The sequence below is a fragment of the Herbidospora daliensis genome, from assembly GCF_001570585.1.
Classification (GTDB): Bacteria; Actinomycetota; Actinomycetes; order Streptosporangiales; family Streptosporangiaceae; genus Herbidospora; species Herbidospora daliensis.
This window is the reverse complement of the sequence record NZ_BBXF01000005.1, coordinates 842,774-899,288: the sequence shown is the minus strand read 5'-3', so window position 1 is coordinate 899,288 and position 56,515 is coordinate 842,774. Positions and strand designations below refer to the sequence as shown.

Sequence of the window (56,515 nt, the reverse complement as noted above, 5' to 3'; positions counted from 1 at the left end):
CGTCCGAGTCGGGGGACAAACGTTTTGCCATTAGCCTTGCCGCCATGGGTTTTCGCAGGCACGGCCCGTTCCAGGCCGGAGATCAGGTCCAGCTCACCGATCCGAAGAACAAGCGCCACACCGTGACGCTCAAGGAGGACGGTGTCTTCCACACCCACAAGGGCATGATCGCCCACGCCGACCTGATCGGGCAGCCTGAGGGGTCCGTCGTGCGCTCGTCGGGCGGCATCAACTACCTGGCGTTCCGCCACCTGCTGTCCGACTACACGCTGTCGATGCCGCGCGGCGCGGCGGTGATCTACCCGAAGGACTCGGCGCAGATCGTCGCCATGGCCGACATCTTCCCCGGCGCCAAGGTCGTGGAGGCCGGCGTCGGCTCGGGCGCGCTGTCGTGCTTCCTGCTGCGCGCCATCGGCACGGAGGGCTCGCTGACGTCCTACGAACGGCGCGCCGACTTCGCCGAGGTCGCCACCAAGAACGTGACCAAGTTCTTCGGCGGCGACCTCAAGCAGTGGCGCCTGGTGGTCGGTGACTTCAACGAATCCCTCGACGAGACCGACGTCGACCGGATCATCCTCGACATGCTCGCCCCGTGGGAGTGCGTCGACGCCGCGAGCAAGGCCCTCACCCCCGGCGGCGTGATCTGCTGCTACGTGGCCACCACGACCCAGATGTCAAGGACCGTCGAGACACTTCGCGATCACGGGAGTTTCACGGAGCCCCACGCGTGGGAGACCCTCATTCGCGACTGGCATGTCGAAGGTCTCGCCGTCCGTCCCGACCACCGCATGGTCGGGCACACCGGCTTCCTCGTCACCGCCCGCCGCATGGCGGACGGCGTCACGCCGCCGCCCAGGCGCCGCCGCCCGGCAAAGGGGGCGTATGGGGAGGGTACGGAAGACCAGTGACGATTTAGCGGCAAACCGGCAAACAACGGTGACACCGGGAACAAACACCGTGTTCCATGTGCTCACGCAGATAAACCCACCGAAATGGCACTAACTAGCAAACACTCCACGTAACTAGACGAACACCAGTGGGCTACGTTTTTCAAGGCCGTCAGATTGGTAGGGACTTGAGTAGTCTTTCCTCTACTGGGAAGGAGGTGACGGGGCGTGGCAGCTCGCGATGACGCAGAGGCTCGGGCCGCGCAGCGCGAACGGGAGGTCGCCGACCTCACAACACAGGTCTCCTTCCTTCAGGAGGAGATCACCGCGTTGCGCCGCAAGCTGGCGGAATCCCCCCGCCAGGCGCGGGTGCTGGAGGAGCGTCTCCACGACGTTCAAGCTCAGGTGGTCGCCCTCACAGGCCAGAACGAACGGCTCGTGGCCACCCTCAAGGAGGCCAGGGACCAGATCGTCGCCCTCAAGGAGGAGGTCGACCGGCTGGCGCAACCGCCATCCGGTTTCGGCGTCTTCCTCGAGGCCAGAGAAGACGGCACGATCGAGGTGTTCACCGGCGGGCGCAAGCTCCGGGTGAACGTCAGCCCCGCCGTCGACGTCGAGTCGTTGAAGCGCGGCCAGGAGGTCATGCTCAACGAGGCGCTGAACGTGGTCGAAGCCCTGGGCTTCGAAGACGTGGGCGAGATCGTGATGTTGAAGGAGCTGCTCGAAGACGGGCAGCGCGCGCTCGTGATATCGCACGCCGACGAAGAGCGCGTCGTGAAGCTCGCCGAGTCGCTGCTGCAGCAGCCGATCCGGTCGGGCGACTCACTCCTGCTAGAACCGCGTTCGGGTTATGTCTACGAACGTATTCCCAAGTCGGAGGTCGAGGAGCTCGTCCTCGAAGAGGTGCCCGACATCTCTTACGACGAGATCGGCGGCCTGCGCGGCCAGATCGAGCAGATCAGGGACGCCATCGAGCTTCCCTACCTGCACGCCGACCTGTTCCGGGAGCACAAGCTCCGCCCGCCCAAGGGCGTGCTGCTCTACGGCCCTCCCGGTTGCGGGAAGACGCTCATCGCCAAGGCGGTCGCCAACTCCCTGGCCAAGCAGGTCGCGGAGAAGACCGGCCAGTCGGGCAAGAGCTTCTTCCTCAACATCAAGGGCCCGGAGCTCCTGAACAAGTACGTCGGCGAGACCGAGCGGCACATCCGCCTGGTCTTCCAGCGGGCGCGCGAGAAGGCGTCCGAGGGCACCCCGGTGATCGTGTTCTTCGACGAGATGGACTCGATCTTCCGCACGCGTGGCTCGGGTGTGTCGTCCGACGTCGAGAACACCATCGTCCCTCAGCTGCTGTCGGAGATCGACGGCGTCGAGGGCCTGGAGAACGTCATCGTCATCGGCGCCTCCAACCGCGAAGACATGATCGACCCGGCGATCCTGCGGCCCGGCCGCCTCGACGTGAAGATCAAGATCGAGCGGCCCGACGCCGAGGCGGCGAAGGACATCTTCTCCAAGTACCTGATCTCCGACCTCCCGCTCCACCCCGACGACCTCGCGGAGCACGGCAGCAGCCGTGAGTCCACGATCGCCGAGATGATCCAGCGGGTCGTCGAGCGCATGTACAACGAGATCGAGGAGAACCGCTTCCTCGAGGTGACCTACGCCAACGGTGACAAGGAAGTCCTCTACTTCAAGGACTTCAACTCCGGCGCGATGATCCAGAACATCGTCGACCGGGGCAAGAAGATGGCGATCAAGCAGTTCCTGGAGACGGGCCAGAAGGGCCTGCGCATCCAGCACCTGATGGCCGCCTGCGTCGACGAGTTCCGGGAGAACGAAGACCTCCCCAACACCACCAACCCCGACGACTGGGCCCGCATCTCCGGCAAGAAGGGCGAGCGGATCGTCTACATCCGCACCCTCGTGCAGGGCAAGCAGGGCACCGAGGCCGGCCGGTCGATAGACACGGTCGCCAACACGGGGCAGTACCTGTAGGAATCGCGAAAACGGCACGTTCTCCCGATACGGGAGACGTGCCGTTTTTCGTTTGTGACGCCTTGATTGTCGCCGGGACGTTGTAGCGTTGCCGGTTGTGCGGTATTGGTGCGGAAATAAACGTGGCGGACTGAAGTGACGCGCGGGGCGTGGAACGGGGACCGGCCCCGACGACCCGACCCAGGACCCGGCGGCGCGTGGCCGGGCACCCCCCAACCGGGCGACGCCCGCGTCTGGCCCCACGCGCCCGAACCCCCCGCCACGGCCCCTGCCGACACGCCTTTCTTGGACGGACGCGCCGCTTCCCAGCCCGCTCCGCACGCACAGGAGACGGCCTGGCCGAACGAGCCTGAGGGCGGGCCTCCGCCGACGGACGGTCTCGCCTGGCCGACGGGTCCGGGAGCCGGGCCTGCGGGGTCACTCGCACCCGAGCCGACGCAAGGCTCGGCCTGGCCGACCGGCTCTACGGGGACAGGTGCGCCTCAGCTGACTCAGGGCCAGTCCTGGCCTCCCGGTCCAGGTTCTCCCGGGATGGAGGCGGCTCATTCGACGCTGGGCGTCGTTTGGCCGAGCGGATCTGCGGCCGGTTCCGGTGATGCTCGCGTGTGGCCCGCCGGGGCTGATACGGGTCGCCAGGGGGCGGGGTGGCCTGACGGCTCTGCCGCGTCTCCGGCGGATCCGCGCGCGGCGCGGTCCGGGCCTGGCACGTGGGATGGGGGAGCGGAGGCGCCGGTGACTGGGCAGTGGCTGGGGTTAGGGGCCGACACGTCCACGGTGGAACGGGAGGCGCCGGCCGGGCGGGGTGGTGGCCGGCGTGGCCGCGGCGGGGCGCCGCCCGTCGTGTCCGCGGCCGAGCCGCGGACGGGGCTCGCGCCGCCCGTGCGGCAGCCGCGGCTGGTGGAGCTCGACCTGCTGCGGTTCCTGGCCGCGTTCGCGGTCATGGCGTTCCACTACATGGCGGCCTCGCGGTCGCTGTGGGACGCCTCGCCGGTCGTGCTGTTCGAGCCGGTCAAGTACTTCGCCACGCTCGGCATCCTCGGCGTCGAGCTGTTCTTCCTCATCAGCGGGTTCGTCATCCTGATGAGCGCGTGGGGGCACAGCCTGCGCAGGTTCGCCGTTTCACGGTTCGCGCGGCTCTTCCCCGCCTACTGGTTCACCGTGATCGCCCTGTACGTGCTCTACACGTACACGAGCGTCGAGTACTTCAAACCCAACCTCGACACCGTCGGCTACGCGATCAACCTCACGATGCTGCAGGAGGCGTTCGGGGTCATCCCGGCCGGGGGAGTGTTCTGGTCCCTCTGGGTGGAGCTGAAGTTCTACTTCCTGATCTCCATCGTGGTGATCATGGGCGTCAACCTGCGGCGGGCCCTGGGGTTCATGTGGGTGTGGCTGGCCGCCGCGATCTTCGCCGAGTGGCTGCAGCACGACCTGGTCACCGAGATCGTGATGCCCCGGCAGGCGCCCTACTTCATCGCCGGCATGGCGTTCTACCTGATCTACCGGGAAGGCTCCACCGTCACCCGGTGGGGGTTCGTTCTGGTCGGCTACGCCTGCTCCCTGTACGCGGCCCTGGAGCGCATGCAGAGCCGCATCGACCTCGTGGGGATCAAGAACTTCCCGGCGCCGCCGCCGGCCGTCATCGCCTGGATCACGGTCATCTACGTGCTCATGGCGGCCGTCGCCCTCGGGTGGCTGCGATGGGTGCGGTGGCGGGCGCTGACGACGGTCGGCGCGCTCACCTACCCCCTCTACCTGGTACATCAGAACGTCTCGGCGGTACTTATCCCGGAATTCCGGGAATCTATAAATCCGTGGGTGCTCGCCGGAGGCACGATGCTGGCATCGATTCTTCTGTCGTATGCTGTATACCGGCTTGTTGATCGCCCAGGTCAGCGGTTGCTGCGCCGTCTGATGGGCAGGAGCCCAGTGGAACAACGCCAGGCATCGGTGCCGTAACTGTCTGGTGGCCGGGCATAGTGAAGGGGCTAGGCTCGGGATATAAACGGCGGAACGACAGGCCATGGGGTGCGCATGACAGTCCGGCGGGTGATGGGCATCGAGACCGAGTACGGAATTTCCGTGCCCGGTCAACCAGGTGCGAATGCGATGGTGACCTCCTCGCAGGTCGTCAACGCATACCTGGCGGCCTCGGCCGCGCGCGCCCGCCGCGCCCGGTGGGACTTCGAGGAGGAGAACCCGCTCCGCGACGCCCGGGGTTTCGACCTCGCCCGTGAGGCGGCCGACTCCAGTCAGCTCACCGACGAAGACCTGGGCCTCGCCAACGTCATCCTCACCAACGGCGCCCGGCTCTACGTCGACCACGCCCACCCCGAATACTCCACGCCCGAGTGCACCAACCCCCGGGCCGCGGTCATCTGGGACAAGGCGGGCGAGCGGGTCATGCACGACGCGGCGGTCCGCGCCTCGGGCATGCCGGGCAACGCGCCCATCCAGCTCTACAAGAACAACACCGACTCCAAGGGCGCCAGCTACGGCTGCCACGAGAACTACCTGATGCGCCGGGCGACCCCGTTCGCCGACATCGTGCGCCACCTGACCCCGTTCTTCGTCTCCCGCCAGGTCTTCGCGGGGGCGGGCAAGGTCGGCATCGGGCAGGACTCGCGCGGCGACGGCTACCAGATCTCGCAGCGGGCCGACTTCTTCGAGGTCGAGGTCGGCCTCGAGACGACCCTCAAGCGCCCGATCATCAACACCCGCGACGAGCCCCACGCCGACCCGGAGAAGTACCGCCGGCTCCACGTGATCATCGGCGACGCGAACATGTCCGAGATCTCGACCTACCTGAAGCTCGGCACCACCTCGCTCGTCCTGGCCATGATCGAAGACGGCTTCCTGACGGTCGACCTGTCGGTCGAGTCGCCGGTCGCCGCGCTGCGCGCCATCTCCCACGACCCGTCGTGCAAGCACATCGTGACGCTGCGGTCGGGCCGCAAGATGACGGCCGTCCAGCTGCAGATGGAATACCTGGAGCAGGCCCGCAAGTACGTCGAGGACCGCTACGGCTCCAACGCCGACGAGATGACCAAAGACGTGCTCAACCGGTGGGAGTCGGTGCTGACCCGGCTCGCCGAAGACCCGATGCAGCTCTCGCGGGAGCTCGACTGGGTGGCCAAGCTCGAACTCCTCGAGGGCTACCGCACCCGCGACAAGCTTCCCTGGTCCCACCCCCGGCTCCAGCTCGTCGACCTCCAGTACGCCGACATCCGCCCCGAGCGCGGGCTCTACAACCGCCTCGTCGAACGGGGCCGCATGCAGCGCCTGGTTACGGAAGACGACGTGGAGCGTGCTATCGAAACGCCGCCCAACGACACCCGGGCCTACTTCCGGGGCCGCTGTCTGCGGCAGTACAGCGAGTCGGTGGCCGCGGCGTCGTGGGATTCGGTGATATTCGACATCCCGGGCCGCGAGTCCCTGCAGCGGGTCCCGACCCTCGAGCCGCTGCGTGGCACCAAGGCCCACGTGGGCGACCTCCTCGACCGCTGCCGCACGGCGGCCGAACTGGTCGCCGCCCTGACGGGCGACTCGTGACCTGAGGGGTCCGTGGCCAGACCACGCCCGACGTCGTCGAAAGCCCGGAGCCGAACGGCTCCGGGCTTTTCGCATCCCATTGATCTACTTTGTAAAGGGGTCGGGATCGTGTCGTCTTGACGGGTTTTGGCATATCGGGGTACGTTCGCCGGGAATTGTGGCGGCGTGAGGGAAACCGGTGAGAGTCCGGTACGGTCGCGCCACTGTGATCCATCGTCGATGGAGAGTCAGGTCACCACCCGCCACGTTGATCTACGACAGGGACGCGCAATCCCGGAGGAGGATCGTGGCGTGAGCCAGATGTCCAGCTCCCCAGTCATTCCCGTTCGCACCTTACTGCCCTGGTCGGTGGCGGTGCCCGTACTGTTGATCGTCGCCTATCTCGTGACGATGGACTCGGCGGGGGTGCTCGCCTCCAGTGGTGACTTCCTGCATGAGCTCATGCACGACGGTCGTCATCTGCTCGGCGTCCCCTGCCACTGATGATCAAGGACTTCTTCCTCCGGGGCCTCGGCGCCGGAGCCGTCGCCGGGCTGCTCGCGGGACTCTTCGGGTTCCTCGTCGGGGAGCCCTTCATCGACCAGGCCATCGCGATCGAGGAGGCCGCCGCCGGGGCGGGGCACTCGCACGCCGACGAACTGGTCAGCCGTGGCGGACAGGCCTTCGGGCTGTTCCTCGCCACCACCCTCTACGGGATCGTCATCGGCGGCCTGTTCGCGCTCGCCTACGCCTTCGTCAAGGGCCGGTTCGGGCCCGCGAACGGGCAGACGCTGGCCGTCACGCTGGCGGCCGGGGGGTTCCTGGCCGTCGTGCTCGTCCCGTTCCTCAAGTATCCGGGCAACCCGCCGGCCGTCGGCGACCCCGACACCATCGGGCAGCGGACCGTGCTCTACCTGGTGATGCTCGTCATCGGGCTGCTCGCCCTCGGCGCCGGGGCGGTGATCCACCGGCGCTTCGGTTGGGTCGCGGCCGTCCCGGCGTTCCTGGTGATCGTCGGCGTCGCCTACGCGGTGCTGCCGGCCATCCAGGAGGTGCCGGCGGAGTTCCCCGCGGTGTTGTTGTGGAACTTCCGGGTGTCGTCGCTGGGTATGCAGGCCGTGCTCTGGGGTGTGCTCGGATCGGTGTTCGCCCTGCTGTCCGCGCGGCAGCGCGTGCGGGTCTGACCGTGAGCGGGGACGGCGGTCACGCGACCGGCCGCCGGTCTCGCCCCGGCAGCGGTGTCACGGCGGTGCGGGTGACGTTGACGGCGCATCCGCTCACCGCGAGCCAGCGTGACGGTGTTTTCCCGCGTGCGGACGAACCGGCCGAAGCCGCGTCGTTCGACGTGGTGACCGGCGCCACGCGGATCGTGCGGGGGCCGGAGGCCCGGTGCGATCTGCTGCCCGGCGCCGAGATCGTGCCCGAGTTGCGGGATCTCGACATGGGGTCCTGGACGGGCCGCTCGCTGGCCGGGATCGAGCCCGCCGAACTGGGCCGGTGGGTCGGGGATGCGGCCGCCGCGCCGCACGGGGGCGAGTCCGTGGAGGAGCTTCTGGCCCGGATCGCAGGCTGGCTCGGGCGGCTCGACCGGGGACCGGTGTTCGCCGTCACGCATCCGGCCGTCGTGCGGGCCGCCGTCTGCGTGGCCACAGGGGCCGACTATCGCCGGGTCGACGTGCCGCCGCTCGGGCGGGCCTCGCTCACCGGGACGGGCGGCCGGTGGAATCTGCGGTTGCAGTGAAAGGAAATCGGGAGTGACCTATCCGTTCAGCGCGGTTGTCGGGATGGACGACCTCAAACTGGCGCTCATCCTCAACGCCGTGTCGCCACGGGTGGGCGGGGTGCTCGTCCGGGGGGAGAAGGGCACCGCGAAGTCGACGATCGTGCGGGCGCTGGCCGAGCTGCTGCCCGCCGTCGACGTCGTGCCGGGGTGCCGGTTCGCCTGCGACCCGGAGGCGCCGTACAGCCAATGCCCGGACGGACCGCACGACGGCGGGAGAGAGACGCGCCGGGCCCGGCTCGTCGAGCTGCCCGTCGGCGCGTCGGAAGATCGGCTCGCTGGGTCGCTCGACCTGGAGAAGGCCCTCGCGCACGGGGTCGCGGCCTTCGAGCCGGGGCTGCTGGCGGCGGCGCACCGCGGGGTGCTCTACGTCGACGAGGTCAACCTGCTGCACGACCACCTGGTCGACCTGCTGCTCGACGCCGCCGCGCTGGGCACCTGCTACGTCGAGCGTGAAGGCGTGTCGGTGCGGCACGCCGCGCGGTTCCTGCTGGCCGGGACGATGAACCCCGAAGAGGGCGAACTGCGCCCGCAGCTGCTCGACCGGTTCGGGCTGACGGTCGAGGTCCGGGCGTCGCGCGATCCGGGGGAGCGGGCCGAGGTGATCCGCCGCCGGATGGCCTACGAGCGCGACGCCGACGGGTTCGCCGCCGACTGGGCTGCCCGTGAGGGCGAGCTGGCGGCGCGCATCGCCGAGGCGCGCACCCGGGTGGAGTCGGTACGTCTGCCCGACGCCGCCCTCAAGCAGATCGCGACCGTGTGCGCGGGCTTCGAGGTCGACGGCATGCGCGCCGACCTGGTCACCGCCCACGCGGCGGTCGCCCACGCGGCCTGGGCCGGCCGCGACAGGGTCACCACGAGGGACGTCCGCGAGGCGGCCCGCCTCGCCCTGCCCCACCGCCGCAGGCGCGACCCCTTCGACGCCCCCGGCCTCGACGAGAACAAACTCGACGAACTGCTCGACCAGTTCCCGGACGATCCCGACGACACCGACCCGCCCCAGGGCCCGGATGATCAGCAGCCTCAGAACGACGCCCAACCTGAGGAATCAGGCCAGAACCCCCAGAACAACGCCGGCCAGGCCGAATCGAACGAGCAGGCGGACCGACGCCGAGCCGATCAAAGCCAGTCAGACCTAGGCGAGTCAGATCAAAACCAGGAGGCCCAGGCGCAGAACGGACAGGCCCCCGCCGAGCAGTTTCAGGTGGCCGGCGCCCCCTACAAGGCCCGCCTCTTCTCCGTCCCCGGCGTCGGCGGCGGCGCGCCCGGCCGTCGGTCCCGGGGCCGGTCGGCCAAGGGGCGCACCGTCGGCTCCCGCACCCCCGCGGCCAAGGCCACCCAGGTCCACCTCATGGCCACCCTCCGCGCCGCCGCCCGGCGAGGCTGGCGGCGGGGCCCGGTCAAGGTCGCCGATCTGAGGGAGGCGGTGCGCGAGGGCAGGGAGGGCAACCTCGTCCTGTTCGTCGTCGACGCCAGCGGTTCGATGGGCGCGCGCAAGCGCATGGGCGAGGTCAAGACCGCCGTGCTGAGCCTGCTGCTGGACGCCTACCAGCGCCGCGACAAGATCGGCATGATCACCTTCCGGGGTGAGAAAGCCGAGCTCGTGCTCCCGCCCACGTCCTCGGTCGAGGCGGGCGCGGCCCGGATGCGGCTGCTCAAGACGGGCGGCCGCACCCCCATCGCCGCCGGGCTCGTCAAGGCCGCCGAGGTGCTCGCGGTCGAGCGGCTCAGGGATCCGGCGCGACGGCCGCTCGTGGTCGTCGTCACCGACGGCCGGGCCACCTCCGGCGACGCCGACCGCGCCGCCGGGCTGCTCAAGGACACCGCCTGCGTCGTCGTCGACTGCGAGTCGGGGCCGGTCCGCCTGGGGCTGGCCGCCCGGCTGGCGGTGCGGCTGACGGCGCCGGTCGTGGACCTGTCCGATGTCGCCCACGTCATGAAAGCCGCGTGAGATGCCGCAAGGTCAGCCGGAGAACGTCCCGAACGACGGCCTCACCACCCGCCAGCGCCGCACCCGGCCGCTGGTCGTCGTGCACACCGGGCCGGGCAAGGGGAAGTCGACGGCCGCGTTCGGCCTCGCGCTGCGGGCCTGGAACCAGGGATGGCCGATCGGGGTGTTCCAGTTCGTCAAGTCCGCGAAGTGGCGGGTGGGCGAGGAGGCCGCGCTGAAGGCGCTGGGCGAGATCGGGCCGCCGGTCGCCTGGCACAAGATGGGCGACGGCTGGTCGTGGATCCGCAAGTCCGACGACGACCACGCCGCCAACGCCCGTGAGGGCTGGGCGCAGATCAAGCGGGACCTCGCCGCCGAGACGTACCGGATGCTGGTCCTCGACGAGTTCACGTACCCCATCAAATGGGGGTGGATCCCCGTCGAGGACGTCATCGAGACCCTGCGTGGGCGGCCGGGCTCGCAGCACGTCGTCATCACCGGCCGCGACGCCCACCCCGACCTGGTCGCCTTCGCCGACCTCGTCACCGAGATGACCAAGGTCCGGCATCCGATGGACGCCGGGCAGAAGGGACAGAGGGGCATCGAATGGTAGCCCGGCTGGTCATCGCGGCGCCGTCGTCGGGAGCGGGCAAGACGACGATCGCGACCGGCCTGATGGCCGCCCTGGTGCGGGCCGGCCTGGCCGTCTCGCCGCACAAGGCGGGGCCCGACTACATCGACCCGGGCTACCACGCCCTGGCGACCGGACGCCCCGGCCGCAACCTCGACCCGTTCCTCACCAGCGAGGACCTCGTCGCGCCGCTGTTCCTGCACGGCGCGCGCGACGCCGACATCGCGGTCGTCGAGGGCGTCATGGGCCTGTTCGACGGCCTCCCGGACGGCTACGCCTCCACCGCCCACGTGGCCCGGCTGATCGACGCCCCGGTGGTCCTGGTCGTCGACGCCACCGGGCAGGGCCAGTCGGTCGCGGCGCTGGTGCACGGCTTCGCCGGGTTCGACACGCGGGTGCGGATCGGCGGCGTCATCCTCAACCGGGTGGGCTCCGACCGCCACGAGGAGGTGTGCCGGGCCGCGCTCGACCACAGCGGCGTGCCGGTCCTCGGCGTCGTCCGCCGCACGCCCGGCATCGAGACGCCCTCGCGCCACCTCGGCCTGATCCCGGTCGCCGAACGCCGCCGCGAGGCCGTGGAGGCGGTGGCCCGCCTCGGCGACCTGGTCACCGAGAGCTGCGACCTGCGGGCCCTGGTCGCGCTGGCCCACACCGCCCCGCAGTTGCCCGCCGAACCCTGGACGCCCGGCGTGGTCCCCGCCCCGCACACCCGGGTCGCCGTCGCGGGCGGGCCCGCGTTCACCTTCGGCTACGCCGAACAGGCCGAGCTGCTCGAAGCGGCCGGCGCGGAGGTGATCTCCTTCGACCCGCTGCGCGACGAACGGCTGCCCGACGGCACGAAGGGCCTGATCCTCCCCGGCGGCTTCCCCGAGATGCACGTCCACGAGCTCGCCGCCAACGAGCCGCTCAAGAAGGAGATCGCCGCCTTCGGCGGGCCGATCCTGGCCGAGTGCGGCGGGCTGCTCTACCTGGCCACGGAGCTCGACGGCCACCCCATGGTCGGCCGCATCGACGCCAAGTCGCAGATGTCGCCCCGGCTCACCCTCGGCTACCGCGACGCCGTCGTCACCGCCGACACCGTCATCGGCCGGACCGGGGAGCGGGTCAGAGGCCACGAGTTCCACCGGACCGTCACCGATCTGCCGGGTGAGCGGGTCTACCGCTGGCGCGGCGGCGCCGACGGGTACGCTGCCGGGCGGATCCTGGCGTCCTACCTGCACCTTCACTGGGCGGGCACGCCGGAGGCAGCGACCCGTTTCGTCAAGGAGTGCGGATGAGCTTCGAGGAGTTCTGGACCGAGCGGCACCTGTGCACGCTCACGACCCTGCGGGCCGACGGCACGCCCCACGTGGTGCCCGTCGGGGTGACCCTCGACGGCGACGTCGCCCGGGTCATCACCTACTCGACCTCGCAGAAGGTGCGCAACGTCCAAAACGGCGGCGGCCGCGTGGCGGTCTGCCAGGTCGACGGCGCACGCTGGTCGACCCTGGAGGGCGTCGCGACCGTCAACGACGACCCCGAGGCGGTCGCGCTGGCGGTGCGGCTCTACGCGGCCCGCTACCGCGAGCCGAAGCCCAACCCGCTGCGGGTCGTCATCGAGATCAAGATCACTCGTGAACTGGGGAACGTGCGGCGTGACTGACGTGGTGGTCGTCGGCATCGGGGCCGACGGCTGGCCGGGCCTGGGCGAGGCCGCCCGCGAGGCCGTGGTGAAGGCGGAGGTCGTCGCCGGGTCGGCGCGCCAGCTGGCCCTGCTGCCCGGCGTGCCGGGGGAGCTGCGGCCCTGGCCGTCCCCGCTGCTCCCGGCGCTGCGGGAACTGCTCGACGGCGGCCGGAGCGTCTGCGTGCTGGCCAGCGGCGACCCCATGCACCACGGCATCGGCGCGACCATCGCCCGCCTCGGCGTGCCCGGGGTGCGGGTGATCCCGCACCCGTCGTCGGTGTCGCTGGCGTGCGCGCGGCTCGGCTGGCCGGTCGAGTCGGTGACGGTCGTCAGCATGGTCGGCCGCCCGCTCGCCGCGGTCTTCGCGCCCGGCCGCCGCTTCATCGTGCTCAGCGAGGGGAGCGGCTCTCCCGCCGTCGTGGCCAGGGCCCTCGAAGCCGGGGGGTACGACCAGAGCGCCCTCACCGTCCTCGAACAGCTCGGCGGGCCGGGGGAGCGCGTCGGACCCCTGCGCGACGACGTCGACCCGCTGAACGTGGTGGCGGTGGAGTGCCGGTCGGCCGACCCGCTGCCGATCGTGCCCGGCCTGCCCGACGACGCCTACGACCACGACGGCCAGCTCACCAAACGTGAGGTCAGAGCCGTCGTGCTGGCCTTCCTCCAGCCGAACGGCCTGCTCTGGGACGTCGGCGGCGGCGCGGGCAGCATCGCGATCGAGTGGATGCGCGCCGACCGCGCCTGCCGCGCGGTGAGCGTCGAACGCGACCCGGTCAGGGCGGCCCGCATCGCGGGGAACGCCGCGAGGCTGGGCGTACCGGGACTGAAGGTCGTGACCGGAGCGGCCCCGCAGGCGCTCGCGGGCCTCGACGCACCCGACGCCGTCTTCATCGGCGGCGGCCTCACCGGCGAGGGGGTCCCGGAGACGTGCTGGGAGGCCCTCCGGCCGGGCGGGCGCCTGGTCGCGACGGCCGTCACCGTCGAGTCGGAGGCGGTCCTGGCCGCCTGGCACCGCGCGCACGGCGGCGACCTGACCCGCCTGTCCGTCAGCCGGGCCGCGCCGGTCGGCGGCTTCACCGGCTGGCGGCCCGCCATGCCCGTGACGATCTGGTCAGCGAGAAAGGACCTCACGTGATCCGCTTCGTCGGCGCCGGCCCCGGCGCGGCCGACCTCATCACCGTGCGCGGGCAGCGGGTGATCGAGACGTCGCCGGTCTGCCTGTACGCCGGCTCGCTCGTCCCCGCCGAACTCCTGGCCCGCTGCCCCGACGGCGCGCGGATCGTGGACACGGCGAACCTCAACCTCGACCAGATCCTCGCCGAGATGACCGCCGCCCACGAGCAGGGTCTCGACGTGGCCCGCCTGCACTCGGGCGACCCGTCGGTCTTCAGCGCGATGGCCGAGCAGATGCGGCGGCTCGACGCGGCCGGGGTGCCCTACGAGGTGGTTCCGGGGGTCCCCGCCTTCGCCGCCGCCGCGGCGTCGCTCAGACGCGAGCTGACGGTCCCCGGCGTGGCCCAGACGATCATCCTCACCCGCACCTCCGAACGCGCCACCCCGATGCCCGAGGGGGAGGACCTGACCACGCTGGGCCGCTCGACGGCGACGATGGTCCTGCACCTGGCCGTGCAGCGCATCGAACCGGTGACGGCGGAACTCGCGGAGACCTACGGCCCTGACTGCCCGGTAGCCGTGGTCGCCTACGCCTCCCGATCAGACGAAGTCATCATCCGGGGGACGCTGGGCGATATCTCGGACATGGTGCGTGCGGCGGGTGTGCGGCGGACGGCGGTCATCATCGTCGGCCGCGTCCTGACGGCGGCCCAGTTCCCCGACAGCCACCTCTACTCGGTGGCCCGCGCCCGCTGAGCCCGCCCTACGCCACCCCGCCGACCCAGTCGACCGCCTCGGTCACCGTCTCGACGTAGGGGACCTCCGGCGGGACCAGCGGACGGCGGACCATCACGACCGGGACGCCCAGCTCGCGGGCGGCCCGCAGTTTGGCGCGGGTCAGCTCGCCGCCGCTGTCCTTGCTCACCAGGGTGTCGATGTGGTGCTCCCGCATCAGGGCCAGCTCGCCTTCGAGGGTGTACGGCCCCCGCGAGAGCACGACCTCCATCGACACCGGGTCGTCGGGCGGATCGACCGAGCGGGCCAGGAACCACACGCCGGGAACGCCGTCGAAGACGGCCAGGCTGCGCCGCCCGGTGGTCAGGAACACCCGCGTGCCGGGCAGCGACCGGGCGGCCTCCTCCAGCGAGGAGACCCACCGCCAGTCGTCGCCGCGCTCCTGCGTCCAGCCCGGCCGCCGCAGGCCGAGCAGCGGGATGCCCGTCATGCCCGCCGCCTCGGCCGCCGCCTCGGACATCTTCGCGGCGAACGGATGGGTCGCGTCGACGACCACGTCGACCGGGTGCTCCCAGAGCCAGCGGGCCAGCCCGAGCGAGCCGCCGAACCCGCCGATCACGACCGCCCCCACCGGCAGGCGGGGCGACTTCACCCGGCCCGCCAGCGAGGTCACCACGACGTTCTCGGGATGCAGCCGGGCCGCCAGCTCTCGGGCCTCGGCGGTGCCGCCCAGGATGAAGACGCGTTTCATGCCGGGTAGCGGCGCGGGGTGAACACCACGCCGCCCGCCACGCGGGTGGTCGAGGAACCGATGATCAGCAGGCAGCGCATGTCCACCTCCGCCGGGTCGAGGTCGCCGAGGGTCGTCACCACGATTGTCTCCTGCGGGGTGCCCACCGCGCGCCCGACGACCACCGGCGTCTGCGCCGGGCGGTGTTCGAGCAGCAGGTCGCGGGCCACCCCGACCTGCCAGGTCCGGGTCTTGGACGCCGGATTGTAGATCGCCAGCACCAGGTCGGCCTCGGCCGCGGCGGTGATCCGCCGGGCGACCACGTCCCACGGCTTGAGCTGGTCGGACAGCGAGATCACGCAGTAGTCGTGGCCGAGCGGCGCGCCTACCCGGGCGGCCACCGCGTGCGCGGCCGTCAGCCCCGGCACGACCCTGACCGGCACGCCCGCGAACCGCTCCTGCGCGGCCGCTTCGAGCACCGCCGAGGCCATCGCGAACACGCCCGGGTCGCCCGACGACACCACCGCGACCCGCGACCCGGCCAGCGCCAGCGACAGGGCGTGCTCGGCCCGTTCGGCCTCGACCCGGTTGTCGGTGGCGTGCCGCTTCTGGCGCGGGTTCGGCGGCACGCGGTCGAGGTAGGGGCCGTAGCCGACCAGTTCGTCGGCGGTGGCCAGGGCGTCCTGCGCCTCGGGGGTCAGCCAGGGGCGTCCGGCGGGGCCGAGGCCGACCACGGCCACCTCGCCGGGCCCGTCGTGGCGCGGGTGCTCCGGCAGCGGGAGCGGGGCGCCGACCGGGGAGGGCAGGAGCGCCAGGGAGAAGTAGGGCACCGAGTCGGGGTCGACGTCGCGCAGCGGCGCGAGGCGCTGGGCGCCGGTGGTGGCGCGTTCGACGTACCAGGCGTCGTCGAGGCGGCCGGCCTCCTCCAGGGCGGCGCGGACCTTGGCGAACGTCCGGCCCAGCTTCATGATCGCGACCGGGCCGTCGCCGATCCGGGCGGCCAGTTCCTCGGCCGGCAGGGTGCCGGGCAGCACGGTCAGCGTCTCGTCGCGCTCGACCAGGGGGCGGCCCAGCGCCGCCGCCGCGCCGCTGATCGAGGTGACGCCCGGCACGACCTCGGTCGGGTAACTCCCGGCCAGGCGCTTGTGCATGTGCATGTACGAGCCGTAGAAGAGCGGGTCGCCCTCGCAGAGCACCACCACGTCGCGGCCCGCGTCGAGGTGGGCGGCCAGGCGGGCGGCGCAGGAGGCGTAGAACTCGTCGAGGGCGCCCTGGTAGCCGCCCGGGTGGTCGGTCGTCTCCGTCGTCACCGGGTAGACGAGCGCCTCCTCGATCTGGCCCTCGCGCAGGTAGGGGGCGGCGACCGAGCGGGCGATGCTGCGGCCGTGCCGGGCGCTGTGGTAGGCGATCACCCCCGCCTCGCCGAGCAGCCGGGCCGCCTTCACGGTCACCAGTTCGGGGTCGCCGGGGCCGAGGCCCACGCCATAGAGCGTTCCGGTCATCATTCCTCGTCACTGGCGATGGCGTTCAGGGCCGCCGCCGTCATCGCGCTGCCGCCTCGGCGGCCGCGTACCACCAGAAACTCCAGGTCGGACGCGGCCAGCGCGTCCTTCGACTCGGCCGCGCCGATGAAGCCCACCGGGACGCCGATCACCGCCGCCGGCCGGGGCGCCCCCTCGGCGACCATCTCCAGCAGCCGGAACAGCGCCGTCGGCGCGTTCCCGACCGCGACCACCGCGCCGCCCATGCGCTCGCGCCACAACTCCAGCGCCGCCGCGCTGCGGGTGGTCCCGAGCTGCGCCGCCAGCGCCGGGACCCGCGGGTCGGCGAGGGTGCACAGCACCTCGTTCCCGGACGGCAACCGCTTCCGCGTCACCCCCGCCGCGACCATCGTGGCGTCGCAGAGGATGGGCGCGCCCGCGTCGAGGGCCTTCCTGGCCGCCGCGACGACCCCGGGGGACCAAGCCAGGTCGCCGGGCAGGTCGGTCATGCCGCAGGCGTGGATCATGCGGACCGCGACCCGCGCCACGTCGGGCGGCAGGGCCGACAGGTCGGCCTCGGCGCGGATGGTGGCGAAGGACTGGCGGTAGATCTCCGCGCCGTCCTTGATGTAGGTCACGATGCACTCCGCTGGTAGCCGGAAGGGGTGGCGATCAGGTCGACGACCTCGCCCCGGGGCCGTCCGCACCGCCGCGCGCAGCCGGACCAGTGGACGGGGGAGCCGATGGGGCGCGCGTCCGCCTGGACGTCGCTCAGCGACTTCGCGCAGCCGGGGGAGCCGGTGCAGGCGGTGACCTGCAGCCAGGGGCTCTCGGGGTCGGTGATCAGCCCCTCGGGCAGCCGCGTGCCCTTCGGGACCAGCACGGTGCGCCACGGGGTGATCCGCAGCCACGCCGCCTCCGCCAGCACCCTCGCCTGCGCGGCGGTCAGCCGGCCCAGGGGGACCAGCGCGCCGGTCGCGTCGCCGAAATCGCCGACGTAGCCGCTGGTGCGGGGCTTGGGGAGGTCGGCCGGAACACCCGGGAAGGCGCCTTCGGGGATGCGCCAGGCGCCGTCGGAGAGGCTCAGGAAGGTCTGTGCCACGTGGACCGCTTCGTGGATCGCCTCGGCGGGCGGGAGCCGTAACTCGAGGTCGGTGGTGCCCGCGACGACGGCGAAGCGGTCGCCGCGGGCGATCAGCAGCACGTCGGCGCCGAGACCCGCCACGTCTCCCGACCCGTCGTCGACCGCGAACAGGAACCGCCCGGACAGGCCGGCCAGTTCGGGGGCCGCGCAGATCGCCTCGTCCAGGGCCCGGACCACGCCGCGGAACGCGGCGGAACCGTCCAGCGGCGAGGCGACAATGTTGCGCACCCGCTCGTGCGACGGCGAGGGCAGCAGCCCGGCCGCCGCGACCGCCGCCGCGAACCCGGCCGGCTCCTTGACCCCTCTGACCTGGACGTTCGCCCGCGACGTCAGCTCCAGCACACCTCCGCCGGCCTCGGCGAGCACGCCCAGCTGGGCCCCCGTCAGGTCGCCCCCGGGCAGCCGGACCCGGGCCAGCGGCCCGTCGGCGGCGGGGTGGACCTGCAACGCGCCGGGGCAGACGTCGCGCGAGGATTGTCCGGTAATGGCCACGTCGAGGATGGTAAAGCCCACCGTGGGTCTTGCAAGCCGGGGGAGTCCCGTAGTCTCATCGGGCGACGGCACAAACGAGGAAGCCGGTGTGAATCCGGCGCGGTCCCGCCACTGTCACCGGGGAGCGAACCCCACCGACGGCCACTGTCACAGGGAAGGCCGGGGTGAGCCCTGATCCGGGAGCCAGGAGACTCGGCCGTCACCTGGACAAACGACCCGGGGCGCGGACCCCGAGGGAGGGCTTCGCCATGATCGTTTTGCTGTCCACGTCGGACACCGACCTGCTGAGCGCCCGCGCGAGCGGCGCGCCCTACCGGCTGGCGAACCCCTCCCGGACCCCCGACCCGGCCGCGTTACTCGACGACGCCGACGTGATCGTGGTCCGCCTCCTGGGTGGCCGCCGCGCCTACGAGGAGGGCCTCGACGCCCTGCTGGCCAGCGGGAAGCCGGTCGTGGTGCTGGGCGGAGAGCAGGCCCCCGACGCCGAACTGATGGAACTCTCCACGGTCCCGAGCGGCGTCTGCGCCGAGGCGCACGCCTACCTCGCCCACGGCGGCCCGGCCAACCTCACCGAGCTGCACCACTTCCTCAGCGACACCCTGCTCCTGACGGGCCACGGCTTCGCACCCCCGGCGGCGCTCCCCTCGTGGGGCCTCGGCGAAGCGGCGGGAGGGGCCGTGACCACGCCGACACCGTCCGAGTCGCCGGAAACCGTGAGCGCCGGCGGGGCAGGCGAGGGCCATCCGGACAGCGCTCCGCGCGGTCCGGAAATTTCGGGACATGCGACGCCGGTCGTCGGGATCCTCTATTACCGGGCCCACCACGTCGCCGGCAACACCGCTTTCATCCAGACGTTGTCCGAAGCCATTCTGGACAAAGGCGCAAGCCCGCTCCCCGTCTACTGCGCCTCGCTGCGGACCGCCGAGCCCGGCCTGATCGACACCCTGCGCGCGTGCGACGCCCTGATCGTGACCGTCCTGGCCGCCGGCGGCACCCGGCCCGCCACCGCGCAGGCGGGCGGCGAGGACGAGGCGTGGGACGTCGGCGCGCTCGCCGACCTCGACATCCCGATCCTCCAGGGGCTCTGCCTCACCACCGACCGGGCCACCTGGGAGGACGCCGACGACGGCCTGTCCCCGCTCGACGCCGCCTCCCAGATCGCCATCCCCGAGTTCGACGGCCGCATCATCACGGTCCCCTTCTCGTTCAAGGAGATCGACCCCGACGGGCTCACCGTCTACGCCGCCGACCCCGAACGCGCCGCCCGCGTGGCCGGGATCGCGGTCCGGCACGCCCGCCTGCGCCACATCCCCGTCGCCGAGCGCCGCGTGGCGATCATGTTGTCGGCCTACCCGACCAAGCACTCCCGCATCGGCAACGCCGTCGGCCTCGACACCCCGCGCAGCGTGGTCCGGCTGCTGAAGGCCATGGGCGAGGCCGGATACGCCGTCGGCGACTTCCCCGGCGTGGCCGCCCAGGACGGCGACGCCCTGATCCACGCCCTGATCGCGGCCGGCGGCCAGGACCCCGACTGGCTCACCGACGAGCAGCTCGCCGGCAACCCGGTCCGCATCCACAAGGACGACTACCGCGCCCACTTCGACACCCTCCCCGCCGACCTGCGCGAGGCGATGGAACACCACTGGGGCCCGGCCCCCGGCGAGCTGTTCGTCGACGGCGACGACATCGTCCTGGCCGCCCTCCAGGACGGCAACCTGGTCGTCATGGTCCAGCCGCCGCGCGGCTTCGGCGAGAACCCCATCGCCATCTACCACGACCCCGACCTGCCGCCGAGCCACCACTTCCTGGCCGCATACCACTGGCTCTCGACCCGGTACGACGCCGTCGTCCACGTCGGCAAACACGGCAACCTCGAATGGCTGCCCGGCAAGTCGGCCGGCCTGTCGGCCGCCTGCGGCCCCGACGCCGCCCTCGGCGACCTCCCGCTGATCTACCCGTTCCTGGTGAACGACCCGGGCGAGGGCACCCAGGCCAAACGCCGCGCCCACGCCACCCTGGTCGACCACCTGGTGCCGCCGATGGCCCGCGCCGACACCTACGGCGACATGGCCCGCCTGGAGCAGCTCCTCGACGAGCACGCCTCCATCGCGGCCATGGACCCGGCCAAGCTGCCCGCCGTCCGCGCCCAGATCTGGACGCTCATCCAGGCCGCCCGCCTCGACCACGACCTGGGCCTGGACGACCGCCCCCACGACGCCGAGTTCGACGACTTCCTGCTGCACGTCGACGGCTGGCTCTGCGAGGTCAAGGACGTCCAGATCCGCGACGGCCTGCACGTCCTGGGCCAGGCCCCCACCGGCGAGGCCCGCGTCGACCTGGTGCTGGCGATCCTGCGCGCCCGCCAGATGTGGGCCGGCGACCAGGCCCTCCCCGGCCTGCGCGAGGCCCTCGGCCTGACCGAGCACGGCGACGCCCGCGCCGACGTCGACGAGGTGGAGGCCAGGGCCCGCGAGCTGGTCGCGGCCATGGAGGCGGCCGGCTGGGACCCCGCCGCGGTGACCGAAGAGGGCGCGGTCGGCGAGATCCTGCGGTTCGCCGCCACCGAGATCGTGCCCCGCCTCGACGGCACCGCCGACGAGCTCACCAACGTCCTGCACGCCCTCGACGGCGGCTACATCCCGGCCGGGCCCAGCGGTTCGCCGCTGCGCGGCCTGGTGAACGTGCTGCCGACCGGCCGCAACTTCTACTCCGTCGACCCCAAGGCGGTGCCCAGCCGCCTGGCCTGGGAGACCGGCCAAGCGATGGCCGAGTCGCTGGTCGAGCGCTACCGGGCCGACACGGGGGAGTGGCCCCGCTCGGTCGGCCTGTCGATCTGGGGCACCAGCGCCATGCGCACCTCGGGCGACGACGTCGCCGAGGTCCTCGCCCTGCTGGGCGTGCGCCCGGTCTGGGACGACGCCTCCCGCCGCGTCACCGGCCTGGAGATCGTGCCCGCCGCCGAACTGGGCCGCCCCCGGGTGGACGTCACCGTCCGCATCAGCGGCTTCTTCCGCGACGCCTTCCCCCACGTGGTGGCCCTGATGGACGACGCGGTCAAGCTCGTCGCCGAGCTGGCGGAGGACGGCAACTACGTACGCGACCACGTCGCGGCCGACGGCTCGACCCTGCGCATCTTCGGCTCGGCTCCGGGCGCGTACGGGGCCGGGCTGCTGCCGCTGATCGACAGCCGGAACTGGCGCGACGACCGCGACCTCGCCGAGGTCTACGCCGTGTGGGGCGGCTTCGCCTACGGCCGGGGCGTCGACGGGGTGCCGGCGCGGGAGGCGATGGAGGCGGCGTACAAGAGGATCAACATCGCGGCCAAGAACGTCGACACCCGCGAGCACGACATCGCCGACTCCGACGACTACTTCCAGTACCACGGCGGCATGATCGCCACCGTGCGCGCCCTGACCGGACGCGACCCGAAGGCCTACATCGGCGACTCGACCCGCCCCGACGCGGTGCGCACCCGCAGCCTCACCGAGGAGACCAGCCGCATCTTCCGCGCCCGGGTGGTCAACCCGCGCTGGCTGGCCGCCATGCGCCGCCACGGCTACAAGGGCGCCTTCGAACTGGCCGCCACCGTCGACTACCTGTTCGGCTACGACGCCACCACGGGCGTGGTCGCCGACTGGATGTACGACAAGATCGCCGCCACCTACGTGCTGGACGAGGAGAACCGCAAGTTCCTCAGCGAGTCGAACCCCTGGGCCCTGCACGGCATCGCCGAACGGCTGCTCGAAGCGGCCGGGCGCGGCATGTGGGCCGAGCCCGACCCCGAGATCATGGCCGCCCTCCAGCAGGCGTTCCTGGACACCGAGGGCGACCTGGAAGCTACATCGTGAAGGCGTCGGGCGGCAGGTAGTCGGCCCGCCGCCCCGGCGTCGCCGCCGCGATGCCCTCACGGTGTAACAGGCCCGCCAGCAGCAACGACACCTCTTTGCCGGGCAGCCGGTCGCGGGCCTGCCGGCGCAGCAGCCCGTTGAGGACGGGCACCAGCGCGCCCGCCTTCGAGGGCGGATCGGGGTCGCGGGTGGTGGCCAGGCCGAGCACCGACATGGCCGTGCCGAGGAACGGCGGCCGCCCCTCGACCGCGGTGTAGATCGTCGCGCCCAGCGACCACAGGTCGGCCGCCGGGGTGGCCGGGCCGCCGCTCATCCGCTCGGGCGCGATGAAGTCGACCGTACGGGTGACCGGCACGGTCGTCGGGGCCGCCGCCTCGTGCTCGAGGGCGGCGATGCCGAAGTCGGTCAGCACCACCCGGTCGCCGGTCAGCAGCACGTTGGCCGGCTTGATGTCGCCGTGGACGACCCCGGCGTCGTGGGCGTGCCGCACGCCGGCCAGGAGCTGGTAGCCGATCCACGCCGACCAGTGGACCGGCAGCGAGCCCAGGTGCTCGATGGTCTGTTTGAGGGTCAGCCCTTCGAGGAATTCGGTCACGATGTAGAGGCGGCCGTTCTCCTCCAGCAGGTCGTGGACCGTGATGATGGCCGGGTGGCTGAGCCGGGCGGCCGACCGGGCCTCGTTGAGCGCCTTGCGCCGGGCCAGCTCCATGTCGGGCCGGTCGGTGCGGTAGGGCGGCTGGACTTCCTTGATCGCGACGTCGCGCTTCAGCAGCAGGTCGTGGGCCTGCCACATGATGCCCGAGCCGTCGCGGCGGATCGGGATGGTGAGCTGGTAGCGGGCCCCCAGCAGCCGCTGCTTCGGGCGCTCGGGTCTCACGGGCGGACCGGGCGTGCCCGACGTGGAGCTCCCATGGTGAGCCTGCGCCGTGTGCTTACCGATCTGAACCGACCACCTGTCTGACCCGAATCCGAGCTCCCCATGCGCTCTATATTCTGGTGGGCCGACGGCGGTTTCGCTCCCTATCCGGGAGATCTAGAGCAACCCGATTCCCAGGATGATCGTACCCGCGGCCAGCGAGACCCCGCCCAGACCCGTGAGCCAGATCAGCCGGTTGGGGCGCGTGTCGCTCGGCCGTACGACCGACAGGAAGAACCCCAGCGGCATCAGGACCGGCGCGGCCACGATGAGCCACTGCGCCAGCGACCGGAATCCGGGGGAGAGGTCGGCCTGGTCGAGATAGATCAGAGCGACCAGGGAGAAGAGCACGAGCACCCCGGCGTGGGCGTGTCCGGCACGCCACAGTCCCCGTCTGACTGGATTGTCCAGATATCCGGGTATACGTCCGAGTATGTGAGCGAGCAGACTGGCCCCACCGAAGGCGACGCCGGGCACGGTGATCAGCAGGATCCCGGCGGTGGTAAGGGTGGAGGGAGACATTCGAGCGCACCCCGTTTCGATTGGATAGCGGTACTGTCCGATGATTATTGGATAGTCGGGCTATCCGGTCAACCCGTTTGAAGATCGCATGGCGATTCAGGCGAGTTGTCGGTCGGTTCGGGGAAGATATGAAGCAGACACGTCCCCCGAGTGGAGGTATCACCGATGGCGAGCAGGGACACCGGCGGTCAGAAGCAGACGGGCCGGCAGGAGACCGAGACCGAGCAGGTCGAGGAGCAGTCGGGCAGCGACGTCCAGGAGCGCCACGAGAAGCTCAGCGACGACGTCGACTCGATCCTCGACGAGATCGACGAGGTCCTCGAGGAGAACGCCGAGGAGTTCGTCCGGTCCTACGTGCAGAAGGGCGGCGAGTAAAGGGGCCAACGCCCACCTCGCCACGCCCCTCGTCGCGGTCGCGGAACCCTCCGCCGGCCGCGACGAGTCGTTTCCGCCGAAAATTACCGATCATGAACCCGGTTCGCGGTCAGCTGATCGGGAAGAGTGCAACCAGCGCTGTCACATGAGTAGGGTCGGCGTAAACAACACGACCTAGGAGGGAGTCGCGTGGCATCTCAGCAGGCCTGGATGAACAACCTCTTCACCAATACGGGTTCCTCGTCCTTCACGGAGTTCCTGCGTGGCTACGCCCCGGACATGCTCCCGGGCAACCGCGACGCGCTGCCCGCCCCCGTCGGCGAGCAGATCCCCCACGCGACCACGATCGTGGCGATCACCTGCGCGGGCGGCGTGGTGATGGCCGGCGACCGGCGCGCCACCTCGGGCAACATGATCTCCAACCGCGACATGGAGAAGGTCTTCCGGACCGACGAGTACTCCTGCATGGGCATCGCCGGCACCGCCTCGACCGGCATCGAGATGGCCCGCCTCTACCAGGTCGAGCTCGAGCACTACGAGAAGCTCGAAGGCCGGTCGCTCTCGACCGAGGGCAAGGCCAACCGCCTGGCGACCATGGTGCGCGGCAACCTCGGCGCGGCCATGCAGGGCCTGGTCGTCGTCCCGATCTTCGCGGCCTACGACGAGCGGATCGGCGGCGGCCGCATCTTCGGGTACGACGTCGGCGGCGGCCCCTACGAACACCAGCTCTACCACTCGATCGGCTCCGGTTCGATCTTCGCGCGCGGCTCGCTGAAGAAGCTCTACCGCGAGAACGCCGCGCCCGACGAGGCCGTGCTGACCGTCCTTCAGGCGCTCTACGACGCCGCCGACGACGACTCGGCGACGGGCGGTCCCGACGTGACCCGCAAGATCTGGCCGGTCGTGGCGGTCATCACCGACGAGGGCTTCCGCCGTCTCCCCGACGAGGAGGTCACCGCCGCCGTCGAGACGCTGCTGGCCGGCCGGATGATCGATCCCGACGGGCCGACCGCCCCGCTGCGCTAGAAAGGAACCCCACAGGTGTCCATGCCGTTCCCTTACGCGTCGCCTGAACAGATCATGCGCGACCGCGCGGAATACGCGCGGAAGGGCATCGCCCGAGGCCGCAGCGTGGTCGTGGTCCAGTACGCCGACGGCATCCTGCTGGTGGCCCCGAACCCGTCCAAGGCGCTGCACAAGATCAGCGAGATCTACGACCGCATCGGCTTCGCCGCCGTCGGCCGCTACAACGAGTTCGAGACCCTCCGCCAGGCCGGCATCCGCTACGCCGACGTCAACGGCTACAACTACAACCGCAAGGACGTCACCGCCCGCGCGCTCGCCAACGTCTACGCCAGCCAGCTCGGCATGATCTTCACCGACTCGATCAAGGCCCTCGAGGTCGAGATCGTCGTCGCCGAGGTCGGCGAGTCGGCCGACCAAGACCAGATCTACCGCCTCACCTTCGACGGCTCGGTCTTCGACGAGCAGGGCATGGCCGTCATCGGCGGCCAGTCCGACACGGTCGCGACCCGCCTGAAGGAGCGCTACCGTCCGGGCGCGCCCTTGGCCGAGGCCCTCGACGCCGCCCTGACCGCGCTGACCGAACCGGGCGGCGAACGCCCCTCGGCCGCCCAGCTCGAGGTGGCGGTCCTCGACCGCAACCGCGAACACCGCAAGTTCCTGCGCCTCAGCGGCCCCCGCCTGGAGCGCCTCCTCACGCCCGCCACACCCGCCGCCCCCGAGACCCCGGCCGCCCCCGCAGCCGAAGGCGGCCCGAAGCCCCCGCCCACGGCCCCCGAGGGCGACATCGACACGGGCTCCGAACCACCGCTGTAGCCCCACCCGAAGACCCGTGAACGGGCCCGCCCCGCCGTATATCGGCGGGGCGCCCCCGTTTCCGGGCACGCCGCCACCGCGAATGAGGAGCTCGCCCGCATGGAAGCGGCCGGACCGATGACCGACGAGGAACTCGCCGCGATCGAGGACCTGGTCGACGCCACGACCCCCGGCCCCTGGTATGTGCGGCTACTCGACGATGACTGGGCCATGAACCTGGTCGCGGTCAGCACCACCCCCGACACCCAGCTCGGTGAACGCTGGCCTGACTTCGACCACCACGAGATCGTGGCCGGCACCCTCATCCAGCAACCCCGCTACGTCGACGTCGCCGACGGCCGCTGGGACGAGAACGCCCGCTTCATCGCCGAGGCCCGGCAGCACGTCCCCCGCCTGATCGCCGAAGTCCGGCGCCTGCGCCGCCTCCTCGCCGAAGCAGGTGACGACCACACAGAGTCCGAAGCAGGTCCCGATCCCGTGCATTTCGCAGCAGGTCACGGCCCAGCGGAGTCCGAAGCAGATCACGACCACGCCTAGTTCGAGGCTGGTCACGACCACGCGGAGTCCGAAGCAGATCACAGACCCGCGGAGCCCAAGGCGGATCACGGCTCCGCAGAACCCAAGGCAGATCACGGCTCCGCAGAGCTCGCCGCGTCACCAGTTTGCGGTCGGACTCCTGAATAGGTGAAGCCGCAGGTGTTGTCGCTGGCCCCGTGTGTGGCCCGACCCGGTCGGGTGGCCGGCCAGGCGGAGCCGTAACGGAAAAGGTTCTTCACCACGGACGGTGCCGAGGATTTTTCGGGTTCCACCATAAACACCAACTTGCGCGGACTTAACACGGGTTTCGCTAGGCTCGTCCCGCTATGACGATCACATTCCGGCGGGCCCTGCTGGCCCTGGCCGTCCTCCCGCTTGCCGCCTGTTCCGCTCCGGCCGAGACGGCGGCCCCCGCTCCCACGGTCACCGCGACGGTCACCGAGACCGTCACGCCCCCGGCGCCGCAGCCGAGCGAGACGGTCGCCGAGCCCACGGAGAGCGCCGCGCCGACCCAGACGCCCCAGGTGAGCGCCGACGTCGACAAGGAGGACCCGATCTCGGGGAGGGTCCCGAAGATCAAGTCGGCCAAGTTCCAGTACGACGAGGGCCACGACTTCAACCAGATGTCCCCGAGCGCCGACGGCGTGCTGCGCGGGCGGATCGTCTCGCTTGAGGGCGACGAGGCGCGTTACGTCCCGGTCCGGTACGCGAGCGGGGACTTCGTCGGGCCCGAGGGCGGCATGACCTACGCCGCCCCGATCGCCTCCGACGTGGTGTTCCTCAGCGCGGTCGGCTGCAAGGGGAACGACCAGACGATCAACTCCGCCGCCCTCGGCACCGAGAAGTGCCCGCGCGAGCGGCTGCTGGAGCTCGCCGCCCAGGGAGAGCCCACCTCGCTCATCACCGTGAAGAGTGGCCAGATCGTGAAGGTCGTCGAGATCTATTACTGAGGTTCGCGGGGAATGTAGACGACCATGAGTTTCCTACCGCACACGACGGATCTGGGAATAGGGTGAGGTGATGGATCGTCGCATCTTCGGGCTGGAGAACGAGTACGGCGTCACCTGCACGTTCCGGGGTCAGCGCAGGCTGTCCCCCGACGAGGTGGCCCGCTACCTGTTCCGGCGAGTGGTGTCCTGGGGCCGATCGAGCAACGTCTTCCTCCGCAACGGCGCCCGTCTCTACCTCGACGTCGGCAGCCATCCTGAGTACGCCACCCCTGAATGCGACAACGTCGTGGAGCTGGTCACCCATGACAAGGCGGGCGAGCGCATTCTCGAAGGGCTGCTCGTCGACGCCGAGAAGCGCCTCCGCGAGGAGGGCATCGCCGGCGACATCTACCTCTTCAAGAACAACACCGACTCGGCCGGCAACTCCTACGGCTGCCACGAGAACTACCTCGTCGGCCGGCACGGCGAGTTCGGCCGCCTGGCCGACGTCCTGATCCCCTACCTGGTCACCCGGCAGATCATCTGCGGGGCCGGCAAGGTGCTGCAGACCCCGCGCGGCGCCGTCTACTGCGTCTCCCAGCGCGCCGAGCACATCTGGGAGGGCGTGTCGTCGGCGACGACGCGCAGCCGTCCCATCATCAACACCCGCGACGAACCCCACGCCGACGCCGAGCGTTTCCGCCGGCTCCACGTCATCGTGGGCGACTCCAACATGAGCGAGACCACCATGCTGCTCAAGGTCGGCGCCACCGACCTGGTGCTGCGCATGATCGAGGCGGGCGTGGTGATGCGCGACCTGTCGCTGGAGAACCCGATCAGGGCGATCCGCGAGGTCTCCCACGACATGACCGGCCGCCGCCGGGTGCGGCTGGCCAACGGCCGCGAGGCGTCCTCGCTGGAGATCCAGCAGGAGTACCTCGGCAAGGCGAAGGACTTCGTCGACCGCCGCGGCGGCGACGAGATCAGCAAGCGGGTGCTGGAACTCTGGGAGCGCACCCTGCGCGCCGTGGAGACCGGCGACCTCGACCTGGTCTCGCGGGAGATCGACTGGGTCACGAAATACCAGCTGATTGAACGTTACAGAAAGAAGTACGACCTCCCGCTCTCCTCGCCGCGGGTGGCCCAGCTCGATCTGGCCTACCACGACGTGCACCGCAAGCGCGGGCTGTTCTACCTGCTGCAGAAGCGGGGGTCGGTCGAGCGGGTCGCGTCCGACATCAAGATCTTCGAGGCGAAGTCGGTCCCGCCGCAGACCACGCGGGCCCGGTTGCGCGGCGAGTTCATCCGCAAGGCCCAGGAGAAGCGGCGCGACTTCACCGTCGACTGGGTGCACCTGAAGCTCAACGACCAGGCGCAGCGGACCGTTCTCTGCAAAGACCCATTCCGAAGTGTTGACGAACGGGTCGACAAGCTGATCGCGGGAATGTGATCTCCTTACGACGGGCAGACGGCGGGTTCGGGTAGTGTGACCCGAACCCGCTGTCATATTCCTGAGGACTTTCACATGCGCCGCCGCACGGCCATCGCCGCCGCCGCACTTCCTTTGCTGCTGTCCGCCGTCGCGTGCGGCACCGCACAGAAGACGGCCACCGGAGCCAGCCCTTCCGCCGCCGCCACGAGCGCCGCGCCCAGCGCGGCCGCCTCGTCGGGCGCCGCCGCGGCCGCCCCGGTCGGCCCCGCCGCCGACCCGAAAGACATCAAGGTCTCCGGTGACCTGGGCAAGAAGCCCAGCGTGACCTTCCCGAAGGGGGGTCCGGCGCTGGTCTCGTCCACCCGGGTCATCTCCGAGGGCAGCGGCGCCGCCGCCGCCGACGGCGACACGCTCGTCGCCAAGGTGAGCGTCTGGACCTGGGACGGCAAGGAGAACAAGGCCACCGGCTCCGCCTACGACACCGGCCAGGCCGAGTTCGTGCCGATCAGCCAGCAGCAGATGCCCAAGGCGCTCTACGACGGCCTGCTGGGCAGCAAGCCCGGCGGTCGCGTGCTCGTCGTGGTCGGCAAGGACTCGATCGACCCGGCCGTGGTCGAGCAGGCCAAGAGCCAGGGCACCGACTTCACCACCAGCTCGCAGGTGCTGGTCATCGACGTCGTGTCGGCGACCGCCAAGGCCGCCGAGGGCAAGGCGAACGACCCCGGCATCGAGGGTGTCAAGCTTGTCAACCCCGGTGGCGACACCGCCCCGACGCTGACCACCACGACCTCCGCGCAGCCGCCGAAGGACCTGACGGTCAAGACCGTCATCCAGGGTGACGGCCCGAAGGTCGCCGAGAACCAGACGGTGATGGTCCACTACACCGGCAAGATCTGGGGCACCGACAAGCAGTTCGACAGCTCCTGGGAGCGCAAGCAGCCGACCTCGTTCGCGCTCAACCAGGTCGTGCCCGGCTGGAAGCAGGGCCTGACCGGCGTCAACGTCGGCAGCCGCGTGCTGATCACCATCCCGCCGGCCCTCGGCTACGGCGAGGCCGGCCAGCCCGACGCCGGCATCAAGGGCACCGACACCCTGGTGTTCGTCGTCGACGTGCTCGGCGCCCTGTAAGAACCATGGACGATCTCGCGGCGGTCGCGGCCCTCAACGACCCCGTCCGCCGTGAGCTCTACCGATTCGTCACCTCGAAAGGCCGCCCGGTCGGGCGCAACGAGGCCGCGGAAGCGGCCGGCGTCGCGCGCCCCCTGGCGGCCTTTCATCTTGACAAGCTTGTCGAGGCGGGCCTGCTGGAGGCCGATTTCGCCCGGCTGACCGAGAAGAAGGGTCCCGGCAGCGGCCGTCCCGCGAAGGTCTACCGCCGGGCGCCAGGGGAGCACGTCGTCAGCGTGCCGCCGCGCGACTACCGGACTCTGGCCCTGGTGCTGGCCGAGGTGGTCGACCTGCTGGGCGGCGACGAGGTGGCCGAGAAGGCCGCCCACCGCATCGGCGCGCGTCTGGGGGCCGAGAGCGCCGCCGCGACGCTGCCCGAACTGCTCGCCGAACGCGGCTACGAGCCCTACGACGACGCGGGCCTGCTGCGGCTGCGCAACTGCCCGTTCCACGTGCTCGCCCAGGAGCAGCCGCTGCTGGTGTGCTCGATGAACCTCTCCCTCTGCCGGGGGCTGCTCGAAGGCCGGGGGGAGCCCGGCGCGCCCCGGCTCGATCCCCGTCCGGGGGAGTGCTGCGTCGTCTTCCCCCAAGAGAACTCTAAAACAAATCAAAGTTGACATAGAGGCCCCCGCTTTGCGACGGTGAGGCCATGCATCTGGCCCAGTTCAACGTCGCCCACATGCGCGCGCCCGTCGACGACCCCCTGCTGGCCGAGTTCGTCGCCGCCCTCGAACCCGTGAACACCCAGGCCGACGCCGCCCCCGGCTTCGTCTGGCGCGCCATCGCCAACGAGGACGACCCCGAAGAGACCATCACCCACGAGTTCGGCGACCACCTGCTGATCAACTACTCGATCTGGGAGTCGCGCGACGCGTTGTGGAACTTCGTCTACCGCTCGCCCCACCTGGCGATCCTCCAGCGCCGCCGCGAGTGGTTCCATCGCGTGGCCGAGCCCTACACGGTGATGTGGTGGGTCGAGGAGGGCGAGATCCCCTCGCTCAAGGAGGCGTGGAACCGGCTGACCCTGCTCCGCCAGAAGGGCCCGACCCCCGACGCCTTCACCTTCAAAGAGTTCTACGAACCCAACGGTGCTCGGGGGTAGCTCGGGTCGCGGTCATCCTCCCGCGCCGTCCAGGGGTGCAAACGCCGGTCCGTTACGGCTCCGCCCGCTCGGCACCGACCGCCGCCTCCGCCCCGCGCCGCAACCGGCGCCGACCGGCCGCGCCCGGTCCGCCCCGCCACGGCACATCTGAGGCCCAAGAGCCGCTCAGGGCCGCCGATCGGTGCGGATGTCGCATCACCCGGAAAACCCGGCGATCGGGAACAGGGGCCCTGATCGCCGGGCTGGCGGTCAGGCGGGCTTCCGGCCAGTCGGGCTTCCGGTCAGGCGGGCAGGAGGGTGGCGGCGTGGCGGCCGGCGGCCGCCGAGGTGAGGAAGTAGGCCAGGTCTTCGTCGAGTTTGCGGCCCATGGTCGACAGACCTACGGGGGAGGCCTTCAGGGCGTCGTACAGGCCCTCGGTTTGGACTTTCACCAGGTTGTGGCGGTCGCCCAGGACGGCGGCCTGGCGCTCGACCCGGGCGCCGAAGTCGCCGCCGAGTTCGGGCACGACGACGTCGGCGCGGGTGAGGGCGACGCGGCCGTAGGCGGTGAGGCTGTGGTGGGAGACGCCGATGTGGCGCTCTCTGAGGTCGCCCTCGCTGACGCGCAGGGCGGCCACCGGGCGGCCGTTCAGCACGCCGGCGGCGTTGACCGCCTCGCCCGAGGAGACGCCCGAGAAGCCCCACTTGGTGCCGGTGCCGAGGTTGCCGGGGCCCTGGGCCACGACCGTCAGGTCGGCGTCCAGGATGTGGCGGGCGGCCAGCAGGCCGGTGTGGGTGGTGACCGCCTCCAGGTCGCCGCCGAACGACTGGCCGACCGTGACAACGCCTGTCAACCAGCCGATCTCGCGGAGCTTCGCGCACGCCATCGAGAACCACGCCGGGAGCGCGCCGCCGTCGAGCATCACGTAGGCCACCCGGGCCGCCGGGCGCTCCAGATAGAGGCCGCAGAGGATCGCGGGCAGGGCCGAGTGCAGGTCGGCGACCACGACGGGCATACCGTCGAGGGAGTCGGCCTCGCGCAGAACCTCGTGGTGGGGGGAGTCCTGCTCGTCGGCGCCCAGAACCGTGGCCTGCAGGGGGGTGTACCGGGCCTTGACGAGATGCCCCGGCCCCGAGGGATCTTGTGGCAAACGGTCAGGAATCGCCACCACCATGGCGTAACCTCCCGTACCGAGGCCCATGGCGAGCGCGGTCGTGTTCAGCAGCACCGTGTCGCCGGGCTCGGGGCGGCCCACCAGCGGCGGATAGGCCAGCGCCCGGCATCGGGAGCCGTCGTCGACGGCGACCTCGATCTCGAGCGCGCCGGGCCATTCGCGCCTGATCTCACGGACCTCGCCCCTGCGCCATCTGATCACCGGAAAAGGGTAGCGTTCGAGTCAGGAAGGAGGGCCGATGTCGCGGCGGAAGACGGAACGGTTGCTTAATCTGGTGATCTGCCTGCTGTCGACCCGGCGTCCGCTGAGTGCGGAGCAGATCCGCTTCGCGGTCCCGGGATACGACCCGGTCAACGACGAGGCCTTCCAGCGGATGTTCGAGCGGGACAAGAACGAGCTCCGCGAGATCGGCATCCCGATCGAGGTCCAGAAGGACCCGTGGGAGGACGACCCGGGTTATCGCATCGTCAAGCAGTCCTACGAACTGCCCGAGATCACGCTGGAGCCCGACGAGGCGGCCGTGCTCGGGCTGGCCGCGCAGGTCTGGCAGCGGGCCAGCCTCGCCGAGGCGGCCGGCGGCGCGATGCTCAAGCTCAAGGCCGGCGGCGTCGAGACCGACCTGGCCGAGGGGCCGCTGGAGCTGCGGGTCGACACCCGCGACGCGGCCTTCACCCCGCTCTGGGAGGCGGTCCGCGACCGCCGGGCGGTGACCTTCAGCTACCGCTCCGCGGGCAGCGAGACGGTCCTCAAGCGCGTGGTCGAGCCGTGGGGCGTGCTCTCGCGCCGCGGCCGCTGGTACGTCGTCGGCCACGACCGCACCCGCGACGGCACCCGCGTCTTCCGGCTCAGCCGGATCGTCGGCGACGTCACGCCCACCGGGCGGCCGGGCAGCGTCGAGGTGCCCGAGGGCGCCGACCTGCGGGCGCTGGTGGCGTACGCCGGAGACGACCCGGGCCCCGAGCGCACCGCCACGGTGCGCGTGCGCCCCGGCACCTGCCAGGGCCTGCGCCACCTGGCCCGCGAGGTGCGGCCCGGCGCCGAATGGGACGAGGCCGACATCGTCTTCACCGACCCCGAGCGGCTCGCGGGCTGGCTGGCCAGCCTGGGGCCCGACGCGGTGGTCGACGGCCCGCCCGACGCCCGCGAGGCCGTGCTCCGCCGTCTGAAGGGTGCCCTCCATTGAACGACCGGCTGCCCCGGCTGCTGGCCCTCGTGCCCTACCTGATGTCCCACCCGGGCGCCTCGGTGCCCGAGGTCGCCAAGGTGTTCGGGCTCAACGAGAAGCAGCTCATCGACGACCTCCAGCTGGTCTGGATGTGCGGCCTGCCCGGCCACACCCCCGGTGACCTCATCGACGTCTCCTGGGACGGCGGCGAGATCCTCATCGACAACGCCGACACGATCGCCCGGCCGCTGAAGCTGGGCGTCGACGAGGCCAGCGCGCTGCTGGTGGCCCTGCGCATGCTCGGCGAGCTGCCCGAGTTCGCCGGGGGAGAGGTCCTGGGCCGGGTGGTGGCCAAGCTGGAGCAGGCCGCCGGCGACGGCGCGGCCGCCGTCAGCACCCAGGTCACCGTCGAGGTCGAGGCCGCCCCGGGCGCGCTGGCGACCGTCACCGACGCCGCCCGCCGCAACCGCCGCCTGTCGCTCGTCTACTACACCCCCGGCCGCGACGAGGTCACCCCGCGCGAGGTCGACCCGCTGCGGGTCGTCCTGGTCGACGGCCGCCACTACCTCGAGGGCTGGTGCTACCGGGCCGAGGCGATGCGCATGTTCCGCGTCGACCGGATCCAGGACGTCGCCGTCCTCGACGTGCCCGCCGACCCGCCCGCCGAGGCCGAGCCGATGGACGTCACGCAGGGCGTCTTCCGCCCCTCCGAGACCGACGAGCTGGTCGAGCTCGAGGTCACTCCCTCGGGGCGCTGGATCTCCGAGTACTACCCGGTCGAGGAGGTCGAGGAGCTCGGCGAGGGCCGCCAGCGGGTGGCCCTGCGCGCCCGCGACCAGGGCTGGCTGGTGCGACTGGCGTTGCGGCTGGGGGATTCGGGCCGGGTCGTCCGCCCCGAGAGCCTGGCCGAGCGGGTCGCCGAGACCGCCAAGCAGACCCTGGCCAACTACGAGGTCGGCGTCTGACGTGCTCTGGTTACTCGTCGGGCTGGGGGTCGCCGGGCTGCTGCTGGTGGGGGTTCTGGCCATTCGGGTCTTCGTTGCGGCCCGGGGACTGGGGGCCGAAATCGAGCGGGCCAAGAGTCGAATGGACCCGATTCGTCCCCCTGAAGGGTGATGAGCACTGCGATCGCAGCGTACGATCGGGCAAGGACGTGCATCACCCGCCCCTTAAGGACGTGTCATGGGAAGCCTGGGACCCACTGAGCTCATCATCATCGGGCTCATCATCATCCTGCTGTTCGGCGCCAAGAAGCTCCCCGACACGGCTCGTGCCCTGGGCCAGTCGCTGCGCCTGTTCAAGAAGGAGACGCAGAAGCTCCGCGAGGAGGACGACGACAAGTCCACCGTGGTGCAGGCGCAGGCCGAGACCGTGACGCCGCAGCCCGCCCCGGCGCCGCCGGCGCAGATCCCGCCCGCGACCGCGACGCCGTCGGTCGAAGACCGGCTGCGCCAGCTCGAGGAGGAGAACGCGAAGCTCCGCGCCACCTCGCAGCCGGCCGCTCAGCCGTCCGACAAGAAGAACTGACCCCCGCCGCACCTTCTTTCGAGACAGGATCATGGGATGGCCCTGTTGAAGAGGTCGTCGACGCCGAAGCCCTCGGCCGCGGCGGACGATCCCGATGGGCGCATGTCGCTCATGGACCACCTTCGCGAGCTGCGCAACCGCCTGTTCAAGATGATCATCGGCGTGGTGCTCGCGACGATCCTCGGTCTGGTCTTCTTCGACCCGATCTGGGATTTCATGACCGGGCCCTTCTGCCGGCTCCCCGACGCCTACCGGCTCGGCGGCGGCAAGGAGTGCAGCCTGGTGGTCGGCAGTGTCACCGGCGGTCTGTTCATCAACCTGAAGGTCGCCTTCATCTTCGGCATCGTGGTGGCCTCGCCGTTGTGGATCTACCAGCTCTGGGCGTTCGTGACGCCGGGCCTCTACCGCAACGAGAAGCGCTACAGCTACACCTTCCTCGGCCTGGCGTTCCCGCTGTTCCTGGCCGGCGCGACGCTCGCCTACCTGACGATGGACAAGGGCCTGTCGCTGCTGCTGGGCTTCGTGCCCGAGAACGCGGTGCCGCTCATCGACGTCAACGACTACCTGACGTTCCTGATGATGATGCTGCTGATCTTCGGCGTGTCGTTCCTGCTGCCGCTGCTGCTGGTCTTCCTGAACCTGATCGGCGTGGTGCGTTACGAGACCGTGGCCAAGCACCAGCGCATGGTGGTCTTCGGGTTCTTCGTGTTCGCCGCCGTCGCGACCCCCAGCCAAGACCCGTTCACGATGCTGGCGCTCGCGCTGCCGATGATCGGCCTGTTCTTCGTGGCCGAGGCGTTCATGTACTTCCACGACAAACGCGCCGACGCCGCCGCGGCCCTCAAGGCCCGGCAGATCGAAGAGGAGCTCGACGGAACGCCGTCCGAGTGAACCGGCCCGTCGTCCTGGTGAACCCGGCCGCCCGAGGCGGCCGGGGGGCCCGCCGTCTGGGCCCGGTGCTGGCGCGGCTGCCCGATCCCGAGGTGATCACGGGCGCGTCGGCGGGCGACACCCTTGAGCGGGCCCGCGCCGCCGTGCGCAGGCGTCCGCCGGTGGTGGTCGCGTGCGGGGGTGACGGCCTGGTCCACCTGGCCGTGCAGGCGGTGGCGGGCACGGGCGTGCCGCTCGCGATCATCCCCATGGGCACCGGCAACGACATCGCCGCCGACCTCGGCATCCCGCGCGACCCGTTACGGGCCGCCGAGCTGGTCACCGGGGGAGTGCCCCGCGTCATCGACGCCGCCACCGTGGGCGACCGCTGGTTCGCCGGGGTGCTGGCCTGCGGCTTCGACTCGCGCGTCAACGAACGCGCCAACGCGATGACGGGCCCGGCCCGCTACGTCACCGCCGTGCTCCGCGAGCTGCGGGAGTTCCGGCCGATCCCGTTCCGCGTCACCCTCGACCACCACCCCGCCCGCGAGGTCGAGGCGATGCTGGTGGCCGTGGGGAACACCCGGTCGTACGGGAACGGCATGAAGATCTGCCCGACCGCCCGGCCCGACGACGGGCTGCTCGACGTGGTGATCCTCAAGGCGCTGCCGACGGCCGCCTTCCTGCGCGCTTTTCCCCGCGTCTTCCTGGGCACCCACGCGAAACACCCGGCCGTGGAGATCCATCGTGCCGGTTCCGTGACCCTGGAGGCACCCGGCGTGATCGCCTACGCAGACGGCGAACGCGCCGGACCGACCCCGTTGACCTGCACGGCCCGTGCCGGTGCGCTGACGGTGATGACACGGCCGTAACAGGAATATCGGTAGGGTTGACGGCATGAGCACGCCTGCGGAACGCTACGCCGCCTTCCGTGACCAGCAGACCGAGTCGGGCCCTGCGCTCACCTCGTTCCGCGGGTTGTACGACTTCGAGCTCGACGAGTTCCAGCTCGACGCCTGCCAGGCGCTGGAGGCCGGAGACGGCGTGCTGGTGGCGGCCCCGACAGGGTCGGGAAAGACCGTGGTCGGCGAGTTCGCCGTCCACCTGGCCCTGGAGCAGGGCCGCAAGTGCTTCTACACGACGCCCATCAAGGCGCTGTCGAACCAGAAGTTCAACGACCTGGTGCGGCGCTACGGCGCGGCCAACGTGGGTCTGCTGACCGGTGACAACAGCGTCAACGGCGACGCCCCGATCGTCATCATGACGACCGAGGTGCTGCGCAACATGCTCTACGCGGGCTCCCAGACCCTCAGCGGCCTCGGCTACGTGGTCATGGACGAGGTCCACTACCTCGCCGACCGCTTCCGCGGCGCGGTCTGGGAAGAGGTGATCATCCACCTGCCCGAGTCGGTGCGCGTGGTCGCGCTGTCGGCCACGGTCTCCAACGCCGAGGAGTTCGGCGAGTGGCTGGGCGCGGTCAGGGGCGACACGACGGTGATCGTCGACGAGCACCGCCCGGTGCCGCTGTGGCAGCACATGCTGGTCGGCAACCGCCTCTTCGACCTGTTCGCCAACGAAGACGGCGCGACCCGCATCAACGCCAACCTGATGCGCATCTCCCGCGACGAGCAGCGCCTCAACCAGGTGCGCGGCAAACGCGGCTACAACCGCCCCCGGCGCACCCCCCACGACCGCGCCCAGGTCATCGAGCGCCTCGACGCCGAGGGCCTGCTGCCGGCCATCACGTTCATCTTCTCCCGCGCGGGCTGCGACGCCGCCGTCAAGCAGTGCCTGTACGCCGGCCTGCGGCTGACCACCGACGAGGAGCGCCACGAGATCCGCCAGCTGGTCGACGAGCGCACCGCCCACCTGCCCGACGAAGACCTCGCGGTGCTCGGCTACCTCGACTTCCGCGACTGCCTGGAGCGCGGCCTGGCCGCCCACCACGCGGGCATGCTCCCGGCCTTCAAGGAGGTCGTCGAGGAGCTGTTCACCAAGGGCCTGGTCAAGGCGGTCTTCGCGACCGAGACGCTGGCCCTGGGCATCAACATGCCGGCCCGCTCGGTCGTCATCGAGAAGCTCGACAAGTGGAACGGCGAGACCCACGCCGACCTGACCCCGGGCGAGTACACCCAGCTCACCGGCCGGGCCGGCCGCCGCGGCATCGACGTCGAGGGCCACGCGGTGGTCGTCTACCAGCCGGGCATGGACCCGATCGGCGTCGCGGGCCTGGCCAGCACCCGCACCTACCCGCTGCGCTCCAGCTTCCGGCCCTCCTACAACATGGCCGTGAACCTGGTGGGCCAGGTCGGCCGCGAGCGGGCGCGGGCCCTGCTCGAAGACTCCTTCGCCCAGTTCCAGGCCGACCGCGCGGTGGTCGGGCTGGCGCGTCAGCTGCGCAAGCACGAAGACGCGCTCCAGGGCTACAAGGACGCGATGACCTGCCACCTGGGCGACTTCCCCGAATACGCCGCGCTGCGCCGGGCGTTGTCCGACCGCGAGGCCGAGTTGTCCAAGCAGCGCGGCGCGGCCCGGCGGGCCCAGGCGGTGCAGAGCCTGGAGGTGCTGAAGGTCGGCGACGTCATCCGCGTCCCCGGCGGGCGGCGGGCCGGGCTCGCCGTCGTGCTCGACCCGGGGGTGAGCGTGCGCGGCGAGGGCCCGTCGCTGCTGGTGCTGACGGTCGGCAAGCAGGTCAAGAAGCTGACCCCGGCCGACTTCCCGGTGCCGGTCGAGCCGGTCGAGCACATCCGGGTGCCGCGCAACTTCAACGCCCGCAGCCCCAAGGAGCGGGCCAACCTGGTCGCCACCATGCACGCCAAGCTCGGCGACGTCGACCTGGGCAAGCCGGTGCGGGCCCGCGACCACGCCGGTGAGGACGAGGAGATCCTGCGGCTGCGCCGCGAGCTGCGCCAGCACCCCTGCCACGGTTGCGACGAGCGCGAAGACCACGCCCGCTGGGCCGAGCGCTACTACAAGCTGCTGCGCGAGACCGAGGGCCTGCGCCGCCGCGTCGAGGGGCGTTCCCACGTCATCGCCCGCACCTTCGACCGGGTCTGCGGCATCCTCGACCAGCTGGGCTACCTCGAGGGCGAGACCGTCACCGACGAGGGCCGCCGCCTGGCCAAGCTCTACACCGAGCTCGACCTGCTGACCGCCGAGTGCCTGCGCGGCGGCATCTGGGAGAAGCTCGACGCCGCCGAACTGGCCGCCTGCGTCTCGTCCCTGGTGTACGAATCACGCCAGACCGACGACAACCGCAGCCCCCGTGTCCCGGCCGGGGCCGCGAAGGAGGCGCTGGCGTCGATGGTGAAGTTGTGGGCCGACCTGGAGGCCGTCGAGCAGGACCACGACCTGTCGTTCACCCGCGAGCCCGACATGAGTTTCGCGTGGGCGGCCTGGCGCTGGGCCAAGGGCCACACCCTCGACGCGGTGCTGACCGACAACGACCTGGCGGCGGGCGACTTCGTACGGTGGATCAAGCAGCTGCTCGACCTGCTGGGCCAGCTGCGCGACGCCGCGCCCAAGGGCAGCAAGGTGCGCGAGACCTCGACGAAGGCGATCGACGCCATGCGGCGCGGGGTGGTGGCCTACTCGTCGCTGACGTAGGGCCGGGGGCGAACTGACCGGCCGGTCAGGCGCGGGTAGTGGTTCGTTCGCCCACCGTATCCCCGTGGGGAGATTCCGGGTGTTACCCGGCGGAAATCCGCTATGTAACACCCCACGCCCCCCGGAGGTCCGGATGTTCGCTCTGCTCGCCGCTGTCCTGTTCCTCGTCGCCCTCGTCTTCGCGATCGGCGGCTACGCCGTCGGCGCGGTCCTGACCGTGACCACGCTGACCATCGCCGGCGCCGTGTTCCTGGCTCTGCACCTGGGCGGCTACGGCACCACGTGGAGTCTCAGGAAGTGACCTGACTTTGTAAAGGGCCGCTCCGCGTTCATCGCGGAGCGGCCCTTCGCGCTTTCTCGAATTCGGTTACAATCACGCCGACGGCAATTGAGCACATTAGCGATACGGCATCTCCGGACGATTGAGGAGCGTAATCCCCGATGAGCGCAACGGCCCCATCCGCATTGCTGCGCGTGTCCGGTCTGCATAAATCCTATTCCCGGCTCCCGGTGCTGAACGACGTCGGCTTCGACCTCCGGGCCGGTGAGGCGGTGGCGGTCGTCGGGGCGAACGGGTCGGGGAAGACCACCCTGCTGCGGTGCGTCGCCGGGGTCGAGGACGCCGACGAGGGGCTGGTCGAGTTCGACGGGGTCCCGCTGCGCGAGTCCGACCCGGCGGTCCGGGCCGCGATGGCCTCCCTGCTCGACGACGTCGACTACTTCCCCGACATGTCGGTCGTCGACCACCTGGCCCTCTACGCCTGGGCCCACGGCTCCGAAGACCCCGGCGGCCTGGTGGCGGCCACCCTGCGCGACCTCGACCTCGAAGGGGCTGCCGACCAGCTCCCGATCACCCTGTCGAGCGGCCAGCGCCATCGGCTCGGGCTGGCGTCGTGCCTGGTCAGGCCGCGTCGGCTGCTGCTGCTCGACGAACCCGAGCAGCGGCTCGACGTGACCGGCCGGGCCTGGCTGGCCGACCGGCTGCAGAAGGAGAAGGCGGCAGGCGTGGCCGTGCTGTTCACCTCCCACGACCACGAACTGATCGACGCGGTGGCCGACCGGACGATCGAGGTGGCCGGATGACGGTCCTCCAGGTCCAGGCGCCGCCCCGGGCCGCCGAGCTCCGCCACCGCCGGCGGGCCCGAAGGCCGCGTCGCCCGCTGGGCTTCCTGCTCTCGATGCTCCTGGAGCGCCTCATCTACCTGGGCATCCTCGGCGGGCTGGTGGTCGAGGTCACCGAGGCCGGGGTGGCGCGCATCGACGGCGGCGGCGTGCCCGACCTGGTGCGCGCCTCGGTCGTGCAGCTCACGGCGGCGGTGCTGGCCGTGGTGTGCCTGGTGCTGCTGGCCAAGGGGCTGCTCGCGTTCGGCCCGCTCTACGCCGGTTCTGCGGCGCGCACGTGGCTGCTCAGCACGCCCGTCGACCGCGGCGCCCTGCTGCGCGGGCACCTGGCGGCGGCGCTGGCCGTGGGGGCGGTGACAGGCGCGCTCGTCGGGTTCGTCTTCCTCGCGGTGACCCGCCTGTCGGTGCCGGTCGTGGCGTGGGTGGCCTGCTGGGTGGCGGCCGGAGTGGTGCTGACCTGCGTGTGCGTGCGGGTCCAGGCCGGTGACCGGCCGGTCGCCGGCGTCCAGCGCCGGCTGAGCGTGGCCGCCTACGCGCTGGTGGCCGTGGCGGTCGCGGTGCTGGTGCTGCGGCCCGGCCTGACGCTGACCGGGCTGGAGTCGGCCGGGTCGCCGCCGTTCACGGTGGCCGCGGTGGTCGCGCTGGCGGCGGCGGTGGCGGCGGCCGAGTGGGCCCGGCGCGGCCTCGGCGCGATGACGCGGGGGAAGGTGTCGTCGGGCGCCGAACTGGCCACCGCGACCCACGTGTCGGTGTTGTCCCTCGACGTGACGATGTTCTGGTCGATCGTGCTCGAACGGCGGGCGCGGTCGGTGGCGCGGGTGCGTCCGGCGGCGATAAGCGGAAATCTTTTCACCGCGTCGGTGAAAAGCGACCTGGCGCGAATCCGGCGCATGCCGACGGGATTCTTCATATGGGCGGCGCTGATTTCCGTGCCTTATGGCGCCTATGTCGTCGGGCTGGAGGCTTTTCTGCCCGCCCTTCACACGGTGACGGCATTCGCGGCCGTCGACAGATTGGCGGCCGGATTGCGGGTCATATCGCGTTCTCCGTCGATCCGGCGGGCGATGGGCGGCTCCGATCTGATGCTGACGCTCGCGTTCCTGGCGGTCCCGGCGGCCGGGGCGGTGGTCTGGTCGGCCGTCACCTGGGCGCTGGTGCCCGGCCTGTCCCTCCTCACGGCGGCCGTGTCGGCCGTCGGCGCGCTGGCGGTGACCTACCGGGTGGCGACCCGCCCGCCGCTCGACTACGCCAGCCCGCTCGTGGACGTCGGGCTGTTCGGCCCGACGCCCCTGGGGCTGATCCTCCAGCTGGTGCGCGGCCCGGCGCTGCTGGCGGGGCTGGCCCTCCTGCAGACCGTGATCGCCGGGTAGCTAGCAGCAGGCGTAGGAGCAGGAGAGCACCTCGGTGCAGGTGGTGAACGTGAGCAGCACGATCGGCACGCCGCCGGCGCGTTTGCGCATGTTCTGGGCGAGCAGCACGAGCCGCTGGCGTTCGGTGGAGTAGCCGCCGATCTCGCCGTTGAAGAACGACATCATGCGGTCGACGGTCTTCTCCAGGTCGGCCTCCTCGCCCTTGACGAAGGCCGCGCCCGAGCCGACGAAGTCGTCGATGCCGGGCACCGTCGACCACGACCGTTCGAGCTCCACGAGCAGGGCGTTCAGGTCGTACTGCGGCCTGGGCGGCGGCTCAGCGTCCACGGGGGGCCTCCTCGGGTGAAGACGGGCGGGTCAGGTGCAGCGGTGAGACGAGCGCGGGGTCGTCGCGGCGCAGCGCGGCCAGCGCGACCCCGGCGGCGCCGAGCATGAGGCCGTAGCCCCGGGGCCAGGCCAGGTCGTCGTGGTGGGCGTCCAGGGCGCGGCGGGTCAGGTCGCGGGCCAGGTCGCCGTCGCCGTCATCGGCGAGATCGGCGGGGGCGAGGGAGAGGATCTCGGCGATGCCGGCCGACCCGTGGCACACGCACATGTCGTAGACGAGCGCGGGGTGGGTGACGGCGGCGCGGCGGGCGGCCGCGAAACCGGTCGCGGCCTCGTGCGGGGCCAGCCTCGTGCGGGTGAGGGCGATGCCGGGTGCGCCGTAGCACCAGTCGTAGCGGTTGACGTCGGGTTCGAGGGTCAGGTCGCCGTCGGGCCCGCGCTCGTGGGCGGTGCGGGCGTCGCGCCAGTTGCCGTCGTGGAACCAGGTGCGCTCGTAGGCGACCGCCCTCTTGGCCGCGGCCAGGAAGGCGGGCTCGCCGGTCGCCTCGGCCAGGTCGGCCAGGGCGAGCGCGCAGCCGGCCGCCCCGTGGGCGTAGCCGACGAAGCCGGGGGTCCACGACAACGTGCCGCCGGTGTCGTCGCCCTGGCCGATCAGGGTGGCGCCCAGGTCGGCGGCCAGGCGCAGGCCGGTCGGGTTGCCGAGGCGATGGGCGGCCAGGACCGCCAGCAGGGCGCCGGCCGTCCCGTCGATGACGTCGGCGGGGCCCGTGCCGCCGATCGCGTCGCGGGCGGCGGCGTCCACCAGGGCGAAGCCGCGCTCGACCAGGTCGGCGTCGCCGAGCGCGCGTCCGGCCAGCGCCACGGCGAGGCCGGCGCCCGAGACGCCGCTGTAGAGGCCGGGGCCCGGCAGGTCGGCGGCGGCCGCCAGCGCGTGCCGGGCCGCCTTCGCGGCGAGGCCGGTGAACGCGGGGTCGGGCAGCTGGGCCAGGAACAGGGCCATGCCGGCGGTGCCGTCGTAGACGTCGGCGCCCATCGGCACCCACCCGGCCCGGCCGCCGATGTCGGGGTGGGGCTTGAGCCAGGTGCAGCGGTCGCCGTGCGTCAGCGCGTCGGCGGCCATGCGCCGGGCGAGCCGTTCGGCCTCGCCCGTCAGCCCGCCCGGGGCGACCGGCCCGGCCGAGGGGGTCGCGCCGGTGAGGTCGTCGAGGAGGGCGGCCACCTCGGCGGTCGCGTGGGGGACCGCGAGGGAGCGGCCGGTCTTCGCGAACGCCTCGGCGACGTAGGCGAGCTGGAGGTCCCGGTCGGCGCTCCCTTCGGCGTGGGCGCGCATGAGGCCCTCGGCGATGCGCTCGCAGACGAACATGCCGTAGCTCTCGCCGCCGCCCGGGTCCTCGGCGACGCCGAGCCCCAGACCGGCCCTGCGGGTCAGCGCCGGGACGTACGGCCGCATCATCGGCAGCGACCGCCGGTGGAGGTCGCGCAGGCCCGGCCACACGCGGGCGAGGTCCTCGTGGCCGATGTAGAGCACGGCGCTGTCGGCGCGTTCGGGCCAGTCGGCGTCGGCGTGCACGACCTTGAAGTGGTAGGGCAGGTCGCCGACCAGCCGGGTGAGGGGGTCGATGAGGCCGACCGCCCCGGCGGCCGCCAGGTTCCAGTAGACGCGCACCAGCCGCTGGCCGTCGGCGCCGGGCTGGCCGTGGGGGCTGCGGAAGAGCACGAACCCGGGCGACTTGGTCACCGAGACGCCGGGGATGTGCACCTCGACGTGCTCGGCCGGGCCGGGGAGGCTGAGCCTGACCCGGACGCCCTCCAGGTCGATCAGCGGTTCGGCGCCGGTCGTGACCAGGGGGAGCCGCCGGGAGGTGGGGGCGACGCGGGAGCCGGCGTACACGGCGGCGTTGACGAACCGGGCCGACCGGGTCGAGGGGAGGCCCTCCATGATGGATTCGCGGAAGGCGGCCACCTCGCGGCGCGGCCGGCCGAACAGGTAGCAGCCCCGGTAGAGCAGGCGGCTGACGAAGGAGCCCGCCGCCTCCCGCATCATGGCCTCGTCGGGCAGCGGCCGGATCGTGTCGACGACCTCGCCGAACCAGGCCAGGTCGTAGGTCGGCGAGACGGTCGCGGCGGCCAGCGCGGCGGCGACGGTCTCCCGGTTGTCATCCATCGCTGATCGCCAATCCGAAGAAGGTCCGGGCGGCGACGCCGGGGGTGGTGTGGAAGTTCGCCGCCATCTGCAGGAGCTGCCGTGAGGTCGCCAGCGGCACGCTGCGCTGGTGGGTCTGCTCGACGGCGAACTGCACCAGCCGCGCGCCGCACCAGCGCATCAGGTCGTCGAGGCCGGCCTTGGCGAGGTCGAGCTCGCCCGCGTAGGTGACGACGTAGCTGCCGAGGAAGGCGTGCGCGAACTCGCGGATCTCGCGCAGCCCCTCGGCCGCCGCCGCGTTCGCGGTGGCCTGCGCCTCCATCGGCACCCACGCGTCGGGGTCGGTGAGCCACCACACGATGCGTTCGGTGAGCAGGCCGGCGACGTCCCAGCGGCGGTCGCAGGGGCCGCCCATCTCCCAGTCGATGAAGACGGGCTCGCCCGAGGGCCGGATGAGGATGTTGTCGCCGCGCAGGTCGCCGTGGCCCATCGCGTCGGCGCGCCACTGGGCGTGCACGCCGTCGAGCAGCTCCGACAGCGCCGGGTTGGCCTGGACGGTCCTGACCACCTCCAGCGACGCCGGGCTGTGGAACTCGATGGAGTCGAGGGTGGGGTGGCCGCAGCGGAGGATGGGCGGGGCCTCCAGCGCCGGGAGGCCGCCGTCGCCCGCGACGGTGTGCAGCCGGGCCAGCGCCGCGCCGATCCCGACCGCCGTCATCTGCCGCCGGGCCGGGTCGTCGATGTGGGCGTCGCGGGGCGCCCGCCCGTCGACGAACTCGGTCACCAGCAGGCCGGCGCGGTCGTCGAAGGCGGAGAAACGCGGCAGGTAGGGCGCGAACGTGGAGCCGCGCAGCACGCGGTAGACCGCCGCCTCGCGGTCGAGGGTCTCCTGGGTCTCGGCGGAGGTGCCCTGTTTGACCACCCAGCCGGCGTCGCCCAGCCGGACGATCAGGCACCGGCAGCGGCGCGACTCGTCGACGACGGCCAGCCGGGGATCCAGGGTTTGGCCGGGGCTCAGCACGCCGTGCCCGGCGAGGGCGCGGACGGCCGCCACCTCGTCGAGCACGGGCCGGCCGGCGGTGAAGACGGACTTCTCGGCGGTGAGCCGATCGGCCCGGACGACGACGTCGGCGGGGTCGGCGTTCAAAGTATCTCCGATCGGGTCAGCAGCATCCCATGGAGCAACTGAACGCGGCGGTGCAGCCCGCGATGCTCACCGTGATCGTGACGAAGCCGCAGCGCTCCTCGGCGGTCTGCGCGAGCTCGATGATGCGTTTGCGGTGGTCGGCGTTGCCGTAGCCGTCGCCGTGCAGGACGCGCGTCATCGCCTCGATCGCGTCGTCGAGCTCCAGGTCGCCTTTGATGAATCCGAGCGCGGCGGCCCGGTAATCGGCGGCTCCGTCGATGCTCTTCAGTTCGAGATTGATCTGCTCAAGAATGTCGTAGCCCTCGGGCACCGCATTTCCCTTTTATCATTGGGCATGCTCGGGAATCCGCCCAGGAAATCCCAGGCGGATTCCGGCGTACCGATCACTGTTTTGAGCCTGTCATCTACGTACACTCGCAGAATTGCGCCGCCGACATGAAAGGGCGGTCTTTCTTCTGTACGACTCGCGGCGCCGGGCCGAGGAGAAGGGCCCGTGAACGCGGTGGAAGGGCGGAGTTCGCACAGGTGGAGCGGTGGAGCGGGTGGAGCGGTCGCGCCGGGCTTCTCAGCAGCAGAAACCCGAGCAGCTGAAGGCGGCCGTGCAGGCGGTGAGGGTGGCGATGACCGACGCCCAGCCGCACTTCGCCTCGATGGTCTGGCCGAGCTGGATCATGCGTTCGCGGTCGGCCTCGTCGCGGCAGATCTCGCCGCGCAGGAACGGGGCCATGGCCTCGAGCGCCTGCTCCACGTCGACGTCGCCCTTGAGGAATCCGTTGGTCGCGGCGCTGAACTCCGCGAATCCCGAAATTCCCATGAGGGCGTCGTTGACGTCCTTCATGACCTGCGGATCGGCTGTTCTCTCCTCTACTGCGGGTAGTGTCGCTGTAACAGATGTCATACCTGACTCACCTTCCTATTAGGGGTGGGCTAGAGGCAGAAGACCACATCTGTCCAGAACATGTCAACGGAGAAGTAAGTCCGTTTCTGCCAGTTTCCGTGTTATTAATAAAACGTCGGGGGCCGCGAAACACCCGTGACGGCTGCCCGGAAACGATCATCGTCGACGCGCCGAGGTCGCCCGTGGACACACCCAATCTGACCAGGGACCAGGCCCGCCATCGTGCCGGGCTGATCGCCGTGGAGTCCTGTCACGTCGCGCTCGACCTGACCGGCGACGACGACTTCACCTCCGTCACCACGGTCCGCTTCGCCGGCCGGCGGCCCGGCGAGGCGTCGTGGATCGACCTGGTGGCCCGGTCGGCCGACGAGGCCGTCCTGAACGGACGCCCGCTCGACCTGAGCCGGTACGACCCCGCCGAGGGCATCGTGCTGCCGGGCACGGCCGCGCACAACGAGCTGACCGTGCGGGCCCGCTGCGCCTACAGCGGGTCGGGCCGGGGACTGCACCGTTTCACCGACCCCGCCGACGGCGCGGTCTACCTCTACACGCACTTCCAGCCGGCCGACGCCAAACGGGTCTTCGCCTGCTTCGACCAGCCCGACCTCAAGACGCCCTACACGCTGACCGTGACCGCGCCCGCGTCGTGGACGGTCCGCGCCACCACCCCCGTCCGGCACGTCGAGACCCTCGGCGACGGCGCCCGCCGCCACCACTTCGCCGAGACCCCGCCGCTGCCCGCCTACCTGGTGGCCGTCGTGGCGGGCCCGTGGGCCGAATGGCGCGCCGACGACGACATCCCGCTGGCGCTCTACTGCCGGGCCTCCCTGGCCCCCCACATGGACGCCGAGCGCCTGTTCGCCCAGACGCGGCGCGGACTGGCCTACTACCGAGACACCTTCGGCGTGCCCTTCCCCTTCGCCAAGTACGACCAGTGCTTCGTCCCGGAGTTCACCGCCGGCGCCATGGAGAACGCCGCCTGCGTCACCTACCAGGAGGACATGCTCTTCCAGGGCCACGTAGCCGAGCACGACCTGCGGGCCCGCGAGGAGACCGTGCTGCACGAGCTGGCCCACATGTGGTTCGGCGACCTCGTCACCATGACGTGGTGGGACGACCTGTGGCTGAACGAGGCGTTCGCGACGTACATGAGCGTGCTGGCCCAGGCCGAGACGGGCGGGCACCCGCACGCCTGGACCGCCTTCGCCAACCTCCAGAAGGCGTGGGCCTACCAGCAGGACCAGCTGCCCACCACCCACCCGGTCGCGGCCGACGTGCCCGACGTCGAGGCGGCGGCCGTGCACTTCGACGGCATCACCTACGCCAAGGGAGCCGCCCTGCTGCGGCAGCTCGTCGCCCGCGTGGGCAGGGACGACTTCTTCGCCGGGCTGCGCGGCTACTTCGCCGCCCACGCGTGGGGCAACGCGACGCTGCGCGACCTGCTGGCGGCGCTGGAGAAGGCGTCCGGACGCGACCTGTCCGCCTGGAGCGGGCAGTGGCTGGAGACCACCGGCCTGGCCACCCTGCGCCCGGTCTGGTCGGCCGACGAGGACGGGCGGTTCACCGCGTTCGCCGTCGAGCAGACGGCCGGCCTGCTGCGCGACCACCGCGTCGCCGTCGGGGTCTACGACGACGACGGCCACGGGCGGCTGGTGCGGATCCACCGGCAGGAGCTCGACGTCGGCGGGGCCCGCACGGAGGCCCCCGAGCTGGTCGGCCACCCCAGCGGCGTGCTCGTGCTGGTCAACGACGACGACCTCGGCTACTGCAAGATCCGCCTCGACCCCGCGTCCCGGGCCGCCGTCCTGGACCGGATCGGCGACCTGGCCGACCCGCTGCCGAGGGCGCTGGCCTGGTCGGCGGTGTGGGAGATGACCCGCGACGCCGAGTTCCGGGCCCGCGACTACGTGGCCCTCGTCCACCGGGGGCTGGCCGCCGAGACCGACACCGGCGTGTCGCGGCGGCTGCTCCAGCAGGCGCACGCCGCCCTCGACACCTACGCCGACCCGGAGTGGTCGCCCGTCGGCTGGCGCGCGCACGCCGCCTGGCTGATCGGGCAGGCCGACGCCGCCGAGCCCGGCTCCGACCGCCACCATGTGGTGGTGAACGCGCTGCTGGTCGGCGTCCTGGACGAACCCCAGCTCGCGCACGTCCGCGACTGGCTGGAGCAGCCCGTCGACCCGCTGACGCGCTGGCGGATCGTGCAGGCGCTGGTGGCCCACGGCGTCGCCGGAGACGCCGAGATCGAGGCGGAACTCGCCCGGGGCCCGGCCTTCCTCGGCCCTTCGCAGGCCGAACGGGCCCGCGCGCTGCGGCCCGGCCACAAGGAGGAGGCGTGGCGGCGGGCCATGCACGACGAGAGCCTGCCCGGCGCGACCGTCGAAGCCGTGATCGGCGGCTTCGCCCACCCGGCCCAGAAGCACCTGCTGCGCCCGTACGCCGCCCGCTACCTGGCGGAGATCGCCGGCGTGTGGCGGCGGCGGGGCGAGGGCGCCCACGGCCCGGCGATGGTGCTGTTCCCCTCGTGGGCCGTAAACCAGCCCACGATCGACGCCGTCGGCGAGTGGCTCACCCAGGCCGCCCCGCCGCCTGCGCTGGCCAGGCTCGTGGCGGAGGGGCGGGCCCGGCTGGCACGGGCGCTGGCCGCCCGTGCCGCCGACCGTTCGTCATGACCCGCCGAGCCAGCGGCGCAGCGCCTCCTCCAGCCCGGCCGTGTCGCCGGGATCCTCGGCGGCCCAGGCGACGTAGCCGTCGGGACGGACCAGCATCGGCCGGTCGGACTCCACGTGCACCAGGCGGTCGGCCCGAGCGGCCCCGGCTCCGGCCGGGCCGGTGACGACCGCCTTGCCGCTTTGGAGGGCCTCGGCGACGTGGCCGCCGGGGTCGGGCGCGCTGCATCCGACCAGCGGGTGGTCGCCGGGCAGGTCGTACTTCTGCAGCACCCCCGACAACTGCTTCGCCGTGTAGGTCGCGCCGCTCGGGGTGGCGATGAGGTCGCCGACGATGCGGCGCAGCGACTCGGTGAGGGGGTCGAGCCGCATCAGCGCGATCTGCGCCCGCGTCCAGTCGAGCACCCACGCCCCGACCGGGTGGCGTTCGCGCGTGTAGGTGTCCAGCAGCCCGGCAGGCGCCCACCCCCGCACGGTCGCGGCGAGCTTCCAGCCGAGGTTCAGCGCGTCGCCCAGCCCGAGGTTCAGCCCCTGCCCCCCGAACGGCGAGTGGACGTGGGCGGCGTCGCCCGCGAGCACGACCCGCCCTCTGACGTAGGTGCTCGCCTGCCGCGCGTGGTCGGTGAACCGGGTTGCCGACCGCACCTTCGTGATCGTGACCCCGGTCCCGGACACCCGCCGGACGCTGTCCTGCAGCTCCGCGAGGGTGACCGGCGCGGTCCGGTCGGGCGGCGGGCCGTCCATCTCGACGGTCAGGATGCGGCCGGGCAGCGGCGTGTAGACGTAGACGCCGTTCCCGGTGCGGTTCCACCCCGGAGTCAGCACCTCCGGGTCGGCGAACTCCACCACGGCCTGGTGGCCCGTGATCTCCGGGTCGGTGCCGGGGAAGTCGAACCCCGCGCCGCGCCGGACCGCGCTGCGCCCTCCGTCGGCCCCCACCAGCCAGGCGCACCGCCACCGTTCGCCCGAGTCGAGCTCGACGTCGACCCCGTCGCCGTCGTCGGCGAACTTCACCATCTCGGCGCCCTGCCGCAGCTCGGCCCCCAGGGCGGCGGCCCGTTCGGAGAGGATGGCCTCCAGCGCCTGCTGGCTCACCGGCATCATGTCCCGCGACCAGGCCGCCCCGAAGTCGGGGTCGGCGTAGTCGACCAGCGAACGCGGGACGGTGAGGCCGGCGAAGTGCCCCGCGATGTCGGAGGAGACGGGCACCCGGGCCAAGTCGGCCCGGCGGGGGAGGGCGGCGAGCAGTTCCTGCGCCTGCCGCCGCTGCGCGTCGAGCAGCGCGGGCAGCAGCCCCCGCCGCTGGAACGCCTCGACCGAGGGGATGTGCAGCCCGATCGCCTTGATCGTCGGGTCGACCTCGGTGCGCCGCTCGACCACCGCCACCCGCACCCCGGCCAGCGCCAGTTCGCACGCGGTCATCAGCCCCACGGGCCCGCCGCCGACCACCACGACGTCGTGGTCCACCGGCTCAGCCATGGAGTTCCAGCACGATCCGGGTGCCCGCCCGGTCGACCGCCGCCACCTTCAGCCCCGCCTCGGCCGCCAGCGCCGCGAGGTCGTCGGGGGAGCGGTCGGGGTTCTCCATCACGGCCTCGAACCACAGGGTCATGCCGGTGTCGACGTGGCGCAGCCGCTCGGTGAGGCTCACCTCCGAGACGAGGATGCGGCCGGTGTCGCCCGCCGCGAGCGCGCAGTTGCGCAGCAGCCGGACGGCCGCCTCGTCGTCCCAGTCGGCCAGCACCGCCGACAGGACGTACACGTCGGCGGCCGGGGGGAGGGGTTCGAAGAAGTCCTGCCCGAGGGCGGTGGCCCGGTCGCCGAGCCCGGCCGAGGCGAACCGCCGCGCGGCGGCCCCGGCGAAGCTCGGCAGGTCGATCAGCGTCGCCGACAGATCCGGATGTTTCGTGAGAAGGGCCTCGACGAGGGCGCCGGTGTTGCCGCCGACGTCCACGACCGTCCGGGCCCGCGCGAGGACGGGGTGGTCGAGCAGAATTTCGACGTCGAACCCCGGCGGCACCGCGAGCTGGGCCGACAGCGCCTCGGGGGTGCCCTGCGCCTGATCGACGTGGCTCCACAGGTCGGTGCCGTACATGCCGTGGTAGACCGACCGGCCGGTGCGCAGCTTGTGCGGCAGGTGCACGGCCGACAACTCGGTCCGGCCCAGCACCGTGTCGAGGTCGAGCTGGTCGAACGGGCCCATCGGCGCGTCGCCGCGGCGTAACAGCCGGCCCAGGTCGGTGAGGCCGTAGCGCCCGTCCTCGGCGCGCAGCAGGCCGAGGTGGACGAGGTGGTCGAGCAGCTTGCGGAGCGGGCGCGGGGCCGTGCCGGTGTGTTCGGCGAGGTCGTCGGCGGTGCGGTCGCCCGTGTCGAGATGGTCGGCGAGGCGGAGGGTGACGGCGGTCCGCACGCTCATCGGGGTGACCAGGTCGGCGAGGGCCATGATCCTGGCGTGACCGGCGAAATCAGGTGTCAAGCTAGCCTCCCGTACTGTCAGTGGTACGCGATGCTTTCCTGACCCGAGACGATATCAGCCGATAAATCCGGTAGTAAGGATCATCATTCGGCCTCGGGCATCCACGTGAACCGGATCTCCCGCGTCGCCGTGTCGGCGCGCAGCAGCCGGGCCGACACCCGCTCGCCCAGCGGCAACCCCGCGCCGTCGCAGCGCGCGATCACCGCCGGTTCGGCCAGCTGGATCTGGCCACCCTTGCCGTTCTCGGCCACGTCGACGACCACCGCCTCGAACGTCTCCCCGATCCGGTCGCGGAGCAGGAACGCCTCGACCAGGTCGACGCAGGCCCGGTCGACGCCCGAGGAGCGCCGGGTGGCCGCGGTCATGTCGCGGGGGAGCTCCGCCAGCGCCTCGGCGATGTCCTCGGGCACCGGTTCGCCGCTCGCCACCGCCAGGCAGACCTCGGTGGCGTAGCGGTCGACCAGGCGGCGCAGGGGAGCGGTCACGTGGGCGTAGGGGGCGGCGACGGCGGCGTGCAGGGCGTCGGGCGGCGGTTCGCCGTCGAAGGCCACGTAGGCCGCGCCGCGCAGCAGGATCGTCGACTCGTGCAGGAACGCGGCGTGGCCGGGGATCTTGGGGTCGAGGCCGTGGACGACCTCGCCGTAGCCGGCCCCCTCGGGCCAGGGCACACCGAGCGCCAGCGCCATGCGCCGCACCTTGTCGACGTCGGCCGGCCCGGCGGCGGGCAGCACCCGCAGCACGCCCACCTCGGCGTCGAGCATCATCTGGGCCGCGCACATCCCGGTCAGCAGGGAGATCTGCGCGTTCCACTCCTCGCACGGCTGCGGCGAGCGGAACTCCACCCGGTAGCCGTCGCCCGATCGCACGACCTCCTGGTCGGGCGTGGGCAGGGTGACCCCGCCCCGGGCGCGCTCGATCTCCATGCGCAGCGGCCCGATCTCGGCCAGCAGGCGCAGGGTCCCGTCGGCGCGGCCGGTGTCGACGAGGGTCTGCACGTAGTCGTAGTCGAGCCGCTCGCGGCTGCGCACCAGCGCCGGGCGGACGTCGAACCCGACGACCTCGCCCTCGGCGTCGAGGTCGATGCACCACAGGGCCACCGGGCGGATCTCGCCCGGCAGCAGGCTGGCCGCGCCCTCCGACAACACCGGCGGATGGAGCGGCACCCGCCCGTCGGGCAGGTAGACCGTCTCGCCCCGCTTCCTGGCCTCCCGGTCGATCGCCCCACCGGGGCGGACGAACGCGCCGACGTCGGCGATGGCGTACCAGACGCGGTAGCCGTCTTGGCGCTCCTCCAGGCACAGGGCCTGGTCGAGGTCCATCGAGCCGGGCGGGTCGATGGTCAGGAACGGCAGGTCGGTCCGGTCGTCGCCGACGAAACGCCGCGAGGCGGTGGCCGTGGCCTCGTCGAGGACCGCCTGGGGGAACTCGTCGGGCAGGTCGAACTCCCGGCGCACCCGGTCGAATCCCTCGCTCAGCCGCGGCGATCCGGCCTCGGGTATGCGGATTTTTCGGTGTGGCACGTCCATCAACGTAGCGGCTCAGCTCTTCCCGAGCACCGCGAGCAGGCGGTTGAGCGGGCTGTCGAGCCCGTAGCGGTCGGCCAGCGCGATCAGCGCCTCGGGGTCGTTGGGCTTGGCCGGCACCTCGAACGAGCCCGCCGGGATCGGCACGTCGTGGGCCACCTTCACCACGGCGGGCGCCACCGCCAGGTAGTCGCGGGCGGCCGCCAGCTTGTTGCGCGCCCCCGCCGGGAAACCCTCGTCGCCGACGGCGGCGAGCAGGGCGTCAAGGGAGCCGAACCGGGTGATCAGCGAGGCCGCGGTCTTCTCGCCGATCCCGGCCACGCCCGGCAGGCCGTCGGAGGGGTCGCCCCGCAGCGTCGCGAAGTCGGCGTACGCCCGGCCGGGGATGCCGTACTTGGCGCTCACCCACGCCTCGTCGACCGTCTCCAGGTTCCGGATTCCCCTTACTGTGTAAAGGACCCGGCGCCGTTTCTCGTCGTCGACGAGCTGGAACAGGTCACGGTCGCCGGTGACGATCTCGACCGGCTGCGAGGCGGTGACCGTAAGCGTGCCGATGACGTCGTCGGCCTCGTACCCCTCGACCCCGAAGGACGCGATGCCCACGGCGGCGAGGACCTGCTCGATGACCGGCACCTGCGGGGCCAGCGTGTCGGGGATCTCCTCCTCGTCGCCGGAGGCGACCCGATGGGCCTTGTACGACGGGATCGCCGCCACCCGGAACGCGGGCCGCCAGTCGGCGTCCATCGCCGCGACCAGATGGGTGGGGCGGTGGGTCTTCACCAGCGTGGCGATCATGTCGATCAGGCCCCGGACGGCGTTGACGGGCATGCCGTCAGGGGCGGTCATCGACTCCGGGATGCCGTAGAAGGCGCGGAAGTAGAGCGACGGGGTGTCGAGAAGCATCAGCACCTGTCTATGCTCCCAGCACCCCTACGGCCAGCAGGCACGTGTCGTCGCGCGGATTCGGCCCGCCGACGGTCTTCAGCATCGCGTCGACCCCGTCGGGCAGGTCGGCCACGGTCAGCGACCCGGCCGCCGCGAGCACCTGGGCCTGGCCCTCGTCGATGTCGCGGTCGCGCCGCTCGATCAGCCCGTCGGTGAACATCACCAGCACGTCGCCCGGCCGCAGCTGCACCTTGGCCACGCCGTAGGTGGGCTTGCGGGTCGCGCCGAGCAGCACGCCCGGCGGGGCGACCATCGGCCGCGCGATGCCGCCGCGCACCATCACCGGCACCGGGTGGCCCGCGCCGGCCCAGGTGAACCGGAGCGTGGCGGGGTCGAACAGGCCGACCACGGCGGTGGCGGTGGTGTCGTCGAGGCGGGTCATCGTGAGCGTGTTGAGCCAGCCGAGCATCGCGCCGGGGCCCTGGCCGGTCATCGCCAGGGCGGCCAGGCCGTGGCGGAGCTGGGCCATGTGGGCGATCGCGGGCACGCCGTGGCCGGACACGTCGCCGACCGCGAGCAGGATGCGGCCGTCGGGCAGCCTGCTGGCCTCCCACCAGTCGCCGCCGAGCACGTTGAGCAGCTGCTCGGGCTCGTCGGTGACCTGCCGCCGGTGGTGGCTGCCCGCCGGGCGTTCCTCCATCGGCACGCAGCGCACGGCGACCCGGGCGCTGGGCAGGACCAGGTCGGCGCCGGGATCGGGCATGATCGCGTCGCGCAGCAGGTAGGTGAGCTGCTGTTGTTCCGCGAGCCGCGCCTCGGTGCGGTCGAGCCGCTCTCGCATCGAGGCCACCATGTCGGCCGCGGTGTGCGCCCCGGCCAGGGACGGTTCCTCGATCGAGGGGAGGGGCGGCTGCTCGCCACCGGCGGTGCCGGTCATGGTGAGGCTCGCTCTCGGGAAACGCATGGTCCAAACAGGGTGAGAAGTGACGGATGGGGGACGAGCCGTAAACGGCCCTGTGCGGAGCGTAGCATCGGTCGGCACAGGTCGCCGGGTTTTTCGCCGATCCACGCCACTTCTAGTATGACGCTGTGACAACGGAGTCCCTTGACGTGTTTTCGGCCGACCGCCTCGACCTGGTGCGATCGGCGACCGCGGCCTCCGGGGCCGGCGCCCTGCTGCTGACCCCCGGCCCCGATCTGCGCTATGTGTCCGGTTACGACGCCCACGCGCTCGAACGGCTGACCTGTCTGGTCGTGCCGGGCGACGGCGGCGACCCCTTCATGATGGTGCCGCGCCTCGAACTGCCCGCCGCGCAGAGCTCGCCGGCCGGCCGCCTCGGCGTGGAGTTCGTGCCGTGGGACGAGACCGACGACCCCTACGCGGTCGTCGCCCACCGGCTGGGCGAGGTCGGGAGCGTCGCCCTGGCCGACCGCATGTGGGCGATGCAGTCGCTGCGGTTCCGCGACGCGCTGCCGGGGGCCGAGCAGCGGCTCGCCTCCTCGGTGCTGCGCGACCTGCGCATGCGCAAGTCGGCCGCCGAGGCGGCGGCGCTGGCCGAGGCCGGGGCGGCGATCGACGCCGTCCACGCGCTGGTGCCCTCGCTGCTGAAGGCCGGCCGCACCGAGCGCGAGGTCGGCCGCGACATCGCCGACGCGATCCTGAGCGCCGGCCACGTCACGATCGACTTCGTCATCGTGGCCTCGGGCCCCAACGGCGCCTCGCCCCACCACGACGTGTCCGACCGGGTGATCCGGGAGGGCGAGCCGGTGGTGGTCGACATCGGCGGCACGATGGCCACCGGCTACTGCTCCGACTCCACCCGCAACTACTGCGTGGGCGAGCCCCCGGCCGACTACGCGCGCTACTTCGCGGTGCTGCGCGCCGCCCAGGACGCCGCCTGCGCGGCCGTCCGTCCCGGCGTGACCTGCGAGTCCATCGACGCGGCGGCCCGCGAGGTGATCGCCGAGGCCGGCTACGGCGACCTGTTCGTCCACCGGACCGGCCACGGGATCGGCCTGGAGTCCCATGAGGACCCCTACATCGTGGCGGGCAACGACGAGCCGCTCGCGCCGGGCATGGCGTTCTCGGTCGAGCCGGGCATCTACCTGCCGGGCGAGCACGGCGCCCGCATCGAGGACATCGTCATCTGCACCGACGACGGGGTTTCCCGGCTGAACAACACGACCCGGGATCTGGTGATCGTCTGATTGCCGTACCGTTTGCGAAATGGAGGAGATCGACAGGCGGATAGTCGCGTTGCTGGCGGCCGACGGGCGGATGAGCTTCACCGATCTGGCCAAGGAGACCGGGCTCTCGGTGTCGGCCGTGCACCAGCGGGTGCGGCGGCTGGAGAAACGCGGCGTGATCAGGGGATACGCCGCGCTCGTCGACTTCGACGAGGTCGGGCTGCCGCTGACCGCCTTCGTGTCGATCAAGCCGATCGACCCGGCCGCCGCCGACGACGCGCCCGACCGGCTGCGCCATCTGGCCGCCATCGAGTCGTGTCACAGCGTGGCCGGGGAGGAGAGCTACATCCTCAAGGTCCGCGTCGGCTCGCCGCGTGACCTCGAGGAGCTGCTCAACCAGATCCGGGCCGCCGCCAACGTGTCGACCCGGACCACGGTCGTGCTCTCCACCCCGTTCGACTACCGGCCTCCCGCCGTTTAGAACGCCTTAGAACGCCGCCCTGACCCGCTCGTAGGCTTCGGGGGCGGCGCCGAGGGCGTCCAGGCCCTTGAAGGCCGCGCCGACGATCGGGGGCACGTCGGCGACGACGAGTTTCGCGTGCGGGGCCTGGGCGGCGTACCGCTCCTCGATCAGGGTGGTCAGGAGCGGGTCGCGGGCGGTCAGCACGCCGCCGCC

The 56,515-nt window shown here is 71.7% G+C and carries 53 protein-coding genes and 2 riboswitches (1 of these 55 only partly in view); of the genes, 35 read left to right on the top strand and 18 right to left on the bottom strand.

Features of this window, described 5'->3' with window-relative positions; genetic code table 11:
* Positions 1 to 44: 44 nt before the first annotated feature.
* The 13 genes from AW274_RS27405 (at position 45) to cobM (ending at position 14,280) form a co-directional block, all read left to right on the top strand.
* The gene (locus tag AW274_RS27405; protein WP_062437522.1) at positions 45 to 908 is read left to right on the top strand and encodes a tRNA (adenine-N1)-methyltransferase; all 864 of its coding nucleotides are present in this window, start codon (positions 45 to 47) and stop codon (positions 906 to 908) included.
* A 207-nt stretch (positions 909 to 1,115) separates the two neighbouring features.
* The gene (gene arc / locus AW274_RS27400) at positions 1,116 to 2,879 is read left to right on the top strand and encodes a proteasome ATPase (RefSeq protein WP_062437519.1); all 1,764 of its coding nucleotides are present in this window, start codon (positions 1,116 to 1,118) and stop codon (positions 2,877 to 2,879) included.
* 879 nt (positions 2,880 to 3,758) lie between these two features.
* Positions 3,759 to 4,838, top strand: coding sequence for an acyltransferase family protein (locus tag AW274_RS27395; RefSeq protein WP_198169436.1), 1,080 nt, complete (start codon positions 3,759 to 3,761; stop codon positions 4,836 to 4,838).
* A 75-nt stretch (positions 4,839 to 4,913) separates the two neighbouring features.
* On the top strand, positions 4,914 to 6,431 hold the full coding sequence (dop, locus tag AW274_RS27390) for a depupylase/deamidase Dop (protein WP_083974859.1): 1,518 nt from the start codon (positions 4,914 to 4,916) through the stop codon (positions 6,429 to 6,431).
* A 143-nt stretch (positions 6,432 to 6,574) separates the two neighbouring features.
* Positions 6,575 to 6,717, top strand: a riboswitch (adenosylcobalamin (AdoCbl) riboswitch).
* 14 nt (positions 6,718 to 6,731) lie between these two features.
* Positions 6,732 to 6,914, top strand: a complete 183-nt coding sequence (locus tag AW274_RS27385) for a CbtB domain-containing protein (RefSeq protein WP_062438052.1) — start codon at positions 6,732 to 6,734, stop codon at positions 6,912 to 6,914.
* On the top strand, positions 6,914 to 7,594 hold the full coding sequence (locus AW274_RS27380; RefSeq protein ID WP_062437513.1) for a CbtA family protein: 681 nt from the start codon (positions 6,914 to 6,916) through the stop codon (positions 7,592 to 7,594). The genes AW274_RS27385 and AW274_RS27380 overlap by 1 nt, the downstream gene beginning before the upstream one ends.
* A 65-nt stretch (positions 7,595 to 7,659) precedes the next feature.
* Complete coding sequence (locus tag AW274_RS27375) at positions 7,660 to 8,151, top strand: histidine phosphatase family protein (RefSeq protein WP_063813681.1); 492 nt, start codon at positions 7,660 to 7,662, stop codon at positions 8,149 to 8,151.
* Between the two features lie 43 nt (positions 8,152 to 8,194).
* On the top strand, positions 8,195 to 10,141 hold the full coding sequence (locus AW274_RS27370; RefSeq protein ID WP_062438048.1) for a VWA domain-containing protein: 1,947 nt from the start codon (positions 8,195 to 8,197) through the stop codon (positions 10,139 to 10,141).
* A gap of 1 nt (position 10,142) precedes the next feature.
* Positions 10,143 to 10,733, top strand: a complete 591-nt coding sequence (gene cobO, locus AW274_RS27365) for a cob(I)yrinic acid a,c-diamide adenosyltransferase (protein ID WP_062437507.1) — start codon at positions 10,143 to 10,145, stop codon at positions 10,731 to 10,733.
* Positions 10,727 to 12,028: a cobyrinic acid a,c-diamide synthase CobB gene (locus AW274_RS27360; RefSeq protein ID WP_062437504.1), complete on the top strand. Its 1,302-nt coding sequence runs from the start codon at positions 10,727 to 10,729 to the stop codon at positions 12,026 to 12,028. The genes cobO and AW274_RS27360 overlap by 7 nt, the downstream gene beginning before the upstream one ends.
* The gene (locus tag AW274_RS27355) at positions 12,025 to 12,393 is read left to right on the top strand and encodes a PPOX class F420-dependent oxidoreductase (protein WP_062437501.1); all 369 of its coding nucleotides are present in this window, start codon (positions 12,025 to 12,027) and stop codon (positions 12,391 to 12,393) included. The genes AW274_RS27360 and AW274_RS27355 overlap by 4 nt, the downstream gene beginning before the upstream one ends.
* Positions 12,386 to 13,546 carry a bifunctional cobalt-precorrin-7 (C(5))-methyltransferase/cobalt-precorrin-6B (C(15))-methyltransferase gene (locus AW274_RS27350; protein ID WP_062437498.1) on the top strand — a complete coding sequence of 387 codons (1,161 nt, stop codon included), beginning with the start codon at positions 12,386 to 12,388 and terminating at the stop codon, positions 13,544 to 13,546. Before AW274_RS27355 ends, AW274_RS27350 begins: the two co-directional genes overlap by 8 nt.
* A complete protein-coding gene (gene cobM / locus AW274_RS27345) occupies positions 13,543 to 14,280 on the top strand; it encodes a precorrin-4 C(11)-methyltransferase (RefSeq protein WP_062437496.1) in 738 nt (245 codons plus the stop codon). Before AW274_RS27350 ends, cobM begins: the two co-directional genes overlap by 4 nt.
* A gap of 7 nt (positions 14,281 to 14,287) precedes the next feature.
* On the opposite strand, the gene AW274_RS27340 is transcribed toward cobM, so the two are convergent.
* From AW274_RS27340 to AW274_RS27325, 4 genes are read right to left on the bottom strand one after another with little or no spacing between them, the layout of a single operon-like run.
* A complete protein-coding gene (locus AW274_RS27340) occupies positions 14,288 to 15,010 on the bottom strand; it encodes a cobalt-precorrin-6A reductase (RefSeq protein ID WP_062437494.1) in 723 nt (240 codons plus the stop codon).
* Positions 15,007 to 16,491, bottom strand: coding sequence for a precorrin-2 C(20)-methyltransferase (locus AW274_RS27335; protein ID WP_062437491.1), 1,485 nt, complete (start codon positions 16,489 to 16,491; stop codon positions 15,007 to 15,009). Before AW274_RS27335 ends, AW274_RS27340 begins: the two co-directional genes overlap by 4 nt.
* Positions 16,491 to 17,111: a precorrin-8X methylmutase gene (locus AW274_RS27330; protein ID WP_157520776.1), complete on the bottom strand. Its 621-nt coding sequence runs from the start codon at positions 17,109 to 17,111 to the stop codon at positions 16,491 to 16,493. Before AW274_RS27330 ends, AW274_RS27335 begins: the two co-directional genes overlap by 1 nt.
* Positions 17,105 to 18,106, bottom strand: coding sequence for a ferredoxin-like domain-containing protein (locus tag AW274_RS27325; protein WP_232320398.1), 1,002 nt, complete (start codon positions 18,104 to 18,106; stop codon positions 17,105 to 17,107). The genes AW274_RS27330 and AW274_RS27325 overlap by 7 nt, the downstream gene beginning before the upstream one ends.
* A gap of 49 nt (positions 18,107 to 18,155) precedes the next feature.
* Positions 18,156 to 18,321, top strand: a riboswitch (cobalamin riboswitch).
* Between the two features lie 33 nt (positions 18,322 to 18,354).
* Between AW274_RS27325 and AW274_RS27320 the strand changes: the two genes are divergently transcribed.
* Positions 18,355 to 21,954, top strand: a complete 3,600-nt coding sequence (locus tag AW274_RS27320) for a cobaltochelatase subunit CobN (RefSeq protein ID WP_062437486.1) — start codon at positions 18,355 to 18,357, stop codon at positions 21,952 to 21,954.
* Here AW274_RS27320 and AW274_RS27315 read toward each other — a convergent pair.
* On the bottom strand, positions 21,944 to 22,831 hold the full coding sequence (locus tag AW274_RS27315) for a serine/threonine-protein kinase (RefSeq protein WP_063813611.1): 888 nt from the start codon (positions 22,829 to 22,831) through the stop codon (positions 21,944 to 21,946). The genes AW274_RS27320 and AW274_RS27315 overlap by 11 nt on opposite strands.
* 156 nt (positions 22,832 to 22,987) lie before the next feature.
* On the bottom strand, positions 22,988 to 23,392 hold the full coding sequence (locus AW274_RS27310; protein WP_062437484.1) for a hypothetical protein: 405 nt from the start codon (positions 23,390 to 23,392) through the stop codon (positions 22,988 to 22,990).
* A 165-nt stretch (positions 23,393 to 23,557) separates the two neighbouring features.
* On the opposite strand from AW274_RS27310, the gene AW274_RS27305 reads away from it, so the two are divergent.
* The 9 genes from AW274_RS27305 (at position 23,558) to AW274_RS27265 (ending at position 30,773) form a co-directional block, all read left to right on the top strand.
* Complete coding sequence (locus AW274_RS27305) at positions 23,558 to 23,767, top strand: ubiquitin-like protein Pup (RefSeq protein ID WP_030452398.1); 210 nt, start codon at positions 23,558 to 23,560, stop codon at positions 23,765 to 23,767.
* Positions 23,768 to 23,977: 210 nt separating this feature from the next.
* Positions 23,978 to 24,793 carry a proteasome subunit beta gene (gene prcB, locus AW274_RS27300; protein ID WP_062340245.1) on the top strand — a complete coding sequence of 272 codons (816 nt, stop codon included), beginning with the start codon at positions 23,978 to 23,980 and terminating at the stop codon, positions 24,791 to 24,793.
* Between the two features lie 21 nt (positions 24,794 to 24,814).
* On the top strand, positions 24,815 to 25,606 hold the full coding sequence (gene prcA / locus AW274_RS27295) for a proteasome subunit alpha (RefSeq protein ID WP_062437483.1): 792 nt from the start codon (positions 24,815 to 24,817) through the stop codon (positions 25,604 to 25,606).
* A 99-nt stretch (positions 25,607 to 25,705) separates the two neighbouring features.
* Entirely contained in the window at positions 25,706 to 26,143 is a 438-nt protein-coding gene (locus AW274_RS27290) for a hypothetical protein (RefSeq protein WP_198169435.1), read from the top strand.
* A 326-nt stretch (positions 26,144 to 26,469) separates the two neighbouring features.
* Positions 26,470 to 27,093: a hypothetical protein gene (locus tag AW274_RS27285; RefSeq protein WP_062437480.1), complete on the top strand. Its 624-nt coding sequence runs from the start codon at positions 26,470 to 26,472 to the stop codon at positions 27,091 to 27,093.
* Positions 27,094 to 27,163: 70 nt separating this feature from the next.
* Positions 27,164 to 28,522, top strand: coding sequence for a Pup--protein ligase (gene pafA / locus AW274_RS27280; RefSeq protein WP_062437478.1), 1,359 nt, complete (start codon positions 27,164 to 27,166; stop codon positions 28,520 to 28,522).
* A 75-nt stretch (positions 28,523 to 28,597) separates the two neighbouring features.
* Positions 28,598 to 29,632, top strand: a complete 1,035-nt coding sequence (locus AW274_RS27275) for an FKBP-type peptidyl-prolyl cis-trans isomerase (protein ID WP_062437475.1) — start codon at positions 28,598 to 28,600, stop codon at positions 29,630 to 29,632.
* A 5-nt stretch (positions 29,633 to 29,637) separates the two neighbouring features.
* Positions 29,638 to 30,288, top strand: a complete 651-nt coding sequence (locus AW274_RS27270) for a helix-turn-helix transcriptional regulator (protein WP_062437473.1) — start codon at positions 29,638 to 29,640, stop codon at positions 30,286 to 30,288.
* Between the two features lie 32 nt (positions 30,289 to 30,320).
* Positions 30,321 to 30,773, top strand: a complete 453-nt coding sequence (locus tag AW274_RS27265) for a DUF3291 domain-containing protein (protein ID WP_062437471.1) — start codon at positions 30,321 to 30,323, stop codon at positions 30,771 to 30,773.
* Positions 30,774 to 31,054: 281 nt separating this feature from the next.
* Here AW274_RS27265 and AW274_RS27260 read toward each other — a convergent pair whose 3' ends face one another.
* Positions 31,055 to 32,128, bottom strand: a complete 1,074-nt coding sequence (locus AW274_RS27260; protein ID WP_062437469.1) for a DUF3866 family protein — start codon at positions 32,126 to 32,128, stop codon at positions 31,055 to 31,057.
* Between the two features lie 37 nt (positions 32,129 to 32,165).
* Here AW274_RS27260 and AW274_RS42190 point away from each other — a divergent pair, with 37 nt between their 5' ends.
* The 9 genes from AW274_RS42190 (at position 32,166) to AW274_RS27220 (ending at position 41,587) form a co-directional block, all read left to right on the top strand.
* A complete protein-coding gene (locus AW274_RS42190) occupies positions 32,166 to 33,110 on the top strand; it encodes a helix-turn-helix transcriptional regulator (protein WP_062437467.1) in 945 nt (314 codons plus the stop codon).
* Positions 33,107 to 34,057, top strand: a complete 951-nt coding sequence (locus AW274_RS27250) for a helix-turn-helix transcriptional regulator (protein ID WP_369408676.1) — start codon at positions 33,107 to 33,109, stop codon at positions 34,055 to 34,057. The genes AW274_RS42190 and AW274_RS27250 overlap by 4 nt, the downstream gene beginning before the upstream one ends.
* A gap of 217 nt (positions 34,058 to 34,274) precedes the next feature.
* Positions 34,275 to 34,619, top strand: a complete 345-nt coding sequence (tatA, locus tag AW274_RS27245; RefSeq protein WP_062437464.1) for a Sec-independent protein translocase subunit TatA — start codon at positions 34,275 to 34,277, stop codon at positions 34,617 to 34,619.
* Between the two features lie 36 nt (positions 34,620 to 34,655).
* Positions 34,656 to 35,510: a twin-arginine translocase subunit TatC gene (gene tatC / locus AW274_RS27240; RefSeq protein ID WP_062437462.1), complete on the top strand. Its 855-nt coding sequence runs from the start codon at positions 34,656 to 34,658 to the stop codon at positions 35,508 to 35,510.
* Positions 35,507 to 36,361: a diacylglycerol/lipid kinase family protein gene (locus AW274_RS27235; RefSeq protein WP_062437459.1), complete on the top strand. Its 855-nt coding sequence runs from the start codon at positions 35,507 to 35,509 to the stop codon at positions 36,359 to 36,361. Before tatC ends, AW274_RS27235 begins: the two co-directional genes overlap by 4 nt.
* A 25-nt stretch (positions 36,362 to 36,386) precedes the next feature.
* A complete protein-coding gene (locus tag AW274_RS27230) occupies positions 36,387 to 39,095 on the top strand; it encodes a DEAD/DEAH box helicase (protein ID WP_062437457.1) in 2,709 nt (902 codons plus the stop codon).
* Positions 39,096 to 39,228: 133 nt separating this feature from the next.
* Positions 39,229 to 39,396, top strand: coding sequence for a hypothetical protein (locus AW274_RS41535; RefSeq protein ID WP_169806404.1), 168 nt, complete (start codon positions 39,229 to 39,231; stop codon positions 39,394 to 39,396).
* Positions 39,397 to 39,605: 209 nt separating this feature from the next.
* Positions 39,606 to 40,178 carry an ABC transporter ATP-binding protein gene (locus tag AW274_RS27225; protein ID WP_198169433.1) on the top strand — a complete coding sequence of 191 codons (573 nt, stop codon included), beginning with the start codon at positions 39,606 to 39,608 and terminating at the stop codon, positions 40,176 to 40,178.
* A complete protein-coding gene (locus tag AW274_RS27220; RefSeq protein WP_062437453.1) occupies positions 40,175 to 41,587 on the top strand; it encodes a DUF6297 family protein in 1,413 nt (470 codons plus the stop codon). Before AW274_RS27225 ends, AW274_RS27220 begins: the two co-directional genes overlap by 4 nt.
* Here AW274_RS27220 and AW274_RS27215 read toward each other — a convergent pair whose 3' ends face one another.
* From AW274_RS27215 to AW274_RS27195, 5 genes are all read right to left on the bottom strand, one after another.
* Positions 41,588 to 41,914, bottom strand: a complete 327-nt coding sequence (locus tag AW274_RS27215; protein ID WP_062437450.1) for a hypothetical protein — start codon at positions 41,912 to 41,914, stop codon at positions 41,588 to 41,590.
* Positions 41,904 to 44,075 carry a lanthionine synthetase LanC family protein gene (locus tag AW274_RS27210; protein ID WP_062437448.1) on the bottom strand — a complete coding sequence of 724 codons (2,172 nt, stop codon included), beginning with the start codon at positions 44,073 to 44,075 and terminating at the stop codon, positions 41,904 to 41,906. Before AW274_RS27210 ends, AW274_RS27215 begins: the two co-directional genes overlap by 11 nt.
* Positions 44,068 to 45,201: a phosphotransferase family protein gene (locus AW274_RS27205; protein WP_062437446.1), complete on the bottom strand. Its 1,134-nt coding sequence runs from the start codon at positions 45,199 to 45,201 to the stop codon at positions 44,068 to 44,070. The genes AW274_RS27210 and AW274_RS27205 overlap by 8 nt, the downstream gene beginning before the upstream one ends.
* A gap of 16 nt (positions 45,202 to 45,217) precedes the next feature.
* Positions 45,218 to 45,511, bottom strand: a complete 294-nt coding sequence (locus AW274_RS27200) for a hypothetical protein (protein ID WP_062437444.1) — start codon at positions 45,509 to 45,511, stop codon at positions 45,218 to 45,220.
* A 255-nt stretch (positions 45,512 to 45,766) separates the two neighbouring features.
* A complete protein-coding gene (locus AW274_RS27195; RefSeq protein WP_062437442.1) occupies positions 45,767 to 46,039 on the bottom strand; it encodes a hypothetical protein in 273 nt (90 codons plus the stop codon).
* Positions 46,040 to 46,281: 242 nt separating this feature from the next.
* On the opposite strand from AW274_RS27195, the gene pepN reads away from it, so the two are divergent.
* The gene (gene pepN, locus AW274_RS27190) at positions 46,282 to 48,771 is read left to right on the top strand and encodes an aminopeptidase N (RefSeq protein ID WP_062437440.1); all 2,490 of its coding nucleotides are present in this window, start codon (positions 46,282 to 46,284) and stop codon (positions 48,769 to 48,771) included.
* Here the strand turns inward: pepN and AW274_RS27185 are convergent.
* From AW274_RS27185 to AW274_RS27165, 5 genes are all read right to left on the bottom strand, one after another.
* Positions 48,766 to 50,247: an FAD-dependent oxidoreductase gene (locus tag AW274_RS27185; protein ID WP_062437438.1), complete on the bottom strand. Its 1,482-nt coding sequence runs from the start codon at positions 50,245 to 50,247 to the stop codon at positions 48,766 to 48,768. The genes pepN and AW274_RS27185 overlap by 6 nt on opposite strands.
* Positions 50,240 to 51,244, bottom strand: coding sequence for a methyltransferase (locus AW274_RS27180; RefSeq protein ID WP_157520752.1), 1,005 nt, complete (start codon positions 51,242 to 51,244; stop codon positions 50,240 to 50,242). Before AW274_RS27180 ends, AW274_RS27185 begins: the two co-directional genes overlap by 8 nt.
* Positions 51,245 to 51,327: 83 nt before the next feature.
* Entirely contained in the window at positions 51,328 to 52,770 is a 1,443-nt protein-coding gene (locus AW274_RS27175) for an RNB domain-containing ribonuclease (protein ID WP_083974853.1), read from the bottom strand.
* Positions 52,771 to 52,782: 12 nt separating this feature from the next.
* Positions 52,783 to 53,670, bottom strand: coding sequence for a 5'-3' exonuclease (locus AW274_RS27170; protein ID WP_062438040.1), 888 nt, complete (start codon positions 53,668 to 53,670; stop codon positions 52,783 to 52,785).
* A 10-nt stretch (positions 53,671 to 53,680) separates the two neighbouring features.
* Complete coding sequence (locus tag AW274_RS27165) at positions 53,681 to 54,616, bottom strand: PP2C family protein-serine/threonine phosphatase (protein ID WP_083974851.1); 936 nt, start codon at positions 54,614 to 54,616, stop codon at positions 53,681 to 53,683.
* Between the two features lie 125 nt (positions 54,617 to 54,741).
* On the opposite strand from AW274_RS27165, the gene AW274_RS27160 reads away from it, so the two are divergent.
* Both AW274_RS27160 and AW274_RS27155 read left to right on the top strand, forming a co-directional pair.
* Positions 54,742 to 55,860, top strand: a complete 1,119-nt coding sequence (locus AW274_RS27160; protein WP_062437431.1) for a M24 family metallopeptidase — start codon at positions 54,742 to 54,744, stop codon at positions 55,858 to 55,860.
* Between the two features lie 19 nt (positions 55,861 to 55,879).
* Positions 55,880 to 56,320, top strand: a complete 441-nt coding sequence (locus AW274_RS27155; RefSeq protein WP_062437430.1) for an Lrp/AsnC family transcriptional regulator — start codon at positions 55,880 to 55,882, stop codon at positions 56,318 to 56,320.
* Between the two features lie 6 nt (positions 56,321 to 56,326).
* Here AW274_RS27155 and AW274_RS27150 read toward each other — a convergent pair whose 3' ends face one another.
* Positions 56,327 to 56,515, bottom strand: partial view of an N-acetylglucosamine kinase gene (locus tag AW274_RS27150; protein WP_083974947.1) — the end only. It continues 753 nt past the right edge of the window; 189 of the gene's 942 nt are visible here — the last part of the coding sequence; its start codon lies beyond the right edge, outside the window; its stop codon occupies positions 56,327 to 56,329.

Bases quoted from the DNA above. Each gene is read 5' to 3' on its own strand.
- AW274_RS27385 (WP_062438052.1), top strand. From the start codon at position 6,732: ATGTCCAGCTCCCCAGTCATTCCCGTTCGCACCTTACTGCCCTGGTCG.
- AW274_RS27305 (WP_030452398.1), top strand. From the start codon at position 23,558: ATGGCGAGCAGGGACACCGGCGGTCAGAAGCAGACGGGCCGGCAGGAG.
- AW274_RS27380 (WP_062437513.1), top strand. From the start codon at position 6,914: ATGATCAAGGACTTCTTCCTCCGGGGCCTCGGCGCCGGAGCCGTCGCC.
- AW274_RS27270 (WP_062437473.1), top strand. From the start codon at position 29,638: ATGGACGATCTCGCGGCGGTCGCGGCCCTCAACGACCCCGTCCGCCGT.
- AW274_RS27210 (WP_062437448.1), bottom strand. From the start codon at position 44,075: ATGGATGACAACCGGGAGACCGTCGCCGCCGCGCTGGCCGCCGCGACC.
- AW274_RS27195 (WP_062437442.1), bottom strand. From the start codon at position 46,039: ATGAAGGACGTCAACGACGCCCTCATGGGAATTTCGGGATTCGCGGAG.
- AW274_RS27275 (WP_062437475.1), top strand. From the start codon at position 28,598: ATGCGCCGCCGCACGGCCATCGCCGCCGCCGCACTTCCTTTGCTGCTG.
- AW274_RS27285 (WP_062437480.1), top strand. From the start codon at position 26,470: ATGACGATCACATTCCGGCGGGCCCTGCTGGCCCTGGCCGTCCTCCCG.
- AW274_RS42190 (WP_062437467.1), top strand. From the start codon at position 32,166: ATGTCGCGGCGGAAGACGGAACGGTTGCTTAATCTGGTGATCTGCCTG.
- AW274_RS27310 (WP_062437484.1), bottom strand. From the start codon at position 23,392: ATGTCTCCCTCCACCCTTACCACCGCCGGGATCCTGCTGATCACCGTG.
- AW274_RS27340 (WP_062437494.1), bottom strand. From the start codon at position 15,010: ATGAAACGCGTCTTCATCCTGGGCGGCACCGCCGAGGCCCGAGAGCTG.
- AW274_RS27230 (WP_062437457.1), top strand. From the start codon at position 36,387: ATGAGCACGCCTGCGGAACGCTACGCCGCCTTCCGTGACCAGCAGACC.
- AW274_RS27155 (WP_062437430.1), top strand. From the start codon at position 55,880: ATGGAGGAGATCGACAGGCGGATAGTCGCGTTGCTGGCGGCCGACGGG.
- AW274_RS27355 (WP_062437501.1), top strand. From the start codon at position 12,025: ATGAGCTTCGAGGAGTTCTGGACCGAGCGGCACCTGTGCACGCTCACG.
- AW274_RS27265 (WP_062437471.1), top strand. From the start codon at position 30,321: ATGCATCTGGCCCAGTTCAACGTCGCCCACATGCGCGCGCCCGTCGAC.
- prcA (WP_062437483.1), top strand. From the start codon at position 24,815: ATGCCGTTCCCTTACGCGTCGCCTGAACAGATCATGCGCGACCGCGCG.
- AW274_RS27370 (WP_062438048.1), top strand. From the start codon at position 8,195: ATGGACGACCTCAAACTGGCGCTCATCCTCAACGCCGTGTCGCCACGG.
- tatA (WP_062437464.1), top strand. From the start codon at position 34,275: ATGGGAAGCCTGGGACCCACTGAGCTCATCATCATCGGGCTCATCATC.
- AW274_RS27165 (WP_083974851.1), bottom strand. From the start codon at position 54,616: ATGCGTTTCCCGAGAGCGAGCCTCACCATGACCGGCACCGCCGGTGGC.
- AW274_RS27405 (WP_062437522.1), top strand. From the start codon at position 45: ATGGGTTTTCGCAGGCACGGCCCGTTCCAGGCCGGAGATCAGGTCCAG.
- AW274_RS27175 (WP_083974853.1), bottom strand. From the start codon at position 52,770: ATGGACGTGCCACACCGAAAAATCCGCATACCCGAGGCCGGATCGCCG.
- AW274_RS41535 (WP_169806404.1), top strand. From the start codon at position 39,229: ATGTTCGCTCTGCTCGCCGCTGTCCTGTTCCTCGTCGCCCTCGTCTTC.
- dop (WP_083974859.1), top strand. From the start codon at position 4,914: ATGACAGTCCGGCGGGTGATGGGCATCGAGACCGAGTACGGAATTTCC.
- AW274_RS27335 (WP_062437491.1), bottom strand. From the start codon at position 16,491: ATGACCGGAACGCTCTATGGCGTGGGCCTCGGCCCCGGCGACCCCGAA.
- AW274_RS27170 (WP_062438040.1), bottom strand. From the start codon at position 53,670: ATGCTTCTCGACACCCCGTCGCTCTACTTCCGCGCCTTCTACGGCATC.
- tatC (WP_062437462.1), top strand. From the start codon at position 34,656: ATGGCCCTGTTGAAGAGGTCGTCGACGCCGAAGCCCTCGGCCGCGGCG.
- cobO (WP_062437507.1), top strand. From the start codon at position 10,143: ATGCCGCAAGGTCAGCCGGAGAACGTCCCGAACGACGGCCTCACCACC.
- AW274_RS27220 (WP_062437453.1), top strand. From the start codon at position 40,175: ATGACGGTCCTCCAGGTCCAGGCGCCGCCCCGGGCCGCCGAGCTCCGC.
- prcB (WP_062340245.1), top strand. From the start codon at position 23,978: ATGAACAACCTCTTCACCAATACGGGTTCCTCGTCCTTCACGGAGTTC.
- AW274_RS27290 (WP_198169435.1), top strand. From the start codon at position 25,706: ATGGAAGCGGCCGGACCGATGACCGACGAGGAACTCGCCGCGATCGAG.
- AW274_RS27320 (WP_062437486.1), top strand. From the start codon at position 18,355: ATGATCGTTTTGCTGTCCACGTCGGACACCGACCTGCTGAGCGCCCGC.
- AW274_RS27360 (WP_062437504.1), top strand. From the start codon at position 10,727: ATGGTAGCCCGGCTGGTCATCGCGGCGCCGTCGTCGGGAGCGGGCAAG.
- pafA (WP_062437478.1), top strand. From the start codon at position 27,164: ATGGATCGTCGCATCTTCGGGCTGGAGAACGAGTACGGCGTCACCTGC.
- AW274_RS27185 (WP_062437438.1), bottom strand. From the start codon at position 50,247: ATGGCTGAGCCGGTGGACCACGACGTCGTGGTGGTCGGCGGCGGGCCC.